The sequence below is a fragment of the Klebsiella aerogenes genome (assembly GCA_029027985.1).
GTDB classification, from domain to species: Bacteria; Pseudomonadota; Gammaproteobacteria; order Enterobacterales; family Enterobacteriaceae; genus Klebsiella; species Klebsiella aerogenes_A.
Genome location: CP119076.1, coordinates 173014 through 230684, shown reverse-complemented (window position 1 = coordinate 230684; position 57671 = coordinate 173014). Strand labels below are relative to the sequence as shown.

The window sequence follows — 57671 nt, the reverse complement described above, 5'->3', positions numbered from 1 at the left end:
ATAACCGGGGCGATGACCATTTTAATCAGTTTTACGAAGGCGTCGCCGAACGGTTTCATTTGCGCGCCAAGCTCCGGGTAGAAATGGCCCAGCAAAATACCGATGGCTATAGCCGACAAAACCTGGACATAGAGGCTTTTGAAGAGAGAGAGTTTCATAGGGTGTCCTTTGGGAATAACCACAGACAATGAAAGGTTATAGGTCGTCTGTGGCTTAAAAATAACACCCCGAAAACATTTCAGAAATAAGTAAGCGCGAAGTTGCAACGGAATTGTTAAAATCTTTGAGCTGACTCGCACAAACAAATAAATTTGTTACAAATTTGCATCATCTTTATCGGCATGCAGGAAGCGCTGCATAAAAGACTCCAGCGGCAAGGCGCAACCAAAGAGATACCCTTGGGCGATGTCCACGCCCGCCCCTCGCAACCACGTGAACTGCGCCTCGTTTTCCACGCCCTCAGCGACAATCCGCAGCTTAAGCCCACGCGCCAGCTGGATAATCGCCGGTACCATGCTGGTATCTTCCGGCAACATATCGATAAAGGCTTTATCAATTTTCAGGATATCCACCGGTAGCGACTTCATATGCTGCAACTGGCGCAACCCGGCATAACCCATGCCGAAATCATCAAGGGCAATTCGCGTACCAGACTCGCGCAGCGGACGCAGCAGGGCAATCACCGCCTGCGGATCGTCGAGCCGGCGGCTTTCTGTCACCTCCAGCACCAGCGTACCGGGCGCGATACGGTAACGGGTAATCAGCGCCTGCAGTTCAGCGCCACGATCGGGGTGCATCAGTTGCAACAGCGAGACATTTACCGACAGCGGCAGCATGATCCCCTGCTGTTGCCACGCCGCCAGCTGACGACAGGCTTCTTCCATCACCCAGTAACCTACCGGCACCATCAGTCCGCAGCTTTCAATCCGCGCAATCAGGTCTGACGGCAGCGACCAGCTACCATCAGCCTGACGCTGGCGCAGCAGCACTTCCGCGCCGCAGATTTCGCCGCTGGCCGCCTCCACCTGCGGCTGGAACCAGATAGCAAACTGCTGATTATCCAACGCAGTGAGGATATCCTGCTCTTCCATCAACCGGCGTTGCGCTTTCTCCATCTGTTCCGGGTCAAAGAACTCAATCTGGTTTTTACCTTTGCGGCGAGCAGTCACCGCCGCAGATACCGCCCGGCGATAAAACTGTTCAGCGCTCAGTTCGTTATTAAACATCGCGATGCCGACGCTGGCGCAGGGACGCAGCTGAATGCCGTGCAGCGGCAATCGCTCGCTAACTGAAGTGAGCACTTGCTTACTTAATGAGACCGCTTCCCAGGGTTCACTAAGGCCGGGGGCGAAAATAGCGAAATCGTAACCACTGACCTGGGCCAGTACCATATTGGCCGGAATAACCGCTTTGAGCTTCTCGACCAGCGTCAGCAGCAGCATCTCGCGCTGGCTCTCTTTCAGCACGCCTGCGGCATCCTGCAAGGTTTCACACGCCACCACCAGCAGCGCCGCAGGCTGCGGGCGGGCGGCGGTTTGCTCCAGCAATGCCATCAAAAAGGCTTTATTAGGCAGCTCCGAGATCGGGAAGCGAGTCGACTGCAGCGACAGTTCATCATGCTGGCGCAGCAGCGATTGCTGGTTACGATTGTAGCAACGCACCAGCATGCCAAGTTCGTCATCCTGATGCAGCCGCGGCATGCTCAGCTGATGCCCGAGGCGCTCCTGCTGTGGGATATCGTTAAGCTCGCGAGCAATGACGCGTAGCGGGCGAACAATCAGGCGGTTGATACACCAGGTGAGCGCCACCGTTAGCATCAACACCAAAAGTAAGTAAGTAGTCACTAACGTCGCAAGGGCGCTCATGACAAATTTGTACATGCGATATGAGTCTGCTTGTAGCACCAGATAGGCCAGCGGCTGCGGGTTAGCCGGGCGCTCCAGCGAATAGATCGGCAGGGATATTTGCACCGGCAGTTCAAACATGCGGGTGATCATCACCGGTACCGGGCGCTCGGGAATAAAACGCATCCGTAGCGCCTGGAATTGATTGGGTAGCACCACATCCGCCCGGCTGACGATGCCAGCAGGCTGAATGCGGCCCAGGATGGCTTCCGCCTCGGGGATGTCGGCCTTTAAAATCGATGCCGACAGCGGCTCGCGAACGGAACGGGCGATACTTTCTAATTGCGTGGCCGTGGTAAAGCGACTCTGTTGCACAAAGTGGAACAGCAAAATAGAACAAAAGACGAATACAAACGCCATGGACACGCTCGCGACCATCGCCATCTGTTTAATTGTAAGTGAACGGCTGACGCGCAACGGTGTTCTCCACTGAAACTGAACGCATATCCGGCTAACTCCATCAATGCCGGTCGTTTTCAGACTGATAATAGACTCAAATCATTCACCCGCCAGCCACTCAGCCTCATAGCCCGGTGCCGCCGGGGAAAAGACGGCTGGTATTACCTGAGGCGGGTGAAGTGACGAGTATACGCGAAGAGCGCCGTGGGGTGGCGCCTTGTCGTGTAAATCAGGCTAATCTGCTACCAATCAGCGTAGGGCACCAACGGTTGCGGCGGCATATCCATATCGCCCTGCCAGCCGGAGGCGGAATAGCGCACATACAGTAGCGCGTGGCTTGGGGTGTAATCTTTCGCCTGCTGGATATCGACAGCCGCGCCAACAAACCAGTTGCCGGTCACGCGCCGCTCCACCAGCGCCCGGGCAGTATAACCGAAGCCCTGGCTGCTGCTGCCCTCTTCTTGCTGCTGGCTGGCGTCGTAACGATACGCCGATGGAATCAAATTCAGCAGCGGGTAGCGCGCCTGAGTTTGGGTGCGTGAATGGGACCACGACACCGACCCACCCAACTCCCACGACCAATTTTCAGTGCGCTGACGCCAGGTGACGGGGACCGAGAAGGAAAGATATTCCTGCGGGCTGTAGTAACCGCCCTGGCCCAGTGTGTAGCCGCTGAGGTCTTTGTCGTAGTGCCAGACCATATTGGTCAGGCCGACAGTCACCCGGCGATTATTTTCGTTGATCACTTTGTAGTAGTAACCGGTCATCCAGCGCACGCGCCAGTTATCCTCGACGTTTTTCCCGGTCAGTTGGTCGGCGCCCAGCGACGACCAGATGCCGTTGGCTTCACCTTTATCGTAGCTCAGGCTAATCCCGCCGCCCGCGGCGCGCACGCCGCCCCAGGTCGTGCCGGTATGGCCGTCATTAGAGTTATCCTTCTGGCCGCCGAAAGAGAGCAGCGAGCTGGAAATCGGCCTGCGGTGCACGTTAACGGTGTAACCCACCGGGCCGGCATCGCTACTGTAGCTCAGGCCGCCCACAACATCGACGACATTGAAGCCCATCGGCGTCGTGCCGATATCGCCGCTCCAGGTGTCGTTCTTCCAGCCAACCGCCACGCTAGCGCCGCCGTCGCTCTGATTTTTGCTGCCGCCGTAACAGGTAATTTCACCGCAGGTCCCCCAGCTCGGCGAATAACCGCCATCGCCATCAGTAGAGAACGTCCCCGCATTCATATTCACCACATCGGTACGGAAGAACATCCGTCCGTCATACAGCGGCGCATCAACTTGCAGCATCGTGGTGTGCGCTTTGAGATCCGAATAACCGCCGGTACCGCTGGATCCCCAATAGTCGTGCTCCAGGGTAACGTTAAGATCCTGCTGACGATAAAGATCGGCGGCGTCGCTGCGGATCCCGCGCTTCAACCAATCATCCCGGCTGTCATTACGAGTCAGGCGGGTAAAGGTCTCGTTGTCCTGCGGGCGCGTGGTCGCGACGCCGGAGGCCACCATCGCATCTTTATAGCTTTCCAGTGCCTGCTGGGGTTGGTCGCTTTGAGTCTGGAAGCGCGCGGCATCGCGCAGAACCAGCGCGCTTTCCATCGATGGCGGCTGGCTTTTCGCCTGCGGTACGATACGGTCGAATATTTTCTGCGCCCCGGCGTTGTCGCCAAGCCCGGACTGGGTCAGCGCCACCCGGCGCTGCATGTTGATCGATTCCGCCTCCGCTCCCTTCAGCTGCGCAACCTGCGCGCGGGCGGCGTTTTTATCGCCCTCAGCGAGATAAACTTCTGCCAGCCCGAGACGCGCGTCGCCGTTGTCGGCCTGGCGACTCAGCGCCCGGTTGTACTGGGCGATAGCGGCTTCGTTGTCGCCGCGCTGCTGCGCCCAATCCGCCAGCGTCAGATCGTAACGAACCGATTCCGGTTGCTGTTTAATTAACGTGATAGCCTGCGCCTCCTGGCCGCTATCGCGGAGCTGATTGGCCTGGCGCATCACTTTGTCGCTTTGCAATCGCGCATCCAGTTCGCGAATATTGTCAGTCCACTGGCCGCGCGGCAGCGCGTTAATTTGCGCCAGCGCCAGGTCGTCCTGATTGTTGCCTGATAAATAGAGACCGTAGGCGTAAACCCGGTCAGCCTCGCCCGGCTTGCGGTTGACCATATTGCGCATTAGCGCATCCGCTTGTGCCTGCTGGCCAGCACTGACCAGATCTTTCGCCAGCCGATAGGCGATCCACACGCTCTCCGGATCCATCGCCAGGCGCCGCCGCTGTACTTCCGCCGCCTGCGCCCAGTTACCCTGATTTTCCAGCGCTGCGGCCTGTTTTTCCAGCCGATCGTTGGTGAGGCTACGTTCAATATCATCAATACTGCGCCGCTGGCTGGCGGACAGGCTGGTAATGTAAGCGCTGGCTTTCTCCGGCGATTCGCTGCGGTAGAGATTCGCCAATCCGCGCACCGCCAGACTATTGCCGCGATCCATCCGCAGCGCCTGCTGATAATAGCGCTCCGCGGCCGCGTCATCTTTGCGCGCGGCGGCGACATCACCCAGCCCCAGTACCGCATAGCTATCGGTGTTATCCACCCGCTGCGCCTGGCCGTAAGCGCTTTGCGCCTGCGCCAGTTGGCCCGCTTTCAGCGCGTTATCGCCCTGTTTGATCAACAGCCAGTAGCGGTTGGTTTTCAGCAGGCTGTCCCACTTATCGCGGTTCGGGCTTTTCGGATCCATGGCGATCGCTTTCTTCAACTGCGCCACCGCCCGCGCCCGATCGCCGCGCTGCGAATAGGCTGCGCCCAGCGCGCCCACGGCATCGCTATCGCGGGCATCGGCCCGCACCGCCTGTTGCAGATCGGCAACCGCCTGCGCGGTATTACCGGATTTCACCGCCGCCAGCCCTTCGCTTTTGGCGCGGAAGGTCGGGTCTTGCAACTGCGTTTGCTGCTTGTCGAGCAATACGCGAGCATTGGCTACCGTATCGCCAGTGGTGAACACGACCAGAAAACGCTGTAACGCCCGCACGCTGGCGCGGCTAACCGGCATATCTTTAATTTCATCGAACCACATCGACGAAGCGGCATCGCGCCCCGCTGCCGAGCGCGACATCTGTTCGAGATAAGCGAATCCTTCATCGGGTTTATTATCGGCAAACATCTGTTTCGCCAACGTGGTTTGCAGCGCGACGTTGCCCGGCGAGCTGGCATTCAGCTTTTTCAGCTGATTAATGCCTTCGTTGTGCCGTGCCGGCAGACGCGCAACCAGCGTCCAGTATTCAGTGGCAAAGCCTGCATCCGCCGGTACGCCGTCAAACAGCTTTTCATAGGCGGCGATCGCCTCATCGACATGCCCGGACACACCAAGCAGGCGCGCCTGCTGCAGCGCTTGCTGCCCGCCGCCGGTGCTAATATCAATCTCGCTGCGCGTGGCTTTTAACTCCGACGATTCAGGCGCCAGTTTTGCCAACAGATCGAGCTGCTTTTGCGCGCCGGCGGTATCGCCCTGACGCAACAGGTAACGCGCCCTGGCGGCCAGATAATCAGGGTTATTCGGGTCGATAAGCTCGAGTCGATAGAGCGACTGGCGCACCAGATCCTCACGATGGCTCGCCTCACCCAGGCGCACCTGTTCCAGCAGATGCTGCTGCGCCGGGGTATTCGCCGCCTGCGCCAGCGGTAACAGAGAGAGGCCTAAAGACAGCGTAATGAAGCTTAGTGAGAACTTGCGCATTCCTGGTTCCAGTCAGGTTGTAATTCGCCACCTGCGGCGAAACGAAAACGATGTTGATCCCAGCCCTGGCCAAACAGCGTCAGCACCGCGCTGTAGTAGGCATCCGCGCCGGGATAATAATCGACGACGCGCTGGCGCTGCACCGCGCGGGCGTCGTCATTTTGCAGAAACGGCAACAGCGAGGCCGAGAAACCGACCGGGCCGTCGCCGGTGGTTTTACCGCTGGTGATGTTGGTTTTTTCCGGCGGCAGCCCTTGTTTAATCGTCTGGGTTTCCATCGGTTTGAAACGCGCCAGAAGCCGCGCTTTCTGTTTATCGTCGTTATTGAGCATTCCCACCCATAGATAAACGCGAATGGCGTCATAGCTGCCGATGATCGGTTTATCGGCTTTCAACTGCCAACCGCTGCCTTTTTCATAACGCACCCAGTCCGGCGAGAACCCTTTCGGCGCCGTTTCCAACAGCAGGCGCAGGTTGCTATCGCGGATCTTCGGCCACGGCGCGCCAAAGCGGGTGAAATAGTTGGCAAGCTGCGGCGGCAGGTAGCTCGGATTAAAACGCCAACCTTTATCATCGGCAAAACCGACTTTCCCCGGCAGCACCAACGGCCCCAGCCCCGGAACGTTCGCAACTTCCTCATCGGCTATCCGCGCCAGCAGCGCTTTACCCACCTCGGCGTAGTTATCGACTTTCCACAGACGTCCGGCTTCCAGCAGCGACCAGGTAATCCACAAATCGGAATCCGAGGCCGAATTGGTGTCGAGCACCGTCCATTCGTCATCGCTCTTTTTGCCCCACAGCCAGCCCGGCAGATGAGCGCGTAAATCGCCCTGCGCCAGGTTGTTCTGCGTCCACTGGAAGAGTTTATCGAACCCCTGGCGATCGTTGGCCGCCAGGGCGAAGAACAGCGCGTAGCTTTGTCCTTCGGAGGTGGTGATTTTGCGCGGATCGCTGGGGTCGATGACCCGCCCTTCGGCGCTGACATACTCTTTTTTAAACTGCTCCCAGGCAGGCCACTGGCAGGCGGCGCTAACCTGCGCCGCCGCCAGCATCAAGACCACGAGAAGTCCCCCGCGAACCACGTTCATCAGCAATTACTCATCATCAGGATCAAGACGACGACGACTGAAAATGCGCAGCATGCGCCACAGCACCCATGCCAACAGCACAATGCTGACAGCCGCCAGAATAGCCAACAGAACCGGATGGTTGGAGAGCGCGAACCAGATGCGCTCGAACCATGGCAGGTGGCCGACGTAATAGATATCGCCAACCCGCAGACTGTTGACGCCGGACTCACGAATCACTGCAACCGAGCCGAACATCGCCGCCCGCTTACCGCTGTCGTTTAACGCATTAGTGAGCAGTTCATTGCCACGCTGGCTATCCGCCATCAGGGCAATCACGCTGCGCTGGTCGTTATACGGCGACTGGAAACCGATAATGGCCGCCATTGGACCGGAGGAGGTGATGTCGGTCCGCACGTGCGGCGCCCGCGCGTCATTGTCCGGGTAGATGCTGGCCAGGTCATAGTGGCGCATCGGCGTTTTCACCCAGCTTTTCGTCGCCTCAACCAGCAGGTTGATTTTGGTATCGTCCTTCAGCGATGCCGGGATAGCACCAATCAGCATCAGGTCAGCGTCTTTGCCTTTAATCTGGTTGCCGTCATCGGTCATCTGCATATTGATAGCGGCCAGACCGGTCTGTGCGCCAATACCGCCTACCGCCTGCAGCAAGGTCGCAACCTGCCCTGCGGTTGGCGTTTTCGGCACCACAATCAACGTCTGAGAAAGGTCGGCCATGCGGGTATACGGGAAACCGGCGTTGGCGAAGACACGCAGATCCGGCATCGCCATGAAGTGGTAATATTTGGAGAAGTCGATGGTTGAGTCATCGCCGATCACCACGTGGTTCTGCACCGGCTGGAAGGTAATACAGTTATCAATGTTGCCGCCAGGCATCGGATTCATGTACTGGAAGTCAAAGCGCAGCTGGTTCATCGCGCCAAGACGCAGCGCCGGAATAGTCACTTCGTTTTTACCATCCAGCAGCCCTTGCAGCACCGGCAGGCGTAGAATCAGCTTATTCACATCCTGCGAGCTGTTGAGGCTGAAGGACTGCAGGAACTGATCGTTCAGGCTGATATCCATCCGCGAACTGTCTTTCATCGGCGGCATGGTATAGCGATATTTCAAATCCATATCGATACCGTTGGCACGCAGTAAGTACAGGTCCGGCGGTAAATTCAGGGCCACGTTAATCGCATCCGGCACCAGGCCGCTGGATTGCAGCTGCTGCTCATAGGTTTTCAATTCACCGAAGGTGACCGGGCGATCGGTACGCACCCAATTTGGCGCATCGTAAGGCTGACGCGCTTTCAGCTCTTTCACGCCGTCCACCACCACGCTATTGCCGCGGAACAAAATATTGCCCTGGGCAATGCCCTTCGCCGCCAACAGCAGGTCTTTATCGTCACGGCCGAAGACCACCAGCAATTTAACGTATGGGTTGCTCGGATGGTCGATCATTTCGATGGTCGGCGCTTTCACTGGCGGATGGTCACGCAGGAAGTCCGGGCGCTTATCGTTGGTGGCGAAGACAATGGCGTTGCGATCCGGTAGCTCGTTGAAGGAGACCGGGAAATTCTGCCCGCGCCAGCCCGCTTTGCTACCGAACCAGGAGGCGACAATCGCCGCCGCCTGCTGCTGCTCAACGTCCGGGGCGGAAGCGAAGACCATCGGCAGCGTCAGTTGACGATTATCGCGAGAGTCGAAGAACGGCACCGGGAAATGGGACAGATCGTTACGCACCTGTAGCGACTGGTAGGTTAAATCCAGATAGCTCTCGCGGCCAATGTCCAGCCACAGCGTGCTGCTGGCCGGGTTTTCACAGACATCGCGATAGTGGCCGACAAACTCCAGCCTCACGCGGTTAAAATCGGTGATATACAGCGGATCGACGGGGATCTGCGCGCTCACCTTTTTCCCCAGTTGCTCTTTGGTGACCGGCAGCACGCCCATCAGTTCGTCATTAAGATAGACCTTCAGTTGCGACTGTACCGGCAGCAACGATGGCGACGGCGTGTACTCGAGATTGAGCAGCGCTTTAGCCACCACTTCATCGCTGCGCATACCGAATTCAACGGCGCCATCCGGGTGCGAACCGCGCAGCACCATGCTGCCCGGCGGCGGTGCGATTTGCGCGAAGGTCAGCTTCACGTCGCGGGTCGGAATGTTATCCGCCACCACCACCGGCGCGGCGGGGTCGACAACGGTCGCCGTTGGCTGGCCGTCGACAACTACCGGCGCCGGCTGGGTCATATTCGTTCCCGTCGCGACGGGCGCCTGCGCCACCGCGGCATTCGGCGTCGTCGCCGGAGCAGAATAAGATGCGAAGGGGTACCAGCTGCTCATTCCCACCGCCACTGCACAAATCAAGGAAAGTTTTCTTTTCATCGCATTATCATCATTGTTGAGCCATTGCCGGTTCTGCCGAGAGTACCGCCGCGGCGCGTTCGGGACGGCGCGGTAAAAACGATACGATCCAGGCCACCAGCGAGGTGAGCGAGCGGAAAATAACCTTCACCGACGGTGGAGAAAACTCCGCCAGGTGACGATATCCACGGAACCCCAGCTTGAGGATATCCAGCAGGCTTTCCATCGGTTTATCTTCCGGGAAGCTATCCTGCCAAAGCGCCCACGTATCAGCGCGGGCAAACGTACACTGCACAAAATCAATATGTTGCTGGTTGGTCAACGGTAGCAGCTGCAGGCCGACTTCACTGCCGTTCACCCGCGCCACCCGCACCGGGAAAACATATTCCTGCTGCCCGCGTTTCAGCAGCAGATTGATGTTCTGCCCTTCCAGCACTTGGGCTTCGCCGTGAATTTTGATCCCCAGCCCCCCATCGGAGTAGTCGTGAACGGTGCAGGAGAACAAGTGGCCATCAGGACGGGCAATCGCCGCCGGCATCGACATCTCCACGCGGTGCGAACGCCGCACCTGTTTACTCTCTACCGATACCGCCACGGCGCCGCCGAGAATGATTAAGTTATAAAACACCCAGATAATGCTTACCCAGACGGTCAACATTTCGTTTTCCGGCCCGTACATAAAGCGCCAGATGCCGACCGCCACGCCCAGCAGATTCAGCAGGACGAGATAAATATAGGGGCGAGAGATAACCCAATCGACATACTCATCTTTCACCAGCCCCCCTTTGGCGGTGACGTTGAACTTGCCTTTATGCGGATTAATCAGCGCAACGAACGTCGGCGGCGCGATATACCAGGCCAGCACCGTTTCGTAGATTTCACTCCAGAAAGAGTGGCGATATTTCCCCTGAATTTTCGAGTTCGTCAGGCTGGCGTGGATCATGTGCGGTAGCACGAACAGGGCGATCATCAGCGCTGGCGCATAAATGATATAGGCGTGCAGCAGCAGAAATGCCAGCGGCGCGGTGAGGAAGATGAGTCGCGGGATACCAGATAAGAAGTGCAGCATCGCGTTGACATAACAGATGCGCTGCGCCAGCTTCAGCCCTTTACCGAACAATGGGTTATCAAGGCGGAAAATTTGCACCATTCCACGCGCCCAACGAATACGCTGGCCGATGTGCGCCGACAGGCTCTCCGTCGCCAGCCCTGCCGCCTGCGGAATACGCATGTAGGCGGAGGTATGGCCTCGGCGATGCAAGCGCAACGAGGTGTGGGCATCTTCGGTCACCGTCTCAACGGCAATGCCGCCGATTTCATCCAGCGGGCCGCGGCGAATCACCGCGCAGGATCCGCAGAAGAAGGTCGCGTCCCACATGTCGTTGCCGTCCTGCACCAGGCCGTAGAACAAGGTGCCCTCGTTCGGCGTTTTACGGAAGCGGCCCAGGTTGCGCTCGAATGGATCCGGCGAAAAGAAGTGGTGCGGCGTCTGCATCATCGCCAGTTTTTTGTCTTTCAGGAACCAGCCCATCGTCATCTGCAGGAACGAGCGCGTCGGCACGTGGTCACAGTCGAAAATCGAGACAAACTCGCCTTTGGCATACTTCAGCGCGTTGTTGATGTTACCCGCTTTGGCGTGCTCGTGGCTGGTGCGCGCGATGTAATGCACACCGACATCTTTGGCGAACTGGCGAAACTCTTCGCGACCGCCGTCATCAAGGATCCAGATATTGAGCTTATCCTTCGGCCAATCAATCCCCTGCGAGGCGTAGATAGTGTTTTTCACCACGCTGAGATCTTCGTTGTAGGTCGGCACGAAAAGGTCTACCGTCGGCCACTCATTCATGTCTTTCGGCAGCGGCACCGGCTGGCGGTTCAACGGCCATACCACCTGGAAATAGCCCAACACCAGCACGATCCAGGCATAGGTTTCGGCAAACAGCAGAATCAATCCGCACACCAGACTCACCGGGTCGTTCCAGTTGAGGGTCGAGGTATAACGCCACCAGATGTAACGGCAGGAGACGGTCAGCGACAGCACGATCAGCATCAAAGCGGAGAAGCGCCCCGGAATACGACGGACCAGCAGCGCCACGCCCCATAGCAGCAGCAAGAAAATAAATTGCGATAGCGGGTTAAACGGCTGGGTAATACACAGCAGCGCCAGCACCAGCGAGAAGCCAGTGATCGTGCCAAGCACCAGCCGCCGCAGTTTCGGATGGAGATGTTCGAGCTCTTTTTGTTTATCCAGATGGCCGGTGCGGGTGCTGACCTTCTCGGGCAATTTTTCCATCCACTGCGCATAGCGCCCGTGGACCCCTTCCAGCGCCGCCAGCGAGCGCCAGTTGATTTTCTTATCGGGTTCAGGCACCCGGGTGGCCAGCAGCCATAGCGACTGCAACAGATAGCGCAGCGGATCCAACGGGCGCGGGCGATGCGGATTAATATGCGGGAAATAGTCGGCGTGACGCTCGCGTATCGCTTGCCAACGCGGCGTCTCCAGCGGCATAAACGCCCATGCCAGCGCCGTCCACAGGCAGCCGAGAAAAGCCGAGAGCACCGACGCGCCGTGCTGGCGATAATCGCGATAGCGTTCGCTCAGGCGCTCGCCGACCGGCGGCGCCAGCAACAGCGTACTCAGACGGATCATACCGCCACCTTGCTGGCGTAATGCAGTAAACACCAGTTGGCCAGCGTCAGAACCTCTTCCGCCGCCAGCGAATCCTGGCGATATTCGCCAAGCGGCTGTTTCGCCGCCAGGCACTCCGCCATCGCTTCATCGCGGTGGATAGTCACCGGCAGAATACGCCGCTGGCTTTCCAGCCATAGCTGATACAGATCCTCCTGCAGTTGGCTGCCGACACGCAGGTCGTTAATCAAAATATCAGCGTTGGCGGGCAACGCCTGCTGGTGCAGACGAATATGACTATTGCCGTCAGGATGCACCACCTGCAGCGCGCGATCGCAGACGCCCAGCAGTTCGCGGGTAAGTGGGGAATAGCCTTCCGGGATATCGATCAGCAGCCAGCGATGAGCGCCTTGCCGATCGAGCTGTTTGAGCTGTGCCGCGATAGGTTCCAGCGCCGTACTGAGTTTATCAACGTGCTCACGCTCGCCGGGAGTCAGGCGGCCAAACGGCAGCAGATCGATATTCGAGGTATAACGTAGGCCGGCATCGCGCCAGTCACGACCGTCAATCAACGAACGCGCCCAGCCATTCTGATGGTCGAAATCCACGTTGAAAAAAAAGCGCAGCATGTTGTCCGGGCTGGCATCGACAACCAACACGGTTTCGCCGAGCAGTTGCAACGCCCAAGCCAGAGCGGCAGTAATCGATGTAGTGCCTACGCCACCGCGTATGCCTTGTAACCCCAGAATCGCCATGACGGCTTCCTTACTTTTTCTCTGCTAATTCGGCCAAAAGCGGCCAGCGTTTCAATGCCGCAGCTAACTGTTCGCGTCGGGAAATGTCGTGGTAATCAATATCTGGCAGGGAAAATGCCCGGCTTAATGCCAGGAAATCATTTTGAAAGGTATATCCCAGCGTTGCATCGCTGGGTATCACAGGTTCTTTTTCCGGCATTTCTCTGTCCATTCGAAAAACACATTATGAAACCAGGAAGTGTAAACGGTTCATCCCTAAAATTACGTGTCTATGCTAAAACTGATGTCCTTTAATTTCAATGTTAGGTTTACTCTCACGCTTTCGCTAGTAAACTAATGATGGTAAATCAGGGCGCGCGAGGGACATCGTGGAAATCATATATACGTTGGGTATTTCATCATTATGGGACGAAGTATGCCATATGCCCGTCGGCGGAGTATGGTGGCTCAATGTCGACCGCTATGCCGACGCCGTAACCCTGCTCAATCAAACGCTGGCAACCCAGGCGAAAGACAGCAAGGTCGCTGTCGTGGTAATGGGCAAAAAACCAAATGAAATCATATCATTAAAAAAAGATAGCGGCCCGGACAAAGTCGTCTTATTCACCATGCCCGATCGCCCTGAAGGCCTGCGGGAGATGCACCGCGACATACTTTGTTCGATGGAGCCTGGCAACTATTTATTTATTCTGCTATGTACGGAAAATGCCTGGCAAAATATAAAAACAGAAGAATTATGTCATTGGGTTGGTAAATCTAATAGATGGGCTAAATACCATAATTGTTCTCTTATGGTCCTTAACTCCGGTAACGACACTGACAAGCAACTGTCCCCACTATTACGCCAATACCGCGACCTTTCCGGGCTGGCGAGCATTCGTTATCAAGGCGATAGTCATCTATTTGATATTGCATGGTGGGGCAGTGAGAAAGGTATTAGTTCTCAGCAACAATTGATTATATTGCAGGACAGCGATGGCTGGCGGCTGGCGCAGAATGAAGAGACCGTCGTCCAACCACGCAGTGACGAGAAAATCATCCTCAGTAATTTGCGCGTGTTGGAAGGCGCGCCGGCGCTTTCCGAATACTGGACGCTATTTGAAACCAACGATGCGGTCTTTGACGCCGGACGCACTGCGCAGGCGGCGACGCTGCTCTTTTCCATCACCCAAAACGAGCAAATCGAGCAACTCGGCCGTTACATCCATACCCTGCGCCGCCAGCGCGGCAGCGCCTTAAAAATCGTGGTACGCGAACAAACGCCCAGCCTGCGCGCCACCGATGAACGCCTGTTGCTTAGCTGCGGAGCCAATATGGTGATCCCGTGCGGCGCCGGGCTTTCGCGCTGCCTGACGTTGATTGAAAGCGTGCAGAAACAGAAGTTTACTCGCCATGTCCCGGAAGACTTCAATACGTTGCTGACCTGGAGCAGACCGCTAAAACTCCGCGGTTATCAAACATGGGACGCCTTCTGCGAAGCGGTCGGCGCGATCATGGCCAACACGCTGCTGCCGCCGGATAGCAAGGGGGTCATGGTAGCGCTGCGCCCGGCGCCGGGGCTGCGCGTCGAACAGGCGTTAACGCTGTGTAAGCCCAACCGTATGGGTGATATCGTCACCATTGGCAATAACAGAATTGTGCTGTTTCTGTCGTTTTGCCGCGTAAACGATCTGGATACCGCATTAAATCATATCTTTCCTTTACCGACCGGAGACATCTTCTCTAACCGTATGATTTGGTTCGAAGATAAACAAATTTCCGCCGAAATCCTGCTGATGCGCGGTATCTCTCCGGAAGACTGGAATACGCCGTTGCCGATAACAGTCGGCAAAAACGAAGCCCTCAACGTCGAGCACGATGGGCGCCAGTGGCGGCGAATTCCGGAGCCTTACCGCCTCTCCAGCGATGGGGAGCCGACGTCATGATGTCTATCGCTGATATCATTCAGCTCATCGTATTGTGCGCCCTGCTGTTTTTTCCGCTGGGATACCTGACGCGTCATTATCAGCGCCGTATTCGCACCACTTTGCGTTTGATGTTCTTTAAACCCCGTTACGTTAAACCGGCTGGCATGCTGCGCCGGGAAAACGCGACCAGGCAGGGCAAACCGAAAAAATGACCAAAGCAAAAAATACCGCTACGCCGCTCCCGCTATGGCAGTACTGGCGCGGCCTGTCAGGATGGAACTTCTACTTCCTTGTGAAGTTTGCTCTGCTGTGGGCGGGATACCTTAATTTCCACCCGATGCTTAACCTGGTGTTCCTCGCCTTTTTGCTGGTGCCGATTCCCAGTGAAAAGCTGCATCGGATACGCCACTGGGTAGCCATCCCGCTCGGTTTGGCCCTCTTCTGGCACGATACCTGGCTACCCGGCCCGGAAAGCATCATGAGCCAGGGTTCGCAGATCGCTGGTTTCAGCGCTGATTATGTCTGGGATCTGGTCACCCGCTTTATCAACTGGAATATGGTTGGCGCCTTCTTCGTAATGCTGGTGCTGTGGCTGTTCATCAGCCAGTGGCTGCGCGTGACGGTCTTTGTTTCGGCGATCATGGTCTGGCTGGTCGTCAGCCCGCTGCTGCCCTCCTTCACCCTGTGGCCTGCCGGTCAGCCGACAACGGCCGCCGCCGCCCCTGCGGCGGCAACCGGTAGCGCCGCTAGCACGACAACGGCTTCCGCCAGCACAGCAGCCAGCGGCGATATCCCGCCACAAACCGAACCGCCAACCTCTGCCAACCTCAGCAACTGGCTGAAGACTTTCTATGCCTCTGAGCAGAAAAGAAAAACGCCATTCCCGGATCAACTGCCTGCCGATGCGCAACCGTTCGATCTGCTGGTTATCAATATCTGTTCCCTGTCATGGTCAGACATCGATGCCGCCGGGCTAATGGATCATCCGCTGTGGAAGCATTTCGATATCATCTTCAAAAACTTTAACTCCGCGACGTCCTACAGCGGCCCGGCGGCGGTACGTCTGCTACGCGCCAGCTGTGGTCAGTTGTCGCATACCGACCTGTATCAGCCGTCAGGCAACGAGTGCTACTTGTTTGAGAATCTGGCCAAGCTGGGCTTTACCCAGCAGTTGATGCTGGGCCACAACGGCGTATTTGGCGACTTCCTGAAAGAGCTTCGTACGCTCGGCGGTATGCAGAGTCCATTGATGGACCAGACTGGGCTGCCGGTTATCCTGCAAGGCTTCGACGGTTCTCCGGTCTATGACGATCAAGCTACCCTCAACCGCTGGCTGCAGACCACCGAGAAGCTCAATACGCCACGAACCGCGACTTTCTACAACACCTTGCCGCTGCACGACGGCAACCATTACCCAGGCCAAAGCAAAACGGCCGACTACAAGGCTCGCGCGCAGAAATTCTTCGACGAGCTGGATGCCTTCTTTACCGAGCTGGAAAAATCGGGCCGTAAAGTGATGGTCGTGGTGGTACCGGAACACGGCGGCGCGCTGAAGGGCGATAAAATGCAGGTTTCCGGTCTGCGCGATATCCCAAGCCCGTCGATCACCAATGTTCCCGCCGCGGTGAAATTCTTCGGCATGAAGGCCCCGCATCAGGGCGCAGCGGTAGAAATCGATCAGCCTTCCAGCTACCTCGCGATTTCTGAACTGGTCGTGCGGGCGCTGGACGGCAAAATGTTTACCGAAGACAACGTCAACTGGCAGCAATACACCGCGAACCTGCCGCAAACCGCGGCGGTCTCGGAAAACTCCAACGCGATTGTGATTCAGTATCAGGGTAAACCCTATGTTCAGCTCAATGGCGGCAGCTGGGTACCTTATCCGCAGTAAAAACGAAAAAGGCCGCAGGAGAAATTCCTGCGGCCTGTTCGGGCGCAAATTGCCAACGCAGCAGACTCACGCCCGCCGGTCCGTTACTTCCGGTTGCGCATCCAGCTGACGATAATGCTGACCAGGAGGCCAGCGATTACCGGCGCCGCCAGATCGTCCCAGAAGATCAGACCTAACTGTGTGAGCGTCATAGAGTCGCCTGTCTTGCAATGGCAACCGTTCGCGGCTATCTTTAACTTGTCTGGAGTTTTTGATAGCCCTCGTTCAGTTGCCTGGTTAATACCAGCAACACGCGAGGGTTTTCTTTTTCCAGCAACTTATCTATGCCGCCAGGGTTCAAGCCCCCGCAACATTGCGCCTCACCGGGCAAACCCGGCTTGGCGTCGATTCTACTGTCCCGATTTATCGCCTTCATCACGCCATTTTTTGATCTGCGAGGCGCATTCCAACCATCCCCGGCAGACGCCATAATGCGACAACCCTTTTACCATCAAGCGCGCGCTTTCTCCGGATTCTCATCCTGATCGACGGCAAAACAGGCCACCAGTTGACCACCGTAATCCTTCAGCTGCGGTTGAAGCTGGGTGCACGGGCCAAAGCGGCGGCGGCAGCGCGCATTGAAAGCGCAACCCGGCGGCGGATTCAGCGGGCTCGGCAGCTCGCCAGTCAGCTTGATGCGCTCACGGCGATCGTCCGGGTTCAGGCGCGGCGTCGCCGACAACAATGCCTGGGTATACGGGTGGCGAGGATTGTTAAAGATCTGGTCCTTCGTTCCCTTCTCCACACAGCGGCCGAGATACATCACCATCACTTCATCGGCGATATGCTCAACGACCGACAGGTCGTGGGAGATGAACACGTAGGAAAGACCTAACTCCTGCTGCAGGTCCATCATCAGGTTTAGCACCTGCGCGCGTACCGAAACATCCAGCGCGGAAACCGGCTCATCGGCAATCACCACATCCGGGTCCAGCATCAGACCGCGGGCAATCGCGATACGCTGGCGCTGACCGCCGGAAAACATATGCGGGTAGCGATCGTAATGTTCGGTTTTCAGGCCGACTTTCGCCATCATCGCCAGCGCTTTTTCGCGCCGCTGCTCTTTGCTCAGGCTACTGTTAATCAGCAGCGGCTCTTCCAGAATTTGCCCCACTTTTTTACGCGGGTTCAGAGAACCGTACGGGTTCTGGAACACAATCTGGATTTTCTGCCGCCGCAGCTTTTGCGCCTGCGGATCGTGCTTGAGCAGATCCTGCCCCTGATAATACAGCTCGCCGCCGGTCGGGATCTCAATCATCGTCAGCAGGCGGCCCAGCGTGGATTTACCGCAGCCCGATTCGCCGACGACCGCCAGCGTTTTGCCACGCTCAAGGGTAAAGGAGACGCCATCCAGCGCTTTCACCAGCCGCTCCGGAGCGAAGATCCCCTTCTTCACCGGGTAGTGTTTTTTCAGATCAATGGCCTGCAACAGCGGTTGTTGCGTGGCGGCCTTTTGTGTACTCATAATCCAGGCCTCCCGGCATCATCGAGTGGGTAGTGGCATTTAGACTGACGCCCGCCGTTGAGGTCTGCGAGCGCTGGCTCTTCGCTGCGGCATTTATCCGTGGCATAGGGGCAGCGCGGGTTCAACAGGCAACCGTTTGGACGGTCATATTTCCCTGGGACCACGCCCGGTAACGACGCCAGACGCGCTTTGTCCTGGGCAAATTCCGGCAGTGCGCGCAGCAGCGCCTGGGTGTACGGATGGCGCGGCGCACGGAAAATATCTTTCGCATCGCCGGTCTCAACCACTTGACCGGCATACATAACGATAATTTTATGCGCGGCTTCCGCCACCAGCGCCAGGTCATGGGTAATCAACACCAGCGCCATATTCTCTTGCTGTTGCAGCTCCAGCAGCAGCTCGATGATTTGCGCCTGGATAGTCACATCCAACGCGGTGGTGGGTTCATCGGCAATCAGCAGTTTCGGCCGGCAGGCAATCGCCATCGCAATCATCACGCGCTGACTCATACCGCCGGAAAGCTGATGTGGGTAAACATCCAGGCGCGAAGCTGGATCGGGAATACCGACCAGATTCAGCAGGTCGATCGCCCGCTGGCGGCGGGTTTTCTTATTGCCGCCCTGATGTACCTTAATCGCTTCCATAATCTGGTAGCCGACGGTGAAGCACGGATTGAGGCTGGTCATCGGATCCTGGAAGATCATCGCCACTTCCGCGCCAACCAACTGACGGCGCTCTTTCTCAGAAATTCGCTGCAGATCGCGGCCGTTGAACTCCAGTTTGTCTGCCATCACCCGGCCGGGGTAATCAATCAGCCCCATAATCGCCAGCGAACTCACCGACTTACCGGAACCTGATTCACCGACAATACCGACCACTTCGCCCTGCTTCACGCTATAGCTGATGCGGTCCACGGCGCGGAACGGCGCGTTCTCATCGCCGAAATGCACCGATAATTTATCTACATTCAATAACGCCATCTCGAGCCTCTTACTGCTTCAGTTTGGGATCGAGCGCGTCACGCAGACCGTCACCCATCAGGTTAAATGCCAGCACCGTCAGCAGGATCGCCACACCCGGGAAGGTCACGACCCACCAGGCGCTCTGCGCGAACTGCAACACGTCGGAGAGCATGGTGCCCCACTCAGGCGTAGGCGGCTGCGCACCCATGCCGAGGAACCCCAGCGCTGCCATGTCGAGAATGGCGTTAGAAAAGCCCAGCGACGCCTGAACGATCAGCGGCGCAAGACAGTTAGGAAGAATATTGACGAACATCTGGCGTACCGCGCCGGCGCCCGCCACGCGAGAAGCGGTAACGTAGTCGCGGTTGACCTCAACCAGTACCGCGGCACGCGTCAGACGGACATAGTGCGGTAGAGCCACAAAGGTTAGCGCCAGTGAAGCATTGACGATTGACGGCCCAAAGATAGCCACCAGTACCAGCGCCAACAGCAGGCTCGGCAGCGCCAGCATAATGTCGACGATACGCATGATGATGGAGTCCACCACCCCGCCGAAATAGCCCGCCACCAGGCCCAGCACCACGCCGAGAATCAGCGACAGCACGACCACCAGGCAACCGACCAGCAGCGACAGACGCGCGCCGTACATCAGGCGCGACAGAATATCGCGGCCAACATCATCGGTGCCGAGCAAATGCGACAGGCTGCCGCCATCCTGCCAAAACGGTGGCGCCAGCAGTGAATCACGGAACTGATCCGCTGGGTTATACGGGGCGAGGAAGTTGGCGAAGACCGCGATGATAATCATCACCGCCACGTACACCAGCCCAACGACCGCCCCTTTATTGCGTTTGAAATAGTGCCAGAACTCCTGCAACGGGGTCATTGGCACCGGTGCGGCGACAACTTTATTTTCAGTAATTTGTGACATGATGGCCCCTTACTTCTTATGTCGGATACGCGGGTTCACCACGCCGTACAGCAGGTCGACCAGCAGGTTGACGAGGATAATCATCGTCGCCACCAGCAGAACTCCGCCCTGGACTACGGGATAATCCCGGCGCTGCAGCGCGTCGATAAGCCAGCGCCCTAATCCTGGCCACGAAAAGATGGTTTCGGTCAGAATGGCGCCCGCCAGCAGCGTGCCCACCTGCAGACCGATAACCGTGACCACCGGCAGCATCGCATTGCGCAGCGCGTGGATCACGATCACCCGCATCCGGGTCAGCCCTTTGGCGCGCGCGGTGCGGATGTAGTCCTCGCCGAGGACTTCCAACATCGATGAACGGGTCATACGCACGATCACCGCCAGCGGGATAGTGCCCAGCACGATAGCCGGCAGGATCATATGCATTAAGGCGTCAATAAAGTCGCCCTGCTCGCCCCAGATAGCGGTATCGATCAGCATAAAGCCGGTCAGCGGTAGGCTATCGTCAAGGAACACCGTGTCGCTGATACGCCCGGATACCGGCGTCAGGTTCAGTTGTACCGAGACCAGCATAATCAGCATCATGCCCCACCAGAAGATAGGCATTGAGTAACCGGTCAGCGCCAGGCCGACAGAGGTGTGATCAAAGATAGAGCCACGTTTTACCGCAGCCAGCACCCCCACCGGAATACCAACGGCAACGGCGAAAATCATCGCGCAGACGCCCAGCTCAAGGGTGGCTTTAAAGCGCGGCACAAACTCTTGCCATACAGGAATTCGGCTTTTCAGCGAGATGCCCAAGTCGCCGTGCAGTACGCCCCAAATATAATGGGCATATTGCTGCCACAGCGGTTTATCGAGGCCCATTTCAGCCAGCAGCTGCGCATGACGCTCAGGGGAAATACCACGTTCGCCCGCCATAATCATCACCGGGTCGCCGGGGATCATATGGACGAAGGCAAAGGTGAGAAGGGTAATACCGATAAATGTCGGGATGACGAGTCCCAAACGTCGGAGAATAAACTGCAACATAACCCGGATTCTCTCTAGTAACGCCCAGCCTGGTGACAAGGCGTCTGTATTGCTCACAAAAGTATTCCCCGGAATTGCGGGAATACGCCCCCCGCCTCTCCCACACGGGGAGAGGGGGTCAGGCATCGTGCTTATTATTCGACAGAGACGTTATCGAAGTGGTGTTTTCCAAGCGGATCAACCACATAGCCTTTGACTTCTTTACGCACTGGCTCGTATACGGTGGAGTGAGCGATGATCAGCGCCGGAGCCTGGTCATGCATCACCACCTGAGCCTGTTTGTACAGTTCAACACGCTTGTTGTGGTCGTCGGTGGCGCGAGCCGGCTGAATCAGATCTTCAAACGGCTTGTAGCACCAGCGCGAGTAGTTAGAACCGTCTTTCGCCGCGGCGCAGCTGAACAGAGTCGCGAAGAAGTTATCCGGATCCCCGTTGTCGCCGGTCCAGCCCATCATGACGGTCTGATGCTCGCCCGCTTTCGCGCGTTTCAGGTACTCGCCCCACTCGTAGGTCACGATCTTGGCCTGTACGCCGATTTTCGCCCAGTCGGCCTGGATCATTTCAGCCATACGGCGCGCGTTCGGGTTGTACGGACGCTGTACCGGCATTGCCCACAGGTCGATGGTGAAGCCTTTTTCCATTCCGGCTTCTTTCAGCAGCTGCTTCGCCTTCTCAGGATCGTAGGAGTAATCTTTAACGTCATCGTTATAGCCCCACATGGTCGGCGGGATCAGGTTCTTCGCCGCCTGGCCTGCGCCCTGGTAAACAGCTTTGATGATCGCTTCTTTGTTCACCGCGTAGGTCAGCGCCTGGCGAACTTTGACGTTATCCAGCGGTTTTTTCTCGGTGTTAAAGGAGAGATAACCCACGTTCAGACCCGGTTGCTCCATCAGGTTGATATTTTTATCTTCCTTCATGCGCGCAATGTCCGCCGGGTTCGGGTACGGCATCACCTGACACTCGTTTTTCTGCAGCTTGGCATAGCGTACAGAAGCATCCGGCGTGATGGAGAAGACCAGACGATCAATCTGCGGCTTGGTGCCCCAGTAGCCCGGGAAGGCTTTATACAGAATGCGAGAATCTTTCTGGTACTGCAGCAGCTGGAATGGACCGGTACCGATTGGGTTGAGATCCACTTTTTCCGGCGTGCCGGCTTTCAGCATGTTATCGGCGTACTCTTTCGACAAGATAGACGCGAAGTCCATCGCCAGGTCGGCCAGGAACGGCGCTTCCGGGCGAGTCAGTACGAACTGGACGGTATTGTCGTCCACTTTCTTCACTTCGCTAATCAGGTCAGGCAGCCCCATGCCTTCAAAGTACTCATAGCTACCGCCAGAGACTTTGTGGTACGGGTTTTTATCGTTTTTCTGACGGTCGAAGGAGAACACCACGTCATCGGCATTCAGGTCACGCGTCGGTTTAAAGTCTTTATTGTCCTGCCACTTCACACCTTTGCGCAGATGGAAGGTATAGGTTTTGCCGTCCTCGCTGACGTCCCATTTCTCAGCAAGGCCAGGAATAACTTCAGTCGTACCGGTTTTAAATTCGACCAGACGGTTATAAATCGGCACCGAGCTGGCGTCATAGGTGGTACCAGAGGTGAATAGCTGTGGGTTAAAGCCTTCCGGCGAGCCTTCAGAACAATAAACCAGGGTTTTAGCTTGCACGCTTGCGGCGACGGTCAGGGCGACCAGGCTCAGACCAAGCTTCAGCATCCCTGACTTTTTCAAGGAAATACTCATTATTCTGCTCCAAAACTGTGATGTTGTTTGCATATATCCGCCAGACCTTTATTTATTTTTTACCCGGTCTGGTCGGTGGTGCCCGAAGGCGTTGAGAGAGATGGGGATTCCGTTCGCTAAAACGACTGAGTTGCAGTACGGATTCTCCATGAAATGCCCCTCATGCCGTACAATCTGTCAACAGAATGGATAAACGTCAATACAGCTAACCGGGTTTTGCTTCAGGGGTGAGAATCGGTGGGCAAAGATTAAAAAAACTTCATGGCGCTATTTTCAGCAGAGAAATTTATGCTACCGCCAGAGAACCAGAATAAAGCCCTTAATATTTTGCAACATGCAGTGATAAACAATTCTTGAAAATGGCGAAAATTTCTTCCCATGTGACCAATATGTGAGCGATTAATAGCGCGAACGTTAAAACGCACAGCGGAAAATGCTGCACTTTGTCATAAGCTTCGCGAAAAAAGATCTGTTCATCGATAAAAAAATGCAATGGAAGATGTCACAAAATGGCGAACAGCTGGCAGGAAGCACGGGTAGATACGATTTTTGTGATTCTGGTGGGATTTTTGCTCCCGGCCGCAGACAATTACCCTGTCGGATGGATATGGCAGGCCTGATGGGAGAAGGTGCCGTTAAGAATCATTACGGTTACTCACCTCGAAGAATAAGGAATGCTCAACATGTTTTCCGGCCATAAATAACCCTGCATGAAATGGCAACCAGTACTCGCCGCCATATTAAATTCCACAAATGGCTTGAGTGATCTCGTTTTTTATCTGCGACCGACGATCATTACTGATACTTTTCAATATATTTGCTACTAAAATATGCACGTTTTTATTCGCCCTCTAGCCGGGCATCGCGATCGATAATCGCCCCCTTGTCATTAATATATCTGTAATGAATAGTGCTCAACGCATCCGGCACACCTGAGCCACGTAGTGGTAGTCGGATTGCCGCATAAGGAGAAACCATCATCCCCATCCCAGATTCGGCCTCCCGGATGCGACTATCCCGATGCAGAGCAAGGGAGGAAAATGAAACATGAAATGGGGTCGGATTATTACATTCAACAAACCACTGATGATCATCATTCACGAGGCGAAATCTTAGTTTAGGTAAGGACTCTTCAGGGGAAGTCGTCAAGGCCACTGGACGATAAAAGAGTTTCATCTGCGTATTCATGGTCAACATCATACGTGATGAGGATGCGGCGCCACTGGTTTGCGGCGGGATTTCATATAAATTAAGCCAGAATACGGATTCCCGATCTTTCGGTAGAGGCGCGTGGTTGTAGATAATTCGAATGCCTTGTCGGGCACTGGCATCCAGGCGTAAAACGGCCGGCAATATCACAAATGGCGCAGTAGAATTTTGCGGGTCGCCTTCGCCGTTATCAACCCAGCTCTGCACAATTACCGGCCAGGGATTGGTATTAGCCAGCATCAAGGTTTGACCAGACGCGCCTTCCTGATAAATCACCCGAGTACCTGATGCCAGTAACCCCGCCCAAGTGGAATGGCAAAGAAAAGCTAACGTCAGGGCCAGCAGAAATCTTATTTTCATTGCATTTTCACCAACACATATGCAGTTGCATATACATTTCCTGCCGTGACGGTTTGTCCGCTAATCTGCTTCAGTGTTGCAGTATATACCTGCTGATATTGCGTATACCCTGAGGTCATACTGCCAGTCGCGGAAGCGCCATCCAGAACCGGATACCATCCTGCGGCGCTCCCACCAGCCGTCGCGAGAGCGACAGTCCCGGGCTGACCTACGAAAATCATCGGAGTCCCCAAACTGTTTTGTAGCGAAATACCGACTCCATTTGCCATATTTGCCGCACCATAATTATCAGAAACCAGCGCCGTAACCCCTCCGCTGGAATTCACTAAACCTAATGTTTGCGCAGCGGAGAATGCTCCGCTGGATACCTGAAAACCGATTGCCGTCTGATTTGCAGCCGTACCTGAAACAGCCGTATTGCTGCACTCGACCTGCACGGAAAAATTGGCATTAACACTGCCCCCGGACATCAGTTGAACAGCAGAGACAGGAGGAAACACAACCAGTGGCGTTGCATTTCTGGCTACACAGGTAGCAGTTTGATAGAAGGTATTCGCCGTTCGCATACCATAGCCAAAACCGTTGTTAGCTCCCCAAAAATTGTATGACGAATTAGAGTCACTGCCGATTGCATCATGGCCAAATGGAACCGCGCTACTGCTACCGGATAACTGGATGTAGGCATTGGGTTGGGTACAGGTATAATTTCGCCCTGTCGAACTGGCAAGCCCAATCCCACCGCCATCCGTATTGTTATTGCCGCAATAAGACGAGCCAGCTGACGTCCCAGGTAGCGTACTAACACGATAAAGCTCCGCCACTAACGGTGGAATATCCTGCAAGCGGATCTGGATTTGTGTTCCTGCTGTCGCATATGTCGTGACAGGAATTTTTTGCCAATAGCGGGTGAGGGTCGTACCGGACATCGTCAACTTCAGCCCGGTATAGCCAAACCAGGTCGCATACGCCCCTGAAATGCCATCAGTAGTGCCTAAATCGTAGTAACCTCCAACTCGATCGTCGCCGTTCGTGGCCACCAGAAAATAGATATCCGACAAATCAGAGGCATCGCAGGTCCAAAGAACTGATGAAGCCGTCGCGCTATTGGTTGTGTAGTTGGTTGGAGGCACCACGACGCTCGCCAGTAATGTCCCTACAGGTTGTAAATATGTATCGGTCAAGTTGATTTTGCCGAATGGAATCAGTGCGGAGTTACCATCACTCGCGTTGGTAACTCCGGAAAGTGAGCAACGTGCCTGGGAATATACTGGGATAAGCAACACCGCCGCCCACAGAATAAATCCCCTGACGAAGAGAAAGTACTTTTTCATCGCAACCTCGTATTCATTCAGGAAATTCTATCGACACTCGGACACCAACCTGATAAGCGGTTGATTTTTATCCTTGTTACCGACATTGTAATGAATGCCGCAGTGTTCATCCGCGCCATCGCCCCAGCGTACGGTCAATATCCCTTTCTCCTTCTCTGCACGAACATAGATTTGTCCGCCTTGCCCTGCCATACCAATGACCGCACCATTTTCATCCAGAACCTCAGCGCCAAGCGGGATTTCACTGTGGTCCGACAGTCGCGCGGTAATAAGCAACGGCACGCCGCTACGGGTGGTAAAGACCACCTTGACGCCTGCGCCTGCAATAGGGGCAATCTCTTTTTCACTATTAATCAATTCAGTACCTTCATCCATTCCCTGTGGGTCAAGGATGATTCGGTTAAAACGATATGGGGTGATCGCCGGGATCAAGGCAAAGCCTCGGCTATCAATACTGGTTTGCTGAGAGTTGTAGACTTTGGCCCCTTCGGCGCCTTTGGCTTCCACCAAAGCGAACGTTTCCCCCAGATATGGTCCGAAAGTCACACCGCCTGAGTGAAGCGCCAGTGCGCCCTGCGCGTTCCCGGATGCCTGCCAGTAGCCATTGCCGCTGGAAGCGTTGAACCCCAGGTTCACATCCGGTAAACGTTTTTGCACGCCCGCGCTAAAAATATTCTGCTGGAAGCTCTGATCTCGTAACGCACTCAGGTTGTAGCTCAGCGTTTGCGCCTCATCCGCAACACCTGAGGCGGTTGCCTGATATTGGTCTCCGGAGGAAGTGTGAGTCCATGAGTTGCTGAGCGTAGCGGCATGATTCGTTCCACTACCCAATGGGATAGAGATAGAGGCAGAAGTGACCGTTTCTTTTGCCCCCTCAGAACCATACTCTCCAGCAGTACGCTGCCTGGCGACGGTTAAGTTGAAACTAATACCGCTGCGGAAGCTATTGCTGTAACCAAATTGCAGCTGGGTGTCATTACCACGATTATTACGATAGCTCTGTAACGAACCGGTTATAAATAAATTACCGAGCGCCTGCATACTCTGGTTCAACGACAAATCAAAACGGGAACGCTGCTGCCAGGTGCTGGACTGCCAACGTTCGCCGCTATGTGCGGCCTTCCGTACACCAAGAACATCACTCAGATCCCGGTATCCGCTGGCAGAATAGCGGTAGTTGGCGAGCGATACCGTAGTATTAGTGGGTTGAAACGTTTTGCTATATGAGACATGGGCCATCCAGCCGCTAGTATCCTGCCCTTCAGGCATTTTTGCGTGGGACCAGGTGAGATCCAGCCCTAACGCTCCAAAATAGCTTCCAAACACACCGCCAAACATTAACGCCTGGTAACCATCCGCCATACGCGCTCCGCTATTGGCGGTAATGCTGTTTGTCAGGCCACGCTGGAATGTCATATCGCCAAACAATGAGTTATCACCACTATCACGCGTCCGGCCGATAGCGATCTGATAACGGGACAGACCAGGTCTGATAGAATCTGGAACCGCCGAGAAAGGTACGCTAAAAGTAGTAACGGTGCCATCCGCTCCCGTTACCTTCACCTGTAAATCACCGCTGTAGCTGGTTGGATATAAATCTTTGATTTCAAAGGATCCAGGCGCAACTGTCGTTTGGTAAATTTCATTTCCGTTCTGGGAGATTGAGACGATAGAGTTACTGGTCGCCAGCCCACGAATAATCGGCGCATAACCACGCATAGAATCAGGCAGCATACGGTCATCGGTGGAAAGCGCGATCCCGTTGTAATTTAGCCCGGAAAAAAATCGCCCGGTGGTAATCAGCTGCCCCATAGCCATTTGACTTTGTATTGATGGTAACGGTCGCTGGAGATAGCTACGGATATTATTCCAATGACTCCCGGTATCATGCGACCAGTTGAGCGTTGAAAGTTCCCGGTACTGCCAGGCACCAAAGTTAATCCCCCCATTCAGAGAGAGCCATGCAGAGTCCTGGTTATTATTGTTTCCTGAATAAGAAACATGATATATGTTGCTGATATAGTTAATAAATCCAAGTGAATCACCAACGTCTAGCGCATCTATTGGGACATATCCACGCGGCAAGTTCTGCATCAGGTTTTGTGGTACGCTGATATTCAAACGCAGCTGTGACATATCAAAATGACTGCTGGCGCCTTTCAGCGACTGACTCAACAGAGTACAGTTAGCAGCTTGTTCCGACTTTGATGTACTAATACCAGATTTATTTAATAATTCCGGAGTCAGGCATGGCTGTACTGAATTTTCAGCACTCGTAACAAAATCGACATAGTCACTGGTAACAAATTTACCATTAATATATATATCAACTTTGTACTTCCCGGGCGCAATAGCGTCTGCCTGAGCAAGCCTGGATAGCGTCGCCTGGCTAAAACGCCCGCCGCGGAATAGTGCAGGATCGAAAACATAAGCATCCGATGAAAGGGCCTGCTGCCTGTCAGTTTCGACAGCAACAGCAGGCAAAGATGGCGTGCTTATTACAGCAAAAGAAAATAAAATAATCTTTTTATTATTCATAATTTTATTTCCTTAAGGGACAACTTAAGTTTATTTTTATAATTTACGTTCAACAGTTACATCGACACCATAATCATTAACCAACACCAAACGTAGACTTGCGCCTTTTATATTGCTAATGGGTGTTGACGATGACCAGATTGTTGTCGTTCTGGGAGCCAACATAGAATTTGTTGCAAGAGCCACCGTTTTATTATTAAAAACCAGGGTGGCATGACGTACAGGTAAGTAGTGGGAATCTGGATTACTAATCTGAAGCCCTGTACTAATCAATTGAAATTTTAACGCATTAGCAACAGCTTCTGCATCCATGCTTCCCGAGATGGATTTTGGCCGATAAAAAACCTTCACCTTATTGGTAATAGCAATAACGAGCTTGTTTGTATTCACATCATTTTTATTTATTGCCGGCAACTGGGTAAAACTAAGATAGAAAATTGATTCACGGTCGTTAGGAAGCTGACCGCCACCGGTGTTGATCATACGTATTGATTGACCAGAATTAGGCTCCACTCTAAAAATTTGCGGCGTAATCAAAAATTGTGATAGAGCATTAATTGCAGCATCGCTTTTCTCAAGCTGAATTTGTACAATATAGGGCGTACTATCCATATTCTTTAGCTGGATAGTTTTTTCTTTAGCACTCTCAGGAAATATTATACGGGTTCCGGTCATCACCACGCTAGCATCTGCAATATTGCCAATCATGAATGACACGATGAACAAAGCCAGAGGAAAAACACGCATTTACGTCCTCTCTTATATTCCAGGATTGGCGGAGAAAAGGCTGTAGGTTATACAGCCTTAGTCACAAGCATTAGAAATAGCTCACGGTATATTCAGCAACAGCAGTTACAGCGCCCGGGGCCGCTACTGTTGAATCAAGGACATAATATTGAGCGCCGAAATCATAGCTAGTGGAATCCTGCCCCGCTGGCAATACAAGCCCGGCAACACTTGTTGGACCATTGAGCATGACTGCAGTACCACCTGTGCCGCTATCAGTTAGCTGAATACCAAACCCGCTTGCTGCGTTTGTTGTCGCCCGATTACCCATTACACCGGAGGTAGCATCTACGTTGTAGCCCAGGAATTCTGTATTAATATTCTGGTCAGAACCACCAGCTGTACAGCCAGTAAGAGAAACAGTAAACGGGGTTAATCCCGCGGTTTGCCCATTAGCTAATGTGGTGCCGAAATCTTTCATTGCGACAGTCGGTAACATCACAATAGAATTCGTTTGCCCGTTGATACTCACAGAACAAGTTTGATCAGTCACTTCTCCCTGAAAAGTGACGGTAGGAGCAGCAAAAGCAGAAGAGGAGACAACTCCTGCAGCGATGAAAAGACACATATTTCTAATTGAGCTAGTCATCATGGAATCCTTATTGAGTCAAGATTGAATAAAAAAGCACGGTTCTTGATATTGAAGTGAATTATCCACCACCGTTATCATTGGTAACTAACAAACGGTTACAAAATAAATCACCTCTGTAAAAAATCTATCACCGAATAAAATACCTGACAACGCAGAATGCGGAACACACCCCTAAGAAAAATCCACAACATAATAAGAAAAATGTTTTTTATCTTCTTTTTTTAGCAGCCTTATGAAAAAACAAAAGCTGACAGATGATTTTAACGTAAAGAAATAAAACAGACTAGAAGTCATTAAAAAGGATGACTTTGATATTATATTCACCAAACAAATGAAATCCACAATCAGATCCCATCACGTTGATTTATAATTGATAATAAAATAAAGCATCTATAATCAAGAAGTAAAAACATATTCTTAGATAGCATTCCAGGAGAAGTTATAAATTTATTTTTAAAATAATCAGAAAGAGATATACAGCCACCCTGTCAAACAAATGAATATATGCATAGAACTACATTTAGCGCACGCCCCCGCTCATAGAAGCCCACATCAAGTAGCAAAATCTTATGCAGTTGTTAAATCATCCGTGTAAATAAAACCCATAAATATGTTATGTTTGTGAATATCTAAGTGTCTGGGGTGGGTATGTGTAAAGATAAATCGTACGAGCGCATTTCTTGTGAAAGCATCCTTAATGCTAAGTGTCTTGGTTGTAAAAAATCATGTGTGTTCAATACCCAGCGCATAGATGAATGTTCCGGAGTCGAGTATTATATTTGGCCGGAAGAAAACCGATTTCTGGTTGAGGGTATACAAGAGATTCTAATAGACAGCAATGAAAGGCTAATAAAACAACCTGTTGTTTTTATTGACTTCAATTATCATAATTTAGGCGCTTTTTTAAATAATCACTGGCTTGACGCATTCAAGGGGGCACGGTTAGTCCTGTTGACGGATAAGATTATGGAACCAGTTGCACATTACTGGTTTTATCATGACTGCGCCGATACTGTTATTAGTACGATTATCTTTTATCGCGATGACCGTCAGGTCGTTTCAAATAAGTCAAAAGCAACATTGATGGGAAGAGTGCTCAGGCCAGATCAAGGAATAAAAAGACTGACCGAGAAAGAGTACGCTCTGCTATCCCATCTTTATCATGGCGAAACCCCTAAAAAAATCGCGACAAAAATCGGCGCCAACGTAAAGTCAGTTTATGTCACCAAACTCAGGGTCGAATCCAAGATGGGAGTACGGCTGAATAGCCTTTTTATATAAGGAATGCCGCCGACGCCCCCGGAGGTTCTCATCCTCTCAAACGCCAGATGCAAAAAAGCCTGCTCGTTGAGCAGGCTTTTTAAATTTGGTCGGTGATAGAGGATTCGAACCTCCGACCCCTTCGTCCCGAACGAAGTGCGCTACCAGGCTGCGCCAATCACCGAATGCGGGGCGCATCTTACTGCTGGGATGCACCCCCGTCAATGCCTTATTAGCAAAAAATCAATCAAGCGGCGAGAAACTCGCCATTCCTGTTATTCCTTCGCCGTTTTCGCAGCGGCAGGCACACGACACCAGTTATTATTCTCATTAATCCCGCCATCTGGCGAGGTATAACCCAGACACCCCATAATAGTGTCATACAGCTCAACATGACGATGCGGAACCTTCATCGCCGCCTGCTGCTTAAGACGCGCAAAGGACGCGGCATGGTCCGGGTTCTCCAGATATTTATCCGACATCCAGACCATCATCGGCACGCGGAACTGCTCCGGCGGCGCCATCATGCGCGGCGTACCGTGCAGATGTTCATGCTCGTTAATGGATTCGCCATGGTCGGCGGCATAGAACACAATCGCCTTTTTATCCCGCAATTGGTCCAGTACGCTGACGATAAAGTGGTCTACATAGGTGACGCTATTATCGTACGAGTTAATCAGCTCCGCCTTCGAACATTTGCTGTCCACGCCGACGCACTCCGGTTTCCACTGCGCAAAGCTGCGCGGGTAACGCTGGGTATAGTTAAAGTGCGAGCCCTTGGTATGGAGAATAATCAGACGCTTACCGTTAGGATTCTGCGCCATCCCGCGCTGCATTTCATCCACCAACAGCATGTCATCGACGTTTTTACCGCGGTTACGAGGCTCGGCGCCGATCTGTTCGCGATAGGCGATATTGTTGGCCATCGTGTTGCTGTAGAACCACATTTCGCTCTGCATCGCGTACAAGTCGCCGGCAAAGCCCAACTGGTGCAGTACAGCAAACACATTTTGCTCTTTCAGCGTCCGCTGCGGATTATCATCCGCCCCACCCTCGCGCACGAACATGCAACGCAGCGACAGCTTAGTCGCGGTATCGCAAGAGGTACCGTGGAAAGCCACAAGGTTCTTTTCCTGCGCCAGCTTCGGCGTGGTATTGCGGCTATAACCGAGAATGCCCATATGATCCCAGCGGGTGGTCTCACCGATAATAAACACCACATAGGTATCGTCGAGCCCCTGCGGCGCCACGTAGGTAAACTTCTTCGCTGGATTAATCAGCGATTGATTATCTGACGATTCGTCCGCCTGCGCCCAGGCGTACAGCCCCAGCGCCGACAACCAGTTAGAGGGCAGGTAGGAGTTGGCAATCACGCCGCCGTAGCTCGGCATATCGATTTCTGAATGACGCTCGATATCATGCTGGCGTAGCTCAAGCAGGCGAATCGGCCCCCAGACCATCAGCCCGGCAAGCGCCACGATCAGGATATTTTTCACCCGCTGCCCTGGCGTTTTTACCTGCTGTAGCAATGTGTTACGGCAGCGGTTGCTCCAGATAAGCAGCAACGGCAACGCGCTGACCACCACCAGCCACAGAATCAGATGCCAGCCGATAACCTCTTTCGACAGGTCAATATCGGTGGTCATCACCGACGCGATAATGCCGTAGCCAATGACCACGTTAAGGAAAGTCATGTAATAGCTTGCCGCAGCAGAAAACAGCACCACGAGCGTTGCTAATATGCGCCAGACCCGACGGCCAAATAACGAAAGCAGGCGTAGAAGGAAGAAGGTAACCAGTGCTGTCGCCACCAATTCCACCGCCCCGGACAACCCTTTCCAGACCGTAAACTCTTGAGCGTAGCTATCGAAGCGGCGGAAAAACACCGCGGCGTTCATAAACCAGCCGATGTACAGCGCAAGCCAAATACTCAGCTTCTGCTGCGACATCGTTTTAATGTATTTCATGCAAGCAAACCTGGGAAACGAAGAGATAAAACCGCCCTGATTAAAACGATATAAACAGGAAGATTAATAAAGTGCGTCTGGGTTGGTTATCGGAAACCTCTACAAAGCGCGCTAAGTAGACCACAGCAAATGGGAAAAGTATCCGGAGGGAGTGTGATTCAGCCATATATTTACAAAATATATGGCTGGTTAGGCACTATTAGCTTAGGAAGGGGGCCGTTATCAAGCGTGCGCTTCGTGATAGATTTCGCTTTTCGGTTGGCGAATAGTGGTGGAGAGCGCCAGAGACAAAATCAGGAGAGCGAAGATAACGCAGAAGGTCACGTAGAAGCCGCCAAACACAGACGCAATCAGTGACCCGCAGATGCTGCCGATACCGAAGCCGAGGTAAATCACGCCGTAGTTTTTCGCCAGATTATTAAGACCAAAGAACTCGCTGACCAGTGACGGGAACACGGTAATGGTGCCGCCGAAGTTAAAGGCAACGCAGGCAATCGCGGCAAAGAAGGTGGTCGCATTCAGTGGAGCGAACAACAGGGCCGCCATACCGACCAGCGACACCACCTGGCCGATAGTAATCACGCGGATACGGGAGATTTTGTCGGACAGGATGCCAAGCACCAGGCGGCCGCTCAGGTTAGCGATGGAAATCACGGTGACCGCATTTGCCGCCGTCACGACGTCGAGATGGACCATGCCCTGGGCGATATCTTTCGCTACGCCAATCACATACAGACCACTCATACAGGCGGTGAGGAACATGACCGCCAGCATCCAGTACTGCGGTTTACGCATGGATTCCGCGAGGGTGAAATCATTTTCGATGATGCCATTCGCGGTGGCCGCAGCGGTGTGATTCGGCGCATCTTTCATCAGGGTAGCGCCGAAGACGATCATCACCAGCACGATAGCGCCCCAAATCACGAAGGTTTTCTCCAGGCCGACCGTCGCCAGCAGGTGGCTATCGATAAATTTGAAACCGAGGCTGCCAAGACCATAAGAGCCAATTGAGAAGGCGGAGATCAGACCTTTGCGCTCCGGGAACCACTTCACGCAGTTCGACAGCGTCAGCAGGTAGCCCGCGCCGTCCGCCAGGCCAACCAGCAGGCCAGCGCTCAGCCACAGCATCATCAGGCTGTTGGCATGGGCAGTAAGGAAAAAGCCGACGCCCAGCAACACGCCGGATGCCATAGTGACGCGTTTCACGCCAAAACGTTCCTGCAATTTACCTGCAACGGAAGAAGATAATGCCAGGCCAAGGCTTAACAGGCCGAAGGAAAAGGCCACCTGGCTCACCGGCTCATCCAGTTTGCTGGCCAGAGAACTATTAAACAAACTCCATGTATAAACCGATCCCAGCGCGAATTGCGTAATGATCGTGCCAATCAGCGTGAGCCAACGGGTATATTGATTGTTTGCAGCGTTCATAGCAGATGTCCTGAAGGATTAACTGCCGCCACAATAACTAAGACCCCGGTTCCGATGGGGGAAAAAGGCATGAACTGCCAGTAGCGAGGAATGAAATGCCTGAATGGCGGAATGAATGACATTGCAAAACATGCGTACCTGAAATTTTCACTAATTAGTTAGTGTGCGCTACCTCACAAAAACGCGTCATTACTGAGGTCTAACAGTAACGACGTCGTTTCAAATACGTAACAAAATAGATTAGAAGTTGGCGCTGACGCCCATCAAATACAACGTATTTTCACCCGAGGGCACGTTGTCGGCCTGTGAAAGCGTGGCCCACGCCGCCAGGTGCGATCCCAGCGGCATATCGGCACCCAACGTCACATCGCCCCAACTGCCATCTTTCGTCCGATTAACCGGAGAATAGCTATCGCCCGAGAGCGCCTGGTTGTAACTCACCTGCGCCCACGGATGCACGCCCCACAGCTCCTGGTAATCCATACGCCAGCCGAGCGTATTGACGTAGCCTGACTCCCCCACACTGCGGGCAGTTGATGGTGCCGTCAGATCGCTGCGCAGGCTGGCAACCGGCCCGGACGTCACGCCGCTGGCCAGCGTATAGTTCCACCCAACGCTCATACCGTGGCTTAAATCCGGCGGCGCCAGCGCCTGATTCAACACCAGGCCGCCAGGGTTCTCTGACGATTTCATGCGCTCGGCGAGAATATCTTCATAACGCGGTTGGTGATCGCTATCCCATGTATAGCGTTCTGACGTATTACTTTTTGTATCGTTAGCGATATATTCCTGTTGCCAGGCATTGGCGCCTGAAACACACGACACCCAGATGGTAACGCACGCCGGGACAAACAGACCCCGGAGGCCATTGCATTTCTTTATTATCATTAATGCGACTCCAGGAGAGCCGAATCGGCAATGTTGCTGTGTTTTTATACTCAACATCATTTGAGCTGCCGACCACACAAAGGCAACTTGAAGTATGAGGAGTTGATGGGGAGTGATATCCCTGTATTAACTATTATCTTTATCTTTCAGCCGTCAAGGCGGATGAAAAAGTTTTCTGACGAAAGGGAGAGAAACATGCAGCGTTGCGGATGGGTAAGCCAGGATCCTCTTTATATCCAGTATCACGACAGTGAATGGGGCGTTGCCGAAAGAACGCCGCAAAAGCTGTTTGAAATGATCTGCCTTGAAGGTCAGCAGGCGGGGCTGTCGTGGATCACCGTGCTGAAAAAACGTGAAAACTATCGTCAGGCATTTCACCAATTCGACCCGGTTCGCGTCGCGGCCATGGATGAAGCGGATGTCGAACGCCTGATGCAGGATGCCGGCATTATCCGCCATCGGGGAAAAATTCAGGCCATCATCGGCAATGCGCGGGCGTTTCTCGCCATGGAAGCCAGCGGCGAAGCGTTCAGCGACTTCGTCTGGTCATTCGTCGACAACCAGCCGCAAATCACCCATGCCACAACGCTCGCTGAAATCCCAACCACCACGCCAGCCTCAGACGCACTCTCTAAGGCACTGAAAAAACGTGGTTTTAAATTTGTCGGTTCCACTATCTGTTATTCATTTATGCAGGCCTGCGGATTAGTGAACGATCACGTGATCGGCTGCTGCTGCCATCCCGGGAGGACAGCATGATCCGCCAATGGGATGCCAACAGGACCGGCCCGCTGCTCGACCTGTGGTTGGAAAGTACGATTTACGCGCATCCGTTCATCGCGGAAAGCTACTGGCACGAAAGCCTGGAAGTGGTGCGCGATGTCTATCTTCCCGCCGCCGCCACCTGGGTGTGGCAGGAACATGACGCCCTGAAAGGGTTTGTCAGCGTGATGGATTCTCGCTTCGTTGGGGCACTTTTCGTCGCCCCGGAAGCTATCCGCCGCGGTATCGGTCGCGCGCTGCTTGATGAGGTCAAGCAGCACTACGACTGGCTCAGTCTGGAGGTGTATCAGAAAAACGTGCGGGCGGTGAATTTCTACCACGCGCAGGGCTTCCGCATAGAAGACTGCGCGTGGCAGGACGATACCCAACATCCAACCTGGATTATGCGTTGGCCGGCGGATCAAATGCGCTAAGCGCCAACGCTGGCCCGTCGTATTTTTCCAGCCATGCCAGCGCCGTATTCCCGGCGCAGCCGTTGCCCAGACGCGAGGTCGGAATATCTTTCGTCAGCAGGTTCACCGCGCCGTTTTTGCAAATTCCGGCTTCAGGATCGATATCGGGCCAGGCGCCTTCATGCAGGCAAATCACCCCCGGACGAATACCTTCCGTAACGACAGCGCCAGCCAGCACCTGACCGCGTGAGTTCCACACGCGCACCAAATCGCCGTCGGCGATATTGCGCGCCTTCGCATCCAGCGGATGAATGGTCAGCGGCTCGCGACCGGCGACGGCATACTGTTCGCGCAGCGAAGTGTGATTCAGCTGGCTATGCAGGCGATGCGCCGGATGCGCAGACAGCACCTGCAACTGTCCCGCCTCGGCGTTGCCATGCCACTCATCAGGCTCCAGCCACATCGGGTGCGGCGGGCAATCAGCATAGCCAAAGCCGGCAATGGTCGGCGAGTGAATTTCAATTTTCCCACTTGCGGTTTTAAGGGGATTGGCCTGCGGATCGTCACGAAACGCCGCAAAACGGGCAAAACGCGCATTCTGCGGATTTTCCGGCATTTCAATCAGTTGATTAGCCTGCCAGAATTCGGCAAACGGCGGCAGGGTTACCTGCTGCTGCGCCCCGCGCTGGGCAGCAATCTGATAGAAGGTCTCCAGCCATTGCAGATCGCTTTTGCCTTCAGTAAAGCGCTCACGCCCGCCCGTTTCCCAGCGTTCGCTCAGATCGGCGAAGATCTCGAAATCATCGCGCGCTTCATCACGCGGCGCGACCACCTGCTTCATCGGCACCAGATGCTGATTGCTGTAATCGCCGGTCATGGTCATATCGTTACGTTCAAACGAGGTGGTAGCCGGTAAAACGATATCGGCATGGCGCGCGGCGGCGGTCCAGAAGCACTCGGAAATCACAATCAGCTCCGGTTTCCGCCAGGCCTGAATCAGGCGATTGGTATCCTGATGATGGGTAAAGTTGGCGCCGCCCGCCCACCAGATAAAGCGGATGTCAGGGAAACGCCGCTCCATGCCGTTGTGCTGATAGCTTGCCCGCGGGTTTTCCAGCGCCTCGACGATGCGCGCGACCGGAATTTTTTCTACCGCGTCAATGCCGCCCGCCACGCTCCCCTGCATTGAGGCCAGCACAGCGGCGCGGCGCGTCGGATTACCGCCGTTAGAGAAATGGTAAGAAAGCCCGAAACCACCGCCGGGGGTGCCAATCTGCCCCAGCATCGCGGCCAGGGTGACCAGCATCCAGTGTTTCTGCTCGCCAAACTGCTGGCGCTGCATACCCCAGCCGGACATCAGCATCGTGGTATTTTCATGGAAAAGTTTTGCCAGTTCGCGGATTTTATCTGCCGCCACGCCGCAGATCGCCGCCGCCCACTCAGCGGTTTTGGCAACGCCGTCGCTTTCGCCGCTCAGATAGCAGGCAAAGACCTCGTAGCCGCTGGTGCAGCGGCTCAGGAACTCATCATCCTGCCAACCCTGTTCCGTCAGGGTATGGGCGATCCCCAGCATTAACGCAACGTCGGTGCCCATGTGCGGTGCGATCCACTCCATCGACTCGCCAAAGAAATCCACGGTTTCCGATCGCATGGGATCGATACAGATCAGGCGTTTACCGCTCTGGCGTAACCGGTCGAACCATGGGATCCCCTGTTCGTCAGAGGCATTCCAGGCAATTTTCAGCGTATTCAGCGGGTTGGCACTCCACAGCACCACCACGTCGCTGTGCTCCAGCACCATCGGCCAGCTGGTTTGCTGCTGATAAACCTCATTACCGCCAACGACATACGGCATGATCGCCTGCGCCGCGCCGGTGGAATAATCGCCAAGATGGCCGGTATAGCCACCCGCCAGGCTCATATAACGCTGCAGCAGAGTCGCCGCCTTATGCAGCACACCGTTTGAACGCCAGCCGTAAGAACCGGCGAAAATAGATGACGGACCGTAGCTTTCGCGGATCCGCCGATGCTGAGCATCAATCAATTCCAACGCCTGCTCCCAGCTTACCCGCACAAACTCATCCTGCCCGCGCACGCCCCGAGGGCATTCCGGCGAGGCGAGAAAGCCTTTACGCACCATCGGATAACGGACGCGGGTTTTACTGTGTACCTGGTCGCGTACCGCCGTTTGCAGCGAGTTGACGAACGAGGTTTCCAGCGCTCCGCGGGACGAAATGACGTTTTCACCATCCGTCTCCACCAGCATGGGTCCCCAGTGGGCTGCGGTTAGGATGGTTTTGGTTGCAGATGAGGTTGGCAAAGCAGGCTCCTGGGTCAGCGAATGCAGGTGTTGTGACGGTGTGTTATTCCACCGTTCAATGTTATTTACAAAAAGAGAGATTCTCCGGGGAATTTTCTCCGTATTCAGACGTCATAATCAACCGTCACGCTTGCGGTGGCAAAGAATAAAAAGGATTAAGGAAATAAGATGAAAAAACGCGTACTCATGATTGCTGCTATCGTTAGCGGCACACTGGCTATTTCTGGTTGTACTACCAACCCTTATACCGGCGAACGCGAAGCAGGGAAATCCGGCATCGGCGCAGGTATCGGCTCTTTAGTGGGCGCTGGCGTCGGCGTGCTCTCTTCTTCCAAACATGACCGCGGCAAAGGCGCGCTGATTGGCGCAGCGGCAGGCGCGGCGCTCGGCGGCGGTATCGGTTACTACATGGATGCGCAGGAAGCAAAACTGCGGCAGAAAATGCAGGGAACCGGAGTGAGCGTGACGCGAAATGGCGACAACATCGTGCTGAACATGCCGAATAACGTCACCTTTGACAGCAGCAGCGCCAACCTGAAACCAGCAGGCGCCAACACTCTGACCGGCGTGGCGATGGTCCTGAAAGAGTACGAGAAAACCGCGGTCAACGTCGTCGGCTACACCGACAGCACCGGCAGCAACGACCTGAATATGCGCCTGTCGCAGCAGCGCGCGGACAGCGTCGCCAGCGCCCTGATCACCCAAGGCGTCACTGCAAACCGCATCCGTACGACCGGCATGGGCCCGGCGAATCCGATCGCTAGCAACAGCACGGCGGAAGGCAAAGCGCAGAACCGTCGCGTAGAAATTACCCTCAGTCCGCTGCAGTAATCTCTTCGTTTCCAGCCCGGTAATCTCTTTGCCGGGCAAAATGCTTGATATCGCTATTTTTCGCGCTAAGGTGTTGGCAGATTTTCAGCAAAGGAAGCCCTCATGGCGAAAGCGGCGCGAGCAACCATTAGCGATGTGGCGAAAGCCGCAAGGACCGGTAAAACCAGCATTTCACGCTACCTTAACGGCGAAAAGCATCTGCTTTCCGACGATCTGTTGGCGCGTATTGAAAAAGCGATTGCCGAGCTCAACTATCGCCCCAGCCTGATGGCCCGCGGCCTCAAACATGGCCGTACCCGCCTGATTGGTCTGATCATCGCTGATATCACCAACCCCTACTCCGTTAACGTGCTAAGCGGCATTGAAGCCGCCTGTCGTGAAAAAGGCTTCACGCTGTTGGTGTGTAATACCAACAACGAAGTCGATCAGGAGCTGCACTACCTCGACCTGCTGCGCAGTTATCAGGTTGAAGGGATCGTGGTCAATGCGGTGGGTATGCGCGAAGAAGGGCTCAACCGCCTGCAGCAATCCGCGCTGCCGATGGTGCTTATTGACCGTAAAATTCCTGATTTCGCCTGCGATGTTGTCGGGCTGGATAATACTCAGGCGGCGACCACCGCCACCGAGCATCTGGTGGAAAAAGGCTTTGAAGCGTTGCTGTTTTTAAGCGAACCGATTGGCTCGGTTAACACTCGCCGCGAGCGTCTGGACGCTTTCCGCGCCACGCTGCAGCGCTATACCGGCATCGTAGCGGAAAATGCCGAGGTGCCGCTCAACGATGGCGCGATGATGGATAACGTGCTGCGCCAGTTCCATGCCCGCCACCGCGGGATGCGCAAAGCGGTGATTTCCGCTAACGGCGCGCTGACCCTGCAGGTCGCTCGCTCGCTAAAACGTGTTGACCTGATCTGGGGCAGCGATATCGGCCTGCTGGGCTTCGATGAACTGGAGTGGGCAGAGTTAGCCGGCGTCGGGATAACTACCCTCAAGCAACCGACCTGGCAGATTGGCTATGCCGCCGTCGAACAGGTGATCAGGCGCATCGAAGGCGGCAACGATCCCATTTGCGAACGGGTTTTCTCCGGCAAACTGATTGTCCGGGGATCAACTTCTCGTTAACGATTCATCGTGATGACGATCATAAATTAAACATCCTGGCCTTTTCTTTGGAACCGGTACCATCTAGCGTAATAGGGAGTTAAGTCCCACCACGCCAGGAGTTTGTTAGATGGCCAGAAAAATTATTGTCGTCACCGCCGCTTACGGTAACGACCACGTCAAAGCACTAGGTGGGCAGTCCGCCGTATTACCCTTTATCGCCGCCTCCGGCGCCGATGGCGTGGAGATTCGCCGCGAACTGTTCAGCGCAGAAGAGCTGAACCAGTTGCCAACGCTGGCGGCAGACATTGAAAAACAAGGTCTGCTGGCCTGTTACTCCGCGCCGCAGGCGTTGTTCGCCGACAACGGCGAACTGAACCCGCATCTCCCGGCGCTGCTGCAGGAAGCGCAAACCCTTAACGCGCTGTGGCTAAAACTCTCTCTCGGCAATTTCATCCATAACCAACAGCTGGAAGCGCTGCGTGACATCCTGAGCGCCAGCGGTATGGCGCTGGTGGTGGAAAATGACCAGACCGATTGCGGCCAGCTGGCGCCGATGCAGCGCTTTAAAGCCGCTTGCCGGGTCCATCAGATGCCAGTGACGCTGACGTTTGATATGGGCAACTGGCTGTGGGTCGGCGATTCGCCGGAAGAAGCTGCGCGTCACCTCGCCCCCGCCGTCAGCTATATTCATGTGAAAGCAGCAGAGCCGCACCATGAAAAATTCCGCGCCGTCCCGCCGGATCAAGCGGACGCACGCTGGCTGGCGCTGCTCGATAATCTGCCCGCCGATGCGCCGCGCGGTATCGAATTCCCGCTGGTCGGCGACGATCTGACGGCCGTCACCCGCCATTACGTCAATCTGTTACGCGAGGATTAAGTCATGGAAAACTTAGATGTCATTACCATCGGCGAGGCCATGGCGATGTTTGTCGCGACGGAAACCGGTGAGCTGGCAGAGGTTGAACGCTTTATTAAACGCGTCGCCGGCGCCGAACTGAACGTGGCGACCGGCCTGGCGCGCCTGGGCCTGAAAGTGGGCTGGGTGAGCCGGGTCGGCAACGACAGCTTTGGCCGCTTCGTGCTTAACTCGCTGGCGAAAGAGGGCATCGACGCCCGCGGCGTGACCGTGGACGAGCGCTATGCCACCGGTTTCCAGATGAAATCTAAAGTAGAAAATGGAACCGATCCCATTGTGGAGTATTTTCGGAAAGGCTCCGCGGCCAGCCATCTGTCGGCGGAAGATTTCCGTGCCGACTATTTCACCAGCGCGCGCCATCTGCATTTGAGCGGTGTCGCCGCTGCGCTGTCCGATAGCTCTTATGCCCTGCTGGAACACGCAGCGAAGGTGATGAAGGCCGAAGGGAAAACCCTTTCTTTCGACCCGAATCTGCGCCCGGTACTGTGGAAAAGCGAAGCTGAGATGGTGGAGAAACTCAACCGTCTCGCCTTCCAGGCCGACTGGGTATTACCCGGCTTAAAAGAGGGTACGATCCTCACCGGTCAGCAGACGCCGGAAGGTATCGCTGATTTCTATCTCGCACGCGGCGTTCAGGCCGTGGTGATTAAAACCGGCTGCGACGGTGCCTGGTTCAAAACCGCCAGCGGCGAACAGGGAGCCATCGCTGCGATTAAAGTCGACAACGTGGTTGATACCGTCGGCGCGGGCGATGGTTTTGCCGTCGGGGTGATTAGCGCCCTGCTGGAAGGAAAAACCCTGACCCAGGCGGTGAACCGCGGTAACAAAATCGGTTCACTGGCCATTCAGGTACAGGGCGATAGCGAAGGGCTGCCCACCCGCGAAGCGCTGGGCGAATAATCTTTTCACGCAAAACAGCCGTCCTGTACCCTACATGCAGCACGGCACAACAGCGCCCGTCCCGGCGGGCGTATGTCACCTCATTGACAGAGGCAAGCCTATGAACAGTTCAACGAATGCAGCAAAACGCTGGTGGTACATCATGCCTATCGTGTTTATCACGTATAGCCTGGCGTACCTTGACCGCGCCAACTTCAGCTTTGCGTCGGCCGCAGGTATTACCGAAGATCTCGGCATTACCAAAGGCGTCTCATCGCTGCTCGGCGCCCTCTTCTTCCTCGGCTATTTCTTCTTCCAAATCCCGGGAGCTATCTACGCTGAACGTCGCAGCGTGCGCAAACTTATCTTTATCTGTCTGATTTTATGGGGCGGCTGCGCCTCGTTGACCGGCGTGGTACATAACATTCCGGCGCTGGCGGCCATCCGCTTTATCCTTGGCGTGGTGGAAGCGGCGGTCATGCCGGCAATGCTGATTTATATCAGCAACTGGTTCACCAAATCGGAACGTTCGCGTGCCAATACCTTCCTGATCCTCGGCAACCCGGTCACCGTACTGTGGATGTCGGTGGTCTCCGGTTACCTGATTCAGGCCTTCGGCTGGCGTGAAATGTTCATTCTTGAAGGGATCCCCGCCGTCATTTGGGCCTTCTGCTGGTGGGTGCTGGTGAAAGACAAACCGTCGCAGGTGAACTGGCTGGCGGAGAGTGAAAAAGCAGCGCTGCAGGAACAACTGGAGCGTGAACAGCAGGGTATCAAAGCCGTGCGTAACTATGGCGAAGCCTTCCGTTCACGCAATGTCATTCTGCTTTGCATGCAGTATTTCGCCTGGAGTATTGGGGTGTATGGTTTCGTACTGTGGCTGCCGTCAATCATCCGTAGCGGCGGCGAAAATATGGGGATGGTTGAGGTCGGCTGGCTCTCCTCGGTACCGTATCTGGCGGCAACGATTGCGATGATCGCCGTCTCCTGGGCCTCCGATAAAATGCAGAATCGTAAACTGTTCGTTTGGCCGCTGTTGCTGATTGGCGGGCTGGCGTTTATCGGTTCCTGGGCCGTCGGCGCTAACCATTTCTGGGCCTCTTATACCCTACTGGTCGTCGCTGGCGCGGCGATGTATGCGCCATATGGCCCCTTCTTCGCAATTATTCCGGAGATGTTGCCGCGTAACGTCGCTGGCGGCGCGATGGCGCTGATTAACAGCATGGGCGCGCTGGGCTCCTTCTTTGGTTCCTGGTTCGTTGGCTATCTCAACGGCGCAACCGGCAGCCCATCCGCCTCGTACATTTTTATGGGTGTGGCGCTTTTCGCCTCAGTATGGCTTACTTTGATTGTTAAGCCTGCTAATAATCAAAAACTTCCGCTTGGCGCTCATCACGCCTGAACGACTAACACTCCGGAGATACGCATGAAGCCGTCTGTCATTCTCTATAAAACGCTTCCCGACGACCTGACACATCGTCTGGAGGAACACTTTTCCGTGACTCAGGTGAAAAACCTGAGCCCGGAAACCGTTGCACAGCACGCGGAAGCCTTCGCCCAGGCTGAGGGCTTACTGGGTTCCAGTGAAAAGGTTGACGCCGCGTTGTTGGAGAAAATGCCGAAGCTGCGTGCGACCTCCACCGTTTCCGTCGGCTACGACAATTTCGATGTCGATGCGCTGAATGCGCGTAAAGTGTTACTGATGCACACGCCAACCGTGCTCACCGAGACCGTCGCCGATACGGTAATGGCGCTGGTACTGAGCACGGCGCGTCGGGTGGTTGAAGTAGCCGAACGCGTGAAAGCAGGGGAATGGACAAAAAGCATTGGCCCGGACTGGTTCGGCTGCGATGTACACCATAAAACCTTAGGCATCGTCGGCATGGGCCGTATCGGGATGGCGCTGGCGCAGCGCGCCCACCATGGCTTCGGTATGCCGATTCTGTATAACGCGCGCCGTCAGCATCCGCAGGCGGAAGCCCGCTTCAACGCTCGCTATTGCGATCTTGATACCCTGTTGCAGGAGGCGGACTTTGTCTGTCTGATCCTGCCGCTGAGCGAAGAGACTCACCATCTGTTCGGTAAAGCGCAGTTTGCGAAGATGAAGTCTTCCGCCATCTTCATTAACGCCGGACGCGGCCCGGTGGTTGACGAGCAGGCGCTGATCGCCGCGCTGCAGTCCGGAGAGATCCACGCCGCCGGTCTCGATGTCTTCGAGCATGAACCACTGGCCAAAGACTCGCCGCTGCTGACGCTGCCGAACGTGGTCGCGCTGCCGCATATCGGTTCCGCTACCCATGAGACCCGCTATAACATGGCGGCCTGCGCGGTCGATAACCTGATTGACGCGTTGAACGGTAAGGTAGAGAAGAACTGCGTGAACCCGCAGGTAAGATAAGCAAGAAAGGCAGAAACCCGGCCGATAGCGAAAGCGCCATCGGCCGGGAGAACCACGGTCTACCGATTAACGCGTAGCGTTAACCGCCGCCGTCCAGGCCTGATTAAAGGCCTGATGCTGAGCGGCCAACGGGGAGATCAGCGCATTGTACTGGCTCGCCTGCTGTGACGTCGGGAACTGAATACCGTTGGCCACGAAGCTCACCTGAGTCCCCTGCTGAGCGACAAAATCACCCACCTGGACCAGCTGCTGGGTAAATACCTGCGCAGCTGGGATCAGCGGCTGCAGCGCATTCGCGGGCGCGGTCACGACTTTATTAAACACCTGGTCATAAACCGGCTTCAGATCATCAGCCTGTTTCAGCGCGCCATGCGCGGCATCCGCCTGCATTTTCGCGTTTTCCAGCTGCTGGCTCAGTACGCCAAGCGCGCCGTTAGCCTGACGTAGCGGTTCACGCTGAGTGGTATAATCCTGGGCAACGCGAATCGCGTTGACGCTGTCCACCACCGGACGCAGACCCGCATCCATCGCCTGGCTGACCTGCTGTGAATAAGCATAAATCACCGCATAATCGGAAACGAAGGGACCGAACTGTTTTTTCTGATCGGCCGTCAGCGTCGGCAGGCGTTCGCCGCTACGCATCGCCGTATTCTGCAGGAAGTCGATGAACGCTTTGCGCTGATCGCCTTCTTTATCAAAACACCCACTCAGGCTAACCACCATTAATATGGCCGCAACGGCCGCAAACCAGCGAGAGCAGGACTTTCCTGTCGCCATTTTTTTACTCCTTCAGCCAAAAAAAGCGCAAACAGGCACACGCGTGCCAGACGCTGACAAGGATAGTCCAGGACGGCCTTGCAGGATACCCTTTCCTGATATTCTTACTCAGGAAAACGTCCTTTTTTACCTTCCCGCCGCCAGGCGAGTCCGCTGTTAAGTTCATCACATTTGACGCGATAATTTAACCCGCAAAAACAACAATCAATTTTTTGATTTTATTGAAATTAATAAAACGATCAGCCGCGGCATTTGGCAAAACGGACGATAATCGCACGCTTCCTGACGACAGTGCATTGTCTGCAACCAGGTTCAATGATTTGATAAATGAGCGATTAACGACGTTATGTTCGATTATCGCACAACCAACATCCATGACAGCGAGGGAGACTATAACCATACCTCTGTCCCCCGCTCAGCCTGCCAGGAATGCCGTATGAAAAAAACAACCATCGATATTCAGGCTTTTATTAATGAACATCCTTTCACCAAGTACCAATGGATGATTCTCGCCTTGTGTTTTATTACCGTCGCCATGGACGGATTCGATACCGCGATTATCGGCTTTATCGCCTCAGACCTGGTGCAGGAATGGGGCGTTGAAAAGTCCGCGCTGGGCCCGGTCATGAGCGCCGCGCTGGTCGGGCTCGCTGTCGGCGCGCTCACCGCCGGGCCGCTGGCCGACCGTATTGGCCGCAAGAAAGTGCTGATTATGTCGATCCTGGTGTTCGGTGGCTTCAGCCTGTTAACCGCCTTTGCCAGCAGCCTTAACCAGCTGACGTTGCTGCGTTTCCTCACCGGATTGGGCTTAGGCGCGGCAATGCCGAATGCCGCGACGTTAATGAGCGAATATGCCCCGGAGCGCCGCCGCGCGCTGCTGGTTAACCTGATGTTCGTGGGTTTTCCAATGGGGTCTTCGCTGGGCGGTTTTCTGTCGGCCTGGATGATCCCGCACTACGGCTGGCAGAGCGTACTGGTGCTCGGCGGCATCATGCCACTACTGCTGGCGGTGGCATTAATCTTCTTACTACCGGAGTCTGCCCGCTATCTGGTCGTCAAGCGGCAGCCCGCACCACGTATCGCCGCGATCCTGACGCGCATCGCGCCGCTGCCGGAAGCGGTGGAATTCGAGCTGCGTGAAGCCGGTCAGGTAAAAGAGAAATCGGCCATTGGCGTGATTTTCTCCCCGCGCTACGCCGTGGGCACCGTGATGCTATGCCTGACCTATTTTATGGGGTTGCTGATTTTCTATCTGCTGACCAGTTGGCTGCCTCTGCTGATCCGCGAAACCGGCGCCTCGATGAGCCAGGCATCCATCATCACTGCGCTGTTCCCGCTCGGCGGCGGCATTGGCGTGCTGATCCTCGGCGCGCTGATGGATAAGATCAATCCCAATAAGGTGGTTGCCGTCGGGTGGTTGCTCACCGGCGTCTTCGTCTGTCTGGTCGGCTTCTCCACCAGCAGTCTGCTGCTAATGGGGGTGATGGTATTTATCGCCGGCAGTATTATGAACGGCGCACAGTCGTCAATGCCAGCACTGGCTGCCGGCTTCTATCCGACGCAGGGGCGCGCCACCGGTGTGGCCTGGATGCTTGGCATCGGTCGCTTCGGCGGGATCCTCGGCGCTTTCAGCGGCGCCTTCCTGATGCAGGCACAGCTGCCGTTTAAAACCATCTTCGCTCTGCTGGCGATCCCGGCATTTTTATCCGCCCTCGCGCTGCTGGTGAAGTACAAAATCAGCCAGCGTCGGCCTGCCGTTGCGCAAAACGACGCCGATAACCTGCAGAAGGTGTAACCCGCAAGGCCAGCGTTTAGCGCTGGCCTTTCGCATCCGGTTGCAGTCGTTTACATAAATTTTCTCATGTCGCCGTACTGTTAATAATCATTGTCTTACCCCTCTCCATTGCCCACCCCACACTGAAATCGCTAAGCAGCGCCGATAAGTAATAACCTGCGTTATCATTTATGCTTTTTTTGCGGCTATTCTTAATAAGCTCGATGTACTTTACTCTCCGCTGCGAGACAGAAAAGGAGCTCTCAATGGAATATAAAGATCCGGTATTTGAATTGCTGAGTAACCTGGAACAAATCGTTTTTAAAGATGAAATACAAAGCGTTACGGTCACCGGTAACACAGGTGTGTTTAGCGAATTTGAGCTGTTGCGTAAGGGCTCAGGACTCAAAATTGATGATTTTGCCAACGCCATGGGCGTGAGTGTGGCGATGGTCGAGGAGTGGGAATCCAGACGAATCAAACCCTCGTCCACGGAACTCAAGCTGATGCGCCTGATGATGGCCAATCCGCAGCTCTCAAGACAATTAATAGACCGATGATATACTTTTTCCTCTTCTGATAACGGTCCTGATTCAGGGCCGTTTTACGTTCAGTTGAAAAAAATGTTTGCTATCCCACGTCGAACATGAGTTAATGCGTGCAGGTTTGATGTACAGACCACAGAGCAGTCGAATAGAGCAGTCCTTCTAAGGTTATCCATTAGATATCCCCCGTAGTGAACTTTCCCTTTATCGCTTTAAATCTGTAAGTCCAGACCGTAACGCCGAAAGGCTCATTTATTTTTTTAAAGGTAATTCGCTATGTCCGGTAAAATGACTGGTATCGTAAAATGGTTCAACGCTGACAAAGGTTTCGGCTTCATCACTCCTGACGATGGTTCTAAAGACGTGTTCGTACACTTCTCTGCTATCCAGAACGATGGCTACAAATCCCTGGACGAAGGTCAGAAAGTTTCCTTCACCATCGAAAACGGCGCTAAAGGCCCGGCAGCTGGCAACGTAACTTCCCTGTAAGTTCAAGCCGCTAAGAATTGAAAATCCCTGCCCTACGGCGGGGATTTTTTTTGTCTAATGAAAAAAAGCAGACCACGAGCGGTCGCAGGGGCAGCTCACATCCGGAAATGGGATATCAGGGCAGGAAGCCGTACCACAGCACCGTTCCGTCCATTCGCGACGTTTTTCTTTACGCTCATCATCCTCGTCATCATTTGATAAGCGCAGCGATAACCTTTGCGCGGAGAGATAAAGCGCTGGTAGCGAGCGATCAGCTTTAATAGCAATTCATCCATAAATTTACTGTGTTTTCCCAGAAAGAGCGCTATAAAAAAACCCGCATTTCTGCGGGTTTCTATACATCGATTACTGTAGCAGCGAAATATCCGCCACCTGCAAGAACAACTGCCGCAGCTTGGACAGCAGCGTCAGACGGTTGATACGCACGTCTTTATCTTCGGCGTTCACCATCACGTTCTCGAAGAACTCATCCACCGGCTCACGCAGGGATGCCAGTTCAACCAACGCTTCCTGATAACGGCCTTCTGCAAAGTACGGCTGCAGCTTATCGCGCAGCACCACCAGATTACCGGCCAGCTTGATTTCCGCCGCTTCTTTCAGCACGGAAGCGTGAACGATATCGTTCAGGGTCTCGTCAGATTTCGCCAGGATGTTGGATACACGCTTGTTAGCCGCCGCCAGCGCGGAGGACTCTTCCAGAGTGCGGAAGTGCGATACCGCCTTCATACGCGCATCGAAATCCGCCGGGCGGGTCGGACGACGTGCCAGGACCGCCTGAATAGTGTCAACGCCGTAGCCTTCGTCCTGATACCAGGCGCGGAAACGGCCCAGCATGAAGTCGATAACGTCATCCACCACGTTGGCATTAGTCAGCTTATCACCGTACAGACGTACCGCTTCTTCGGTCAGCGTTTGCAGATCGAGGTTCAGGTTCTTCTCAACGATGATACGCAGCACGCCCAGCGCGGCACGACGCAGCGCGAACGGGTCTTTATCGCCTTTCGGATGCTGACCGATACCGAAGATACCCGCCAGGGTGTCCATCTTGTCGGCAATTGCAACCGCGCAGGCAACCGGGTTGGATGGCAGCGCATCGCCGGCAAAGCGTGGTTGATACTGCTCGTTCAACGCAACAGCGACGTCTTCCGCTTCGCCATCGTGGCGCGCGTAGTGCATGCCCATCACGCCCTGAGTATCGGTGAACTCGAAGACCATGTTGGTCATCAGGTCGCACTTGGACAACAGGCCCGCACGGGTAGCGTGATTGACGTCAGCGCCGATTTGTTCGGCAATCCAGCCCGCCAGCGCCTGAATGCGATCGGTCTTGTCACGCAGGGTGCCCAGTTGCTGTTGGAACAGCACGGTTTCCAGGCGCGGCAGATTATCTTCCAGACGTTTTTTACGGTCAGTATTGAAGAAGAACTCGGCGTCAGCCAGACGTGGACGCACGACCTTCTCGTTACCGGAGATGATCTGCTGCGGGTCTTTCGACTCGATGTTAGCCACGAAGATAAAGTTCGGCAGCAGTTTGCCGTCATTATCATAGACCGGGAAGTATTTCTGGTCGCCCTTCATGGTGTACACCAGCGCTTCGGATGGCACCGCGAGGAATTTTTCTTCGAACTTCGCCGTCAGCACGACCGGCCATTCAACCAGCGAGGTCACTTCTTCAAGCAGGCTTTCGCTCAGGTCAGCATTACCGCCAATCTTACGCGCCGCTTCTTCAGCATCTGCTTTGATTTTGGCTTTACGCTCAGCGTAGTCCGCCACCACTTTACCGCGCTCCAGCAGGATCTGCGGATACTGGTCGGCATTGTCGATGCTGAACTCCGGCTCGCCCATAAAGCGATGACCGCGGATGATACGATCGGAAGCGATGCCCAAAATCGTCGCCGGGATAACCTGATCGCCCAGCAGCAGGGTCACAGTGTGAACCGGGCGCACGAAGTGGACATCAGACGCACCCCAGCGCATCAGTTTCGGGATCGGCAGTTTAGCCAGCGAGGTCGCGACCATGTTCGGCAGTAGCGTTTGCGCGCTTTCACCCTTTACATGAGCGCGATACAGCAGCCATTCACCTTTGTCGGTGGTCAGACGCTCGGCCTGATCGACGGTAATACCGCAGCCGCGCGCCCAGCCTTCGGCTGCTTTGCTCGGCTTACCTTCAGCATCAAACGCCTGAGCGATAGCCGGGCCGCGTTTTTCGACTTCGCGATCCGGCTGGGAGGCAGCCAGATCCGCCACTTTCAGCGCCAGGCGGCGCGGCGCGGCAAACCACTCGACAGTGCCGTGCGCGAGGCCCGCGTTATCCAGTTCAGCAGTAAAGTTGGCAGCGAAGGATTCAGCCAGGCTGCGCAGTGCTTTTGGTGGCAGCTCTTCGGTGCCGATCTCCACCAGGAAAGTTTTCTCAGACATGGCCGCCTCTTATTTGTCTTTGTTGCACATCGGGAAGCCAAGGGCTTCACGGGAAGCATAGTAAGCTTCTGCCACTGCTTTGGTCAGGGTGCGAATGCGCAGAATGTAGCGCTGACGCTCGGTGACGGAGATGGCTTTACGCGCATCCAGCAGGTTGAAGCTATGGGCGGCTTTGAGAATACGCTCATAGGCTGGCAGCGGCAGTGGAGTTTCCAGCGCCAGCAACTGCTGCGCTTCTTTCTCATACTGCTCGAAGCAGGTGAACAGGAAGTCCACGTCTGCGTATTCAAAGTTATAGGTGGATTGTTCCACTTCGTTCTGATGGAACACGTCGCCATAGGTGGTTTTACCCAGCGGGCCGTCGCTCCAGACCAGATCGTATACGCTGTCCACGCCCTGGATGTACATCGCCAGACGTTCCAGACCGTAAGTGATTTCGCCGGTAACCGGTTTGCACTCCAGTCCGCCGACCTGCTGGAAGTAAGTGAACTGCGTCACTTCCATGCCGTTCAGCCACACTTCCCAGCCCAGGCCCCAGGCGCCCAATGTCGGGTTTTCCCAGTTATCTTCCACAAAGCGGATGTCGTGGATAGTGGGATCCATACCCAACTCTTTCAGGGATCCGAGGTACAGCTCCTGAATGTTGTCCGGAGAAGGCTTAATCACCACCTGGAACTGGTAATAGTGCTGTAAGCGGTTCGGGTTTTCGCCATAGCGGCCATCGGTCGGGCGACGAGATGGCTGTACGTAAGCCGTCGCCATCGGCTCTGGTCCCAATGCGCGTAAGCAGGTCATTGGGTGGGATGTGCCGGCGCCGACTTCCATGTCCAGTGGTTGAACAATGGTGCAGCCCTGACGAGCCCAGTAATCCTGTAAGGTCAGGATCAGGCCCTGGAAGGTCCTGGTATCAAACTTTTGCATATTATTTCGTGCTGGATACGTGTGGATTTAAAGGAAGGGATCAGTATACCCGCTGGCTGCGAGATATACAGTACGAAACGCCTTTGTTTAGCGAAATTTGAGCAAAGCGGCGTCAAGATGCGGCGTTTAAGCCGCATTTAGCGCATAGAAAGATGCAGAAACTGGCCGTCCGGATCAAAAGAACAGATAAAACGCTCATTCTGCGAAGTCAGACCAGAAAGCTCATAGCTCGCCTGGAACTGTTCGAAATGATTCACATCGACGCGACGGGTATCCGTGCTGTAGCGTAACGCAGCCTGATCCTTGCATAACTTTTCCATGTTCAGCGTGGTTTGCGGCGTAATACGCGCTTTTTGCGCTTTTTGGACCGGTTGAGCGGGCGTTTGGCTGCAGCCGACCAGCAGCAGCGCCAACAGGGCGGAAACGAAATATTTCATCATTATTTTTCTCAACCGCCTTGTTAGCAAATTGTTATCGTGCAGACACAGTGAAACAACCTGAGCATTTTGCGAATCTCGTCCGCTCTCTACAAGAGTGTGGTAAAAAACTCGGAATATTCCATTGCGATGCCGACAAATTAAGGAAGTCAGACTCTCTTTATACGGGGTTCATTGAGGTACAGATGCAGGAAAAAATTAACTGGATTACGAATTTGCGCGGTATAGCCTGTCTGATGGTGGTCATGATTCACAGCACGACCTGGTATATTACCCACCCGCATAGCATTAGCTTATTCGAGTGGGATATCGCCAACCTGCTTAACTCAGCATCGCGCGTCAGCGTCCCGTTATTTTTCATGATTTCAGGCTATCTGTTTTTTGGCGAGCGCAGCGCTAAACCACGCCATTTTCTGCGCATCGCGCTGTGCATCCTGTTCTACAGCGCCCTGGCGCTGCTCTATATCACTCTGTTTACTCATATCAACGTTGAACTGTCATTGAAGAATTTACTGCAGAAACCGGTGTTTTATCACCTGTGGTTTTTCTTCGCTATCGTGGTGATTTACCTGCTCTCGCCACTGATCCAGGTGAAACAGGTCAGCGGAAAAACGCTGCTGGCGTTGATGCTGATGATGGGCATCATCGCTAACCCCAATATGGTGAGCATCAAAGCAGGCGGCGTCGAATGGCTACCGGTAAATCTCTATATCAACGGCGATACCTTTTATTATGTGCTGTACGGGATCCTTGGCCGAGCGATTGGCGCCATGGACACCGACAAAAAAGGATTAACACTGCTGTGCGCGCTGCTGTTTACCGCCACGGTGTGGGTGATTTCACGCGGTACGCAACATGAACTGCAATGGCGCGGCGATTTTGGCGATACCTGGTATCTGTACTGCGGGCCGGCAGTGTTTGTCAGCGCGATATCCCTGCTAACGCTGGGCAAAAATATCCTGAATGGCCGTGAACTCCCCGGCATCGCCTTAATCGCCCGACATTCGCTAGGCATTTATGGTTTTCATGCGCTGTTTATCCATGCGCTGCGTGCCAGCGGACTGACGCTAAGCCGCTGGCCGTTGCTGGATATTATATGGATTTTCGTCGCCGCGCTGTTGGGTAGCTTGCTACTGTCTATGCTGGTGCAGCGAGTGGACAACCGCCGACTGGTGAGCTGATCAATAGCGCACGCGGACAGCCTATTCCACTGAGTTACTGCGCGCTTTTTCCGTGATTTTGGCTGGATAAAACGTTGCCGAGGCGCCATACATACACACGAACCACGCCATAACGTAAACGCCTTTTTCACGCCATGGCGCCGGGACAAACCAGGCGCCAACCAGTAGCAATCCCACCGCTAACAACAGTACCAGCCGACACAAGGAGATAAAATCATCGTCCCGCTGCGTTTCCTGTTCCGTTCGCTGGTACGTAAGTACTGCAAAGACCCCCATCACCAGCACGCAGAGGAAATAGCCTTTACCACTGAATAGCGGGCAGGTTCGCCAGATACCGATTAAGTAAACCAGCGCACCCAGCAGCATGATGAATCTTGCCGTCGTACGTTTTAATTTCATTGTGCCTCCCTGGCCATGGCAACGACCATTATGACCGGGGAATCGCCGATTGCCGCTGTTACTACAGGCTGAAACCCATAATTCGGAATAAATAAATACGCAAATTGAATCAATGCGAAGAGAATCATTCAGGGGGGAATTCGCCCCATAACATGGGGCGAGAAACAACTTATGCCATCAGCGGTTTAAGCTGCTGATAGATCTGGCGGAACACTTCACGGCACGGCGCATAACGGGCAAAACGTTGGGCATCAGGCAGGTGCGCTTGCTCCAACGGAAGCTGAGGCAGGAAGTCAGAGAAAGCCGCATCCTGGTGAACAGCCAGCTGCGCCAGCCTTGCCGCGCCTAACGCCGGACCGACATCGCCGCCGGTGCGGAAATCCAACTGCTGGCCGCTAATATCCGCGAGCATTTGCCGCCAGTATGCGCTACGCGCGCCACCGCCGATAAGCGTGACGCTTTCCGGTTTCACGCCGCAGGCATGAACAACATCCATACCGTCCGCTAACGCGTAACCCACCCCTTCAAGTACCGCCCGCGCCAGCTCGGACGGCCCATGCTGATGCGTGAGACCAAAGAAGACGCCCTTCGCCTGCGGGTTATTGTGCGGCGTACGCTCGCCTGAAAGATACGGCAGGAACCATATCGGGTCGGCATTTTCATCTGCGACCTGCGCTGCGGCGATAAGCAACGGGACGCTGCCAAGCCCGGTCAGCTTCGCCGCCCAATCCAGACAGGAAGCGGCGCTGAGCATCACCGACATTAGATGCCAGCGGCCTGGCAGCGCGTGACAGAAGCTATGCACCGCGCTTTCCGGTTTACTCAGAAAACCATCGCTAACGGCAAAATAGACGCCTGAAGTGCCGAGCGACAACATCGCCTGTCCGGCATCAGCCATGCCGACGCCAACAGCACCGGCGGCATTGTCGCCGCCGCCCGCCACCACCAGCGCCTGCGGCATATTCCATGCACTGGCCACTTCGGCGCGGAGTTGCCCGGTGACATCGCAGCCTTCAAACAACGCGGGCATATTGTCGCGACTCAGTCCGCAAGCAGCGAGCATCTCATCGCTCCAGTCACGCTGAGCGACATTCATCCACATCGTGCCAGCGGCGTCGGACATATCGCTGGCGAGCTCGCCGCTCATCCGCAGGCGTAGATAATCTTTCGGTAACAGCACCTTATCGACCTGCCTGAAGATATCGGCTTCATGGCGCTGCACCCACAGCAGTTTAGGCGCCGTGAAACCCGGCATCATCAGGTTGCCAGTTATCTGTCGCGAAGCGCTGACTTTTTCTTCCAGCAGCATACATTCTTCGCCACAGCGGCCGTCATTCCATAAAATCGCCGGGCGCAACACGCGCTGCTGTTTGTCGAGCAGCGTGGCACCATGCATCTGTCCGGCGATACCTAAGGCTTTGACTTCGCGCAGGGAGTGTTGCGCTCCCAGCGCCTGCATTGCGCGATCTGTTGCCTGCCACCACTGTTCGGGATCTTGTTCGGACCAGAGCGGATGCGGGCGCGAGACGGTGAGTTTTTCGGTATGCGTAGCCAGTACATCGCCCTGTTCGTTGAGCAGAATGGCTTTTACGCCCGAGGTCCCTAAATCAATCCCGATATACATGCAGCATCTCCTTAACGCGAACGCCACGGCAAAGCGTGGCGTATTAAAACAGGTTATCGCCAATGCCCGGATGCGCCGGGCATTTTGTGGGCATTACTTATCGAACAGATAATGGTTCACCAGGTTTTCCAAGCGCTCCTGATGGCCGCTGTGATGCTGCGGCGCCAGGTTGTGCTGCGTCGCATACTGCGCGATGTCAGTCAGCGTCATCTGGCCTTTGAGGATCTGTTGACCCAGTTCACCGTTCCAGCCGGAATAGCGTTTCGCCACGCGTTTATCCAGCTCGCCGCCTTCGATCATCCGCGCCGCGACTTTCAGCGCCAGCGCCATGGTATCCATCGCGCCAATATGGCCGTAGAAGAGATCGTATTTGTCGGTGCTCTGACGACGAACTTTGGCATCAAAGTTAAGACCGCCAGTGGTGAAGCCGCCCGCTTTGAGGATCTCATACATCACCAACGCATTCTCTTCCACGCTGTTCGGGAACTGGTCGGTATCCCAACCCAGCTGCGCATCGCCGCGGTTGGCGTCAACCGAACCGAACAGGCCCAGCGCGATGGCCGTCGCGATTTCGTGATGGAAAGAGTGACCGGCAAGCGTCGCATGGTTAGCTTCAATGTTCAGTTTAATCTCTTTTTCCAGACCAAACTGTTTGAGGAAACCATAAACGGTGGAAGCATCATAGTCATACTGATGTTTTGTCGGCTCTTGCGGCTTCGGCTCGATCAGCAGAGTTCCCTGGAAGCCAATTTTGTGTTTGTGTTCTACCACCAGCTGCATAAAGCGGCCAATCTGCTCGCGTTCCTGGCGCAGATCGGTATTAAGCAGAGTTTCATAACCCTCGCGGCCGCCCCACAGCACATAGTTTTCACCGCCCAGTTTGTGAGTGGCGTTCATCGCGGTGACGACCTGAGTCGCCGCCCAGCTGAAGACTTCCGGATCGGGGTTAGTCGCCGCGCCTGCGCCGTAACGTGGGTGGGTAAAGCAGTTTGCCGTCCCCCACAGCAGCTTCACGCCGCTTTGCTGTTGTTTTTCCGCCAGCACGTCAACCATCTGAGCGAAGTTATTACCGTACTCCTTCAACGAAGCCCCTTCCGGGGAAACATCGACATCGTGGAAGCAGTAATACGGCACATTCAATTTGTGGAAAAACTCGAACGCCACATCCGCTTTGCGTTTCGCCATCTCCAGCGCTTCGCCCGGCTGCTGCCAGGGGCGATCGAATGACCCGACGCCAAACATATCCGCGCCATTCCAGCAGAAGGTGTGCCAGTAGCAGGCCGCGAAGCGCAGGTGCTCTTCCATACGTTTACCCAGTACCAGTTCATCCGGGTTGTAGTGACGAAAAGCCAGTGAATTAGTCGATTTTGGGCCTTCATAACGAACGCGATCGAGTTGATCGAAATAGGTCTGCATAGAGAACTCCATATTCAGGGGTGCGGCGATTAATAAGTCATGCGTTAATATAGAATTCTGTTTTCCCACTCCTCAATTACGTTATTTCACACCACCATTGAGAGAATCCACAAACGTGCGCCAGCTCCCAAAAAAATATCTTTCAGAGTCATGATTGGAATCAGATGTTGGAAAATCAATGAAATAAGTTGAATGCTTATGAATAAAATACGATCGCGGTCATAAATTACAAAATAAACTAAATTTCATAATGCGAAAATAAGAACCGGTAATTGCCAGCCCTCGCTTCCCCGTTAAGAATCTGCAACGTATCTGCAACTTGACGTTTATTCCTGTTCGCCTTACCTACCCTTTGAAAAGGTATCGTTATTATGAAGATAAAGAACCTTTGCCTTACGCTCTGCGCTTCATCGCTCCTTCTCGCCAGCATGGCGGGTATGGCTAAAGAAGTTAAGATTGGCATGGCTATCGACGACCTCCGTCTGGAGCGTTGGCAAAAAGATCGCGATATTTTTGTTAATAAAGCCGAATCATTAGGTGCCAAAATATTTGTCCAGTCCGCCAATGGCAACGAAGAAACACAAATGTCGCAAATTGAAAATATGATCAACCGCGGCGTCGATGTTTTAGTCATTATTCCTTATAACGGTCAGGTACTCAGCAACGTTATTAAAGAGGCAAAACAAGAAGGCATTAAAGTTCTTGCTTATGACCGCATGATTAATAATGCCGACATCGATTTTTATATTTCTTTCGATAACGAAAAAGTCGGTGAAATGCAGGCCCAGAGCCTGGTGAACAAGGTACCTCAGGGTAATTATTTCCTGATGGGCGGTTCGCCGGTGGATAATAATGCCAAGCTGTTCCGCGCCGGACAAATGAAAGTCCTCAAGCCTTAT

46 protein-coding genes, 1 tRNA gene and 1 pseudogene (2 of these 48 only partly in view) are annotated in these 57671 nt (G+C 54.5%); 17 read left to right on the top strand and 31 right to left on the bottom strand.

Features of this window, described 5'->3' with window-relative positions; translation table 11 throughout:
• The 8 genes from PYR66_01050 to bcsR form a co-directional block, all read right to left on the bottom strand.
• Positions 1-158: the beginning of a dicarboxylate/amino acid:cation symporter gene (locus PYR66_01050; GenBank protein WEF28354.1), read on the bottom strand. The gene continues 1129 nt to the left of window position 1, outside the view; 158 of the gene's 1287 nt are visible here — the first part of the coding sequence; the start codon lies at positions 156-158; its stop codon lies off the left edge, out of view.
• A gap of 156 nt (positions 159-314) precedes the next feature.
• Complete coding sequence (gene hmsP / locus PYR66_01045) at positions 315-2321, bottom strand: biofilm formation regulator HmsP (protein ID WEF28353.1); 2007 nt, start codon at positions 2319-2321, stop codon at positions 315-317.
• A 224-nt stretch (positions 2322-2545) separates the two neighbouring features.
• A complete protein-coding gene (bcsC, locus tag PYR66_01040; GenBank protein WEF28352.1) occupies positions 2546-6031 on the bottom strand; it encodes a cellulose synthase complex outer membrane protein BcsC in 3486 nt (1161 codons plus the stop codon).
• A complete protein-coding gene (bcsZ, locus tag PYR66_01035) occupies positions 6013-7122 on the bottom strand; it encodes a cellulose synthase complex periplasmic endoglucanase BcsZ (GenBank protein ID WEF30548.1) in 1110 nt (369 codons plus the stop codon). The genes bcsC and bcsZ overlap by 19 nt, the downstream gene beginning before the upstream one ends.
• 3 nt (positions 7123-7125) lie before the next feature.
• A complete protein-coding gene (bcsB, locus tag PYR66_01030) occupies positions 7126-9486 on the bottom strand; it encodes a cellulose biosynthesis cyclic di-GMP-binding regulatory protein BcsB (protein ID WEF28351.1) in 2361 nt (786 codons plus the stop codon).
• A gap of 10 nt (positions 9487-9496) precedes the next feature.
• A complete protein-coding gene (gene bcsA, locus PYR66_01025; protein WEF28350.1) occupies positions 9497-12115 on the bottom strand; it encodes a UDP-forming cellulose synthase catalytic subunit in 2619 nt (872 codons plus the stop codon).
• Positions 12112-12849 carry a cellulose biosynthesis protein BcsQ gene (gene bcsQ, locus PYR66_01020; protein ID WEF28349.1) on the bottom strand — a complete coding sequence of 246 codons (738 nt, stop codon included), beginning with the start codon at positions 12847-12849 and terminating at the stop codon, positions 12112-12114. Before bcsQ ends, bcsA begins: the two co-directional genes overlap by 4 nt.
• 10 nt (positions 12850-12859) lie before the next feature.
• Complete coding sequence (gene bcsR / locus PYR66_01015) at positions 12860-13048, bottom strand: cellulose biosynthesis protein BcsR (GenBank protein ID WEF28348.1); 189 nt, start codon at positions 13046-13048, stop codon at positions 12860-12862.
• Between the two features lie 169 nt (positions 13049-13217).
• Here bcsR and bcsE point away from each other — a divergent pair, with 169 nt between their 5' ends.
• From bcsE to bcsG, 3 genes are read left to right on the top strand one after another with little or no spacing between them, the layout of a single operon-like run.
• Positions 13218-14774 carry a cellulose biosynthesis protein BcsE gene (gene bcsE / locus PYR66_01010; GenBank protein ID WEF28347.1) on the top strand — a complete coding sequence of 519 codons (1557 nt, stop codon included), beginning with the start codon at positions 13218-13220 and terminating at the stop codon, positions 14772-14774.
• Positions 14771-14968, top strand: a complete 198-nt coding sequence (gene bcsF, locus PYR66_01005) for a cellulose biosynthesis protein BcsF (protein WEF28346.1) — start codon at positions 14771-14773, stop codon at positions 14966-14968. The genes bcsE and bcsF overlap by 4 nt, the downstream gene beginning before the upstream one ends.
• Positions 14965-16647 carry a cellulose biosynthesis protein BcsG gene (bcsG, locus tag PYR66_01000; GenBank protein WEF28345.1) on the top strand — a complete coding sequence of 561 codons (1683 nt, stop codon included), beginning with the start codon at positions 14965-14967 and terminating at the stop codon, positions 16645-16647. Before bcsF ends, bcsG begins: the two co-directional genes overlap by 4 nt.
• 83 nt (positions 16648-16730) lie before the next feature.
• Here the strand turns inward: bcsG and PYR66_00995 are convergent, their stop codons facing one another.
• The 11 genes from PYR66_00995 to PYR66_00945 all read right to left on the bottom strand — a co-directional run bounded on the left by PYR66_00995 (position 16731) and on the right by PYR66_00945 (position 29607).
• A complete protein-coding gene (locus PYR66_00995; GenBank protein WEF28344.1) occupies positions 16731-16838 on the bottom strand; it encodes a type I toxin-antitoxin system toxin Ldr family protein in 108 nt (35 codons plus the stop codon).
• Between the two features lie 299 nt (positions 16839-17137).
• Positions 17138-18151 (bottom strand): dipeptide ABC transporter ATP-binding subunit DppF, encoded by a 1014-nt coding sequence (gene dppF / locus PYR66_00990; GenBank protein ID WEF28343.1) that lies wholly within the window; start codon positions 18149-18151, stop codon positions 17138-17140.
• Positions 18148-19131 (bottom strand): dipeptide ABC transporter ATP-binding protein, encoded by a 984-nt coding sequence (gene dppD / locus PYR66_00985; GenBank protein WEF28342.1) that lies wholly within the window; start codon positions 19129-19131, stop codon positions 18148-18150. The genes dppF and dppD overlap by 4 nt, the downstream gene beginning before the upstream one ends.
• 10 nt (positions 19132-19141) lie before the next feature.
• The gene (gene dppC, locus PYR66_00980) at positions 19142-20044 is read right to left on the bottom strand and encodes a dipeptide ABC transporter permease DppC (protein ID WEF28341.1); all 903 of its coding nucleotides are present in this window, start codon (positions 20042-20044) and stop codon (positions 19142-19144) included.
• 9 nt (positions 20045-20053) lie between these two features.
• Positions 20054-21073, bottom strand: coding sequence for a dipeptide ABC transporter permease DppB (dppB, locus tag PYR66_00975; protein ID WEF28340.1), 1020 nt, complete (start codon positions 21071-21073; stop codon positions 20054-20056).
• A 134-nt stretch (positions 21074-21207) separates the two neighbouring features.
• The gene (locus PYR66_00970) at positions 21208-22815 is read right to left on the bottom strand and encodes an ABC transporter substrate-binding protein (protein WEF28339.1); all 1608 of its coding nucleotides are present in this window, start codon (positions 22813-22815) and stop codon (positions 21208-21210) included.
• Positions 22816-23655: 840 nt separating this feature from the next.
• Positions 23656-24384 carry a molecular chaperone gene (locus PYR66_00965; GenBank protein WEF28338.1) on the bottom strand — a complete coding sequence of 243 codons (729 nt, stop codon included), beginning with the start codon at positions 24382-24384 and terminating at the stop codon, positions 23656-23658.
• Positions 24381-25715 (bottom strand): fimbrial protein, encoded by a 1335-nt coding sequence (locus PYR66_00960; GenBank protein ID WEF28337.1) that lies wholly within the window; start codon positions 25713-25715, stop codon positions 24381-24383. Before PYR66_00960 ends, PYR66_00965 begins: the two co-directional genes overlap by 4 nt.
• Positions 25716-25742: 27 nt before the next feature.
• Complete coding sequence (locus tag PYR66_00955; protein WEF28336.1) at positions 25743-28253, bottom strand: fimbrial biogenesis outer membrane usher protein; 2511 nt, start codon at positions 28251-28253, stop codon at positions 25743-25745.
• A gap of 36 nt (positions 28254-28289) precedes the next feature.
• Positions 28290-28961, bottom strand: coding sequence for a molecular chaperone (locus tag PYR66_00950; protein ID WEF28335.1), 672 nt, complete (start codon positions 28959-28961; stop codon positions 28290-28292).
• Between the two features lie 109 nt (positions 28962-29070).
• The gene (locus PYR66_00945; protein WEF30547.1) at positions 29071-29607 is read right to left on the bottom strand and encodes a fimbrial protein; all 537 of its coding nucleotides are present in this window, start codon (positions 29605-29607) and stop codon (positions 29071-29073) included.
• 672 nt (positions 29608-30279) lie between these two features.
• On the opposite strand from PYR66_00945, the gene PYR66_00940 reads away from it, so the two are divergent.
• The gene (locus PYR66_00940) at positions 30280-30912 is read left to right on the top strand and encodes a helix-turn-helix transcriptional regulator (GenBank protein WEF28334.1); all 633 of its coding nucleotides are present in this window, start codon (positions 30280-30282) and stop codon (positions 30910-30912) included.
• A gap of 86 nt (positions 30913-30998) precedes the next feature.
• Here the strand turns inward: PYR66_00940 and PYR66_00935 are convergent.
• The 4 genes from PYR66_00935 to PYR66_00920 form a co-directional block, all read right to left on the bottom strand.
• Positions 30999-31075 (bottom strand) — tRNA-Pro (locus PYR66_00935).
• A 91-nt stretch (positions 31076-31166) separates the two neighbouring features.
• Complete coding sequence (eptB, locus tag PYR66_00930) at positions 31167-32858, bottom strand: kdo(2)-lipid A phosphoethanolamine 7''-transferase (protein ID WEF28333.1); 1692 nt, start codon at positions 32856-32858, stop codon at positions 31167-31169.
• Between the two features lie 222 nt (positions 32859-33080).
• Positions 33081-34286, bottom strand: a complete 1206-nt coding sequence (locus PYR66_00925; protein WEF28332.1) for an MFS transporter — start codon at positions 34284-34286, stop codon at positions 33081-33083.
• 240 nt (positions 34287-34526) lie between these two features.
• Positions 34527-35111, bottom strand: coding sequence for an autotransporter outer membrane beta-barrel domain-containing protein (locus tag PYR66_00920; GenBank protein ID WEF30546.1), 585 nt, complete (start codon positions 35109-35111; stop codon positions 34527-34529).
• Between the two features lie 258 nt (positions 35112-35369).
• Between PYR66_00920 and tag the strand changes: the two are divergent.
• Both tag and PYR66_00910 read left to right on the top strand, forming a co-directional pair.
• A pseudogene (gene tag, locus PYR66_00915) lies at positions 35370-35946 on the top strand (DNA-3-methyladenine glycosylase I).
• Complete coding sequence (locus tag PYR66_00910) at positions 35930-36370, top strand: N-acetyltransferase (GenBank protein WEF28331.1); 441 nt, start codon at positions 35930-35932, stop codon at positions 36368-36370. The pseudogene tag and the gene PYR66_00910 overlap by 17 nt, the downstream one beginning before the upstream one ends.
• Here PYR66_00910 and PYR66_00905 read toward each other — a convergent pair.
• Positions 36339-38669, bottom strand: coding sequence for a molybdopterin guanine dinucleotide-containing S/N-oxide reductase (locus PYR66_00905; GenBank protein ID WEF28330.1), 2331 nt, complete (start codon positions 38667-38669; stop codon positions 36339-36341). The genes PYR66_00910 and PYR66_00905 overlap by 32 nt on opposite strands.
• Before the next feature lie 168 nt (positions 38670-38837).
• On the opposite strand from PYR66_00905, the gene PYR66_00900 reads away from it, so the two are divergent.
• The 6 genes from PYR66_00900 (at position 38838) to ghrB (ending at position 44794) form a co-directional block, all read left to right on the top strand.
• Positions 38838-39500, top strand: a complete 663-nt coding sequence (locus tag PYR66_00900; protein ID WEF28329.1) for an OmpA family lipoprotein — start codon at positions 38838-38840, stop codon at positions 39498-39500.
• Positions 39501-39602: 102 nt separating this feature from the next.
• Positions 39603-40619 (top strand): LacI family DNA-binding transcriptional regulator, encoded by a 1017-nt coding sequence (locus PYR66_00895; GenBank protein WEF28328.1) that lies wholly within the window; start codon positions 39603-39605, stop codon positions 40617-40619.
• 109 nt (positions 40620-40728) lie between these two features.
• Positions 40729-41478, top strand: a complete 750-nt coding sequence (locus PYR66_00890) for a sugar phosphate isomerase/epimerase (protein WEF28327.1) — start codon at positions 40729-40731, stop codon at positions 41476-41478.
• A 3-nt stretch (positions 41479-41481) separates the two neighbouring features.
• Entirely contained in the window at positions 41482-42417 is a 936-nt protein-coding gene (locus tag PYR66_00885; GenBank protein WEF28326.1) for a sugar kinase, read from the top strand.
• 100 nt (positions 42418-42517) lie between these two features.
• Positions 42518-43798 carry an MFS transporter gene (locus tag PYR66_00880; GenBank protein WEF28325.1) on the top strand — a complete coding sequence of 427 codons (1281 nt, stop codon included), beginning with the start codon at positions 42518-42520 and terminating at the stop codon, positions 43796-43798.
• A gap of 24 nt (positions 43799-43822) precedes the next feature.
• Positions 43823-44794: a glyoxylate/hydroxypyruvate reductase GhrB gene (gene ghrB / locus PYR66_00875; GenBank protein ID WEF28324.1), complete on the top strand. Its 972-nt coding sequence runs from the start codon at positions 43823-43825 to the stop codon at positions 44792-44794.
• A 66-nt stretch (positions 44795-44860) separates the two neighbouring features.
• Here ghrB and PYR66_00870 read toward each other — a convergent pair whose 3' ends face one another.
• A complete protein-coding gene (locus PYR66_00870) occupies positions 44861-45571 on the bottom strand; it encodes a DUF3053 domain-containing protein (GenBank protein ID WEF28323.1) in 711 nt (236 codons plus the stop codon).
• A 436-nt stretch (positions 45572-46007) separates the two neighbouring features.
• Here PYR66_00870 and PYR66_00865 point away from each other — a divergent pair, with 436 nt between their 5' ends.
• The 3 genes from PYR66_00865 to cspA all read left to right on the top strand — a co-directional run bounded on the left by PYR66_00865 (position 46008) and on the right by cspA (position 48379).
• Positions 46008-47366, top strand: coding sequence for an MFS transporter (locus PYR66_00865; protein WEF28322.1), 1359 nt, complete (start codon positions 46008-46010; stop codon positions 47364-47366).
• Positions 47367-47611: 245 nt separating this feature from the next.
• Positions 47612-47905, top strand: a complete 294-nt coding sequence (locus PYR66_00860) for an HTH-type transcriptional regulator (GenBank protein ID WEF28321.1) — start codon at positions 47612-47614, stop codon at positions 47903-47905.
• Between the two features lie 261 nt (positions 47906-48166).
• Entirely contained in the window at positions 48167-48379 is a 213-nt protein-coding gene (cspA, locus tag PYR66_00855) for an RNA chaperone/antiterminator CspA (protein WEF28320.1), read from the top strand.
• 345 nt (positions 48380-48724) lie between these two features.
• On the opposite strand, the gene glyS is transcribed toward cspA, so the two are convergent.
• The 3 genes from glyS to PYR66_00840 form a co-directional block, all read right to left on the bottom strand.
• Positions 48725-50794, bottom strand: coding sequence for a glycine--tRNA ligase subunit beta (gene glyS, locus PYR66_00850; GenBank protein ID WEF28319.1), 2070 nt, complete (start codon positions 50792-50794; stop codon positions 48725-48727).
• A 9-nt stretch (positions 50795-50803) separates the two neighbouring features.
• Entirely contained in the window at positions 50804-51715 is a 912-nt protein-coding gene (glyQ, locus tag PYR66_00845) for a glycine--tRNA ligase subunit alpha (GenBank protein WEF28318.1), read from the bottom strand.
• A gap of 137 nt (positions 51716-51852) precedes the next feature.
• Positions 51853-52152, bottom strand: a complete 300-nt coding sequence (locus PYR66_00840; protein ID WEF30545.1) for a YsaB family lipoprotein — start codon at positions 52150-52152, stop codon at positions 51853-51855.
• Positions 52153-52337: 185 nt separating this feature from the next.
• Here PYR66_00840 and PYR66_00835 point away from each other — a divergent pair, with 185 nt between their 5' ends.
• Complete coding sequence (locus PYR66_00835; protein ID WEF28317.1) at positions 52338-53333, top strand: acyltransferase; 996 nt, start codon at positions 52338-52340, stop codon at positions 53331-53333.
• A 21-nt stretch (positions 53334-53354) separates the two neighbouring features.
• On the opposite strand, the gene yiaB is transcribed toward PYR66_00835, so the two are convergent.
• The 3 genes from yiaB to xylA all read right to left on the bottom strand — a co-directional run bounded on the left by yiaB (position 53355) and on the right by xylA (position 56772).
• Positions 53355-53732 (bottom strand): inner membrane protein YiaB, encoded by a 378-nt coding sequence (gene yiaB / locus PYR66_00830; GenBank protein ID WEF28316.1) that lies wholly within the window; start codon positions 53730-53732, stop codon positions 53355-53357.
• Between the two features lie 169 nt (positions 53733-53901).
• Positions 53902-55356: a xylulokinase gene (gene xylB, locus PYR66_00825; GenBank protein ID WEF28315.1), complete on the bottom strand. Its 1455-nt coding sequence runs from the start codon at positions 55354-55356 to the stop codon at positions 53902-53904.
• Between the two features lie 93 nt (positions 55357-55449).
• Positions 55450-56772, bottom strand: coding sequence for a xylose isomerase (gene xylA, locus PYR66_00820; GenBank protein ID WEF28314.1), 1323 nt, complete (start codon positions 56770-56772; stop codon positions 55450-55452).
• 371 nt (positions 56773-57143) lie between these two features.
• On the opposite strand from xylA, the gene xylF reads away from it, so the two are divergent.
• Positions 57144-57671 carry the 5' portion of a D-xylose ABC transporter substrate-binding protein gene (gene xylF / locus PYR66_00815; protein ID WEF28313.1) on the top strand. Its footprint extends 468 nt past the window's final position, so only the first 528 of its 996 coding nucleotides appear in the window; the start codon lies at positions 57144-57146; the stop codon falls past the right edge of the window.

Excerpts from the sequence above, each read along its gene's own strand:
- PYR66_00970 (WEF28339.1), bottom strand. The coding sequence starts at position 22,815 with ATGAGTATTTCCTTGAAAAAGTCAGGGATGCTGAAGCTTGGTCTGAGC.
- PYR66_00995 (WEF28344.1), bottom strand. The coding sequence starts at position 16,838 with ATGACGCTCACACAGTTAGGTCTGATCTTCTGGGACGATCTGGCGGCG.
- dppB (WEF28340.1), bottom strand. The coding sequence starts at position 21,073 with ATGTTGCAGTTTATTCTCCGACGTTTGGGACTCGTCATCCCGACATTT.
- ghrB (WEF28324.1), top strand. The coding sequence starts at position 43,823 with ATGAAGCCGTCTGTCATTCTCTATAAAACGCTTCCCGACGACCTGACA.
- PYR66_00940 (WEF28334.1), top strand. The coding sequence starts at position 30,280 with ATGTGTAAAGATAAATCGTACGAGCGCATTTCTTGTGAAAGCATCCTT.
- cspA (WEF28320.1), top strand. The coding sequence starts at position 48,167 with ATGTCCGGTAAAATGACTGGTATCGTAAAATGGTTCAACGCTGACAAA.
- bcsR (WEF28348.1), bottom strand. The coding sequence starts at position 13,048 with ATGCCGGAAAAAGAACCTGTGATACCCAGCGATGCAACGCTGGGATAT.
- PYR66_00955 (WEF28336.1), bottom strand. The coding sequence starts at position 28,253 with ATGAATAATAAAAAGATTATTTTATTTTCTTTTGCTGTAATAAGCACG.
- bcsG (WEF28345.1), top strand. The coding sequence starts at position 14,965 with ATGACCAAAGCAAAAAATACCGCTACGCCGCTCCCGCTATGGCAGTAC.
- PYR66_00890 (WEF28327.1), top strand. The coding sequence starts at position 40,729 with ATGGCCAGAAAAATTATTGTCGTCACCGCCGCTTACGGTAACGACCAC.
- PYR66_00900 (WEF28329.1), top strand. The coding sequence starts at position 38,838 with ATGAAAAAACGCGTACTCATGATTGCTGCTATCGTTAGCGGCACACTG.
- bcsA (WEF28350.1), bottom strand. The coding sequence starts at position 12,115 with ATGATCCGTCTGAGTACGCTGTTGCTGGCGCCGCCGGTCGGCGAGCGC.
- glyS (WEF28319.1), bottom strand. The coding sequence starts at position 50,794 with ATGTCTGAGAAAACTTTCCTGGTGGAGATCGGCACCGAAGAGCTGCCA.
- dppC (WEF28341.1), bottom strand. The coding sequence starts at position 20,044 with ATGTCACAAATTACTGAAAATAAAGTTGTCGCCGCACCGGTGCCAATG.
- PYR66_00950 (WEF28335.1), bottom strand. The coding sequence starts at position 28,961 with ATGATTGGCAATATTGCAGATGCTAGCGTGGTGATGACCGGAACCCGT.
- PYR66_00860 (WEF28321.1), top strand. The coding sequence starts at position 47,612 with ATGGAATATAAAGATCCGGTATTTGAATTGCTGAGTAACCTGGAACAA.
- PYR66_00925 (WEF28332.1), bottom strand. The coding sequence starts at position 34,286 with ATGAACGCTGCAAACAATCAATATACCCGTTGGCTCACGCTGATTGGC.
- PYR66_00910 (WEF28331.1), top strand. The coding sequence starts at position 35,930 with ATGATCCGCCAATGGGATGCCAACAGGACCGGCCCGCTGCTCGACCTG.
- yiaB (WEF28316.1), bottom strand. The coding sequence starts at position 53,732 with ATGAAATTAAAACGTACGACGGCAAGATTCATCATGCTGCTGGGTGCG.
- PYR66_00835 (WEF28317.1), top strand. The coding sequence starts at position 52,338 with ATGCAGGAAAAAATTAACTGGATTACGAATTTGCGCGGTATAGCCTGT.
- PYR66_00840 (WEF30545.1), bottom strand. The coding sequence starts at position 52,152 with ATGAAATATTTCGTTTCCGCCCTGTTGGCGCTGCTGCTGGTCGGCTGC.
- PYR66_00865 (WEF28322.1), top strand. The coding sequence starts at position 46,008 with ATGAAAAAAACAACCATCGATATTCAGGCTTTTATTAATGAACATCCT.
- dppD (WEF28342.1), bottom strand. The coding sequence starts at position 19,131 with ATGGCGTTATTGAATGTAGATAAATTATCGGTGCATTTCGGCGATGAG.
- PYR66_00870 (WEF28323.1), bottom strand. The coding sequence starts at position 45,571 with ATGGCGACAGGAAAGTCCTGCTCTCGCTGGTTTGCGGCCGTTGCGGCC.
- PYR66_00945 (WEF30547.1), bottom strand. The coding sequence starts at position 29,607 with ATGTGTCTTTTCATCGCTGCAGGAGTTGTCTCCTCTTCTGCTTTTGCT.
- eptB (WEF28333.1), bottom strand. The coding sequence starts at position 32,858 with ATGAAATACATTAAAACGATGTCGCAGCAGAAGCTGAGTATTTGGCTT.
- PYR66_00895 (WEF28328.1), top strand. The coding sequence starts at position 39,603 with ATGGCGAAAGCGGCGCGAGCAACCATTAGCGATGTGGCGAAAGCCGCA.
- PYR66_00880 (WEF28325.1), top strand. The coding sequence starts at position 42,518 with ATGAACAGTTCAACGAATGCAGCAAAACGCTGGTGGTACATCATGCCT.
- xylB (WEF28315.1), bottom strand. The coding sequence starts at position 55,356 with ATGTATATCGGGATTGATTTAGGGACCTCGGGCGTAAAAGCCATTCTG.
- dppF (WEF28343.1), bottom strand. The coding sequence starts at position 18,151 with ATGAGTACACAAAAGGCCGCCACGCAACAACCGCTGTTGCAGGCCATT.
- bcsC (WEF28352.1), bottom strand. The coding sequence starts at position 6,031 with ATGCGCAAGTTCTCACTAAGCTTCATTACGCTGTCTTTAGGCCTCTCT.
- bcsB (WEF28351.1), bottom strand. The coding sequence starts at position 9,486 with ATGAAAAGAAAACTTTCCTTGATTTGTGCAGTGGCGGTGGGAATGAGC.
- bcsQ (WEF28349.1), bottom strand. The coding sequence starts at position 12,849 with ATGGCGATTCTGGGGTTACAAGGCATACGCGGTGGCGTAGGCACTACA.
- PYR66_00960 (WEF28337.1), bottom strand. The coding sequence starts at position 25,715 with ATGAAAAAGTACTTTCTCTTCGTCAGGGGATTTATTCTGTGGGCGGCG.
- xylA (WEF28314.1), bottom strand. The coding sequence starts at position 56,772 with ATGCAGACCTATTTCGATCAACTCGATCGCGTTCGTTATGAAGGCCCA.
- bcsF (WEF28346.1), top strand. The coding sequence starts at position 14,771 with ATGATGTCTATCGCTGATATCATTCAGCTCATCGTATTGTGCGCCCTG.
- PYR66_00885 (WEF28326.1), top strand. The coding sequence starts at position 41,482 with ATGGAAAACTTAGATGTCATTACCATCGGCGAGGCCATGGCGATGTTT.
- PYR66_00965 (WEF28338.1), bottom strand. The coding sequence starts at position 24,384 with ATGAAAATAAGATTTCTGCTGGCCCTGACGTTAGCTTTTCTTTGCCAT.
- glyQ (WEF28318.1), bottom strand. The coding sequence starts at position 51,715 with ATGCAAAAGTTTGATACCAGGACCTTCCAGGGCCTGATCCTGACCTTA.